This window comes from Rhodococcus sp. MEB064, from assembly GCF_000834565.1.
Lineage (GTDB): Bacteria > Actinomycetota > Actinomycetes > Mycobacteriales > Mycobacteriaceae > Rhodococcoides.
The window spans coordinates 1-56,586 of the sequence record NZ_JXQS01000022.1 but is presented as its reverse complement, the minus strand read 5'-3'; the positions used below and the strand labels follow the sequence as shown (position 1 = coordinate 56,586).

Sequence of the window (56,586 nt, the reverse complement as noted above, 5' to 3'; positions counted from 1 at the left end):
TCTCGACCTGGTCGTAGAAGCTGACGACGCGCCCGGTGATCTTCACACCCAGGGCGGTGGCCAGCGATTTCGTGCGGCGAGTGTCCTCTGCCGCGACGATGTCGGCGGTGGCCAGCGCGTCGCGCAGACGCGGCGACGCATCCGCGGGATTGCCCATCGGTGTCGCACCGAGTACCAGCACGGGTGATCCCTCATCTCGTTCGCGATCCTGCGTCACGGTCTCCCCGCGCGTTCCTAGCCTACGATCGAACGGTGACCCTGCTGACCGCGCGTGCCGACGGTGCGCGCGAGTCGTCGGATCCCGGCGGCGCACAGCCCACCGCACATCTCGTCTCCCCCGCTCCCTCCTTGCCGTCCGCCGTGTTCGGGCCGACCGACCGACTGCGGGGATGGATCGCCACCGGCGTCCTCACGGTCATCGCCGCCATCACGCGATTCACGATGCTGGGATATCCGACGGATGCGGGCACCCCGGTGTTCGACGAGAAGCACTACGCACCGCAGGGATACCAGGTGCTCACCGGCGGCGGCGTCGAGGACAACCCTGCGTACGGACTGGTGGTGCACCCGCCCGTCGGCAAGCAGCTGATCGCGGTGGGCGAAGCCCTGTTCGGCTACTCCGGGTGGGGGTGGCGCTTCTCGTCCGCCGTGTTCGGCGTCGTGCTGGTGCTGCTCGTCGTCCGCATCGTGCGCCGGATGACGCGCTCGACGATGCTCGGGTCGGTTGCCGGGATCCTGCTGATCGCCGACGGCGTCACCTTCGTGACGTCGAGGGTGGGCATGCTCGACATCTTCATGGTGGTGTTCGTCGTCGCCGCGTTCGGTGCACTGCTGCGCGACCACGACGACGTCCTCGAACGGCTGCACAGGGCCGCCGTGGACGGCCGACTCGACGCCTCCACGTGGGGGCCGCGTCTGGGTGTGCGCTGGTGGCGCTTCGGAGCCGGCATCTTGTTGGGGCTCGCGTGCGGCACCAAGTGGTCCGGGATCTACTTCATCGCCTTCTTCGGCGTGATGAGCGTGGCGCTCGACGTCGTGGCCCGTCGCCGGTACGGCGTGACCCGCCCGTGGGTGGGCACGATCGTGCGCGACGTGGGGCCGGCGCTGTACGCCCTGGTCGCGATCCCCGTCGGGGTCTACCTGGCGACGTACGCCGGGTGGTTCGCCAGCGAGACGGGCGTCGACAGGCACGCCGTGGGCACCGACGTCGGATACGGCGGACCGTTCTCGTTCGTGCCCGACGCGCTGCGCTCGCTCTGGTACTACAGCGGGAACGTTCTGGACTTCCATGCCGGGTTGACCAATTCGGCAGGGAACCGGCACCCGTGGGAGTCGAAGCCGTGGACGTGGCCGATGGGGCTTCGCCCGATGCTGTACTACTTCGCCGACGGGCAGCAGATCACCGGCTGCTCGACAGGCGCGAACTGCGTGAAGGCCGTCATGCTCGTCGGGACGCCGGCGATGTGGTGGTTGGCGTTCCCCATGCTGGGGTGGGCGCTGTGGAGCACCGTGGCACGACGCGACTGGCGTTACGCCGTCGTCCTGGTCGGCTACGGCGCCGGCATCCTGCCGTGGTTCCTGACGTTGGACCGTCAGATGTACTTCTTCTACGCGGCGACGCTGGCGCCGTTCCTGATCATGGGTCTGACTCTGGTCCTGGGAGACGTGCTGCGGCGCCTGCGGGGCAGACCGGGCCTGATCGTCGTCTCGCTGTACATCGCCGTGGTCGTCGCCAACTTCGTGTGGCTATGGCCCATCCTCACCGGTCAGCCCATCACGGCGGGAATGTGGCAGAACCAGCTGTGGCTGCCGAGCTGGCGGTAGTCGCCGGCTCGACAGCCACAGGGCAGTCGGAACTCTTTCTACAGCTCGGCTCGGCCGCGATCCTTGATGCGTCGCAGGCGTGAACGCTTCTGCTCCAACACCAACGGGTCGTGCGACAGGTCTCGGTAGAGCGATACGGACAGTCCGATCATGACCAGCACGAACGGCGCTGCGGCAATGATCGTCATTGTCTGAAGGCCGTTGAGCGCGTCGGCTCCGCCAGTCCACAGGATGATCGCCGCGGTTCCACCGGTGATGGCACCCCAGAACACCACGACCCAGCGGCTCGGCTCGAGAGAGCCGCGCTGACTGAGCGTGCCCATGACCATCGACGCGGCATCGGCACCCGAGACGAAGAACACGGCGACCAGAACCATGACCACCACGGTCGAGATGCCGAACAGCGGCAGGTTCTCGAGCATGCCGAACAACTGCGACTCGCTGCTGCCCCGTGCCGCCAGGTCGACGCCGTCACGCTGCTCGGCGATGCCGGCTCCACCGAAGATGGAGAACCACACCAGGCTGACGGCGCTGGGAATCACGATGACGCCGATGATGAACTCGCGGACGGTGCGACCGCGGCTGATGCGTGCGAGGAACATCCCGACGAACGGGGTCCACGAGACCCACCATGCCCAGTAGAAAATGGTCCACGAGGACAGCCACGAGGCCGTCTCGGGATCCGACGACGCAGCCGAGCGCGCCGACATGTGGAACAGCTGGCTCGCGTAGTCGCCGATGGTGGTCGGAATGAGATTCAGGATCAACACCGTCGGCCCGAGAACGAACACGAACAGGGCCAGCACCAGTGCCAGCACCATGTTGAAGTTCGAGAGCCACTGGATGCCCTTGGCGACGCCGGACACGGCGGACGCGACGAAGGCGAGGGTCAGCAGGGCCACGATCGCGACGAGGAGCAGAGTGCCGGCCTCACCGAGCCAGCCGATGACCTCGACGCCCGATCCGATCTGCAGTGCGCCGAGACCGAGAGACGCGGCCGTGCCGAACAGCGTCGCGAAGATCGCGAGGATGTCGATGACCTTGCCGACGGGACCGTCGGCACGACGTCCGAGAAGCGGGAAGAAGGCCGAGCTGATCAGCTGACGGCGGCCGCGTCGGTAGGTGCTGTAGGCGACTGCCAGGCCCATGACCGCGTAGATGGACCACGGGTGCAGGCTCCAGTGGAACATCGTGGTCGCCATCGCCGTCCCGACGCTGCTGTCGGTTCCGGGCGGCGGGGTGACGAAGTGAGTCAACGGTTCGGAGACGCCGTAGAACATCAGGCCGATGCCCATTCCGGCGCTGAACATCATGGCGATCCAGCTGACGGTCTTGAATTCGGGCTTCTCGCCGTCCTTGCCCAGCGGGATGCGTCCGTACTTCGAGACCGCCAGGTAGATGCAGAACAGCACGAAACCGGTGGCGGAGATGATGAACAGCCACCCCATGTTCGTCACCAGCCAGTCGAGCGTCGCCGAGGTGACGGTCTCGAGGCTGGTCGGCCCCGCGAGGCCCCAGACGATGATGGCCGTGACCACAGCGGCGGCGACGCCGAACACGATCGGGTCCAGTGTCGCGCGCGCGGGTGTCGGTGGATCACCGGGATCTCCGTGATCGGGTGGCGCTGCCGTCCGTAATTCAGCGGATGCGGCGTCGTCTCGCCCGTTGTCGCCGCGCTTCCGGGGGGCCTCCGAGGGTCCTGTGTCGGTCTCTACACGCGATGTCATGAACAGTCACGTTGCTCGCCTCGGGCCCCGGGTGCAAGTTCACAAGCCGGACCGATCGGGCCATACGGACGTTCGCGCAGGTCAGGCCTTGACGCGCGACCGCGAGCCGTTTCGACGGAATGCACGGTCGACGCTGTACGTGCCCGATCCGACGGCGACGAGCAGCAGTGCGCCCGCACCCAGTGCGACGACGAGTTCCCAGCCGCCGTCGGTGACGAAGACACCCTTGTCCGCGTGCACGAAGACGAGGGCGCCGACCATGTCGACCACCAGCAGGATCGCGGCGACGGACGTCAGTAGACCGAGGATCAGCAGGCCTCCGCCGATCAGTTCGACGAAGGTGGCGAAGTACGCGGAGACCTTCGGAGCGGGGATGCCGAGTCCTTCGAATCCGGCGGTGGTGGCATCGAGTCCGTTGGTGCTGAGCTTCTGCCAGCCGTGGGCGACGAAGACGACTCCCAGGGCGACGCGCGCGATGAGGGCGGCGATGTCTCGGACGACAGGTGTGTTCACGTCGGGGGCCTCGATTTTCGATGAGTAGGTCGGATCGGTCGGAGCCCACGATGGCACACAGTTAGTTGAAGCGTCAACCTAACTCGCGCAGCGCGGTACGGACGTACCTCATCGCGACGTCGTCGTCGATTCCGGCGCGGCGAGCCGCCTTCACATAGGCCGTGGCCGCCAACTGCACCGCGCCGGCGGACGGATCGCCCCCGGCTGCGACGAACGTGCCCGACCGTCCCCGCGTCTCGATCACGCCGTCCTTCTCGAGTTCGCGATACGTCTTGGCGACGGTGTTCGGCGCCAACGACAGCGTGTCCGCCAGTGCACGCACCGTGGGCAGCTTGGACCCCGCGATCAGATCACCCGATCGCACCGCGGCGACGATCTGCACCCGCAGCTGCTCGAACGGCGCCGTCGCCGACCCGTGATCGATCGCGAACTTCACTGCCCTACCCCCGTCATACTTGCTCCATGTCAGTGACGATCTATCACAACCCGCGCTGCGGGACCTCACGTACCGTCCTCGCGACCATCCGCGACGCCGGAATCGAGCCGACCGTCGTCAAGTATCTCGAGACTCCCCCCGGCGAGGACACACTTCGCCGTCTCATCGCCGATGCGGGCCTCACGCCCGGCACCGCCGTCCGTAAGCGCGAGACCGTGTACAAGGAACTCGCTCTGGCCGAGGCCGACGACGAGACCGTCCTGCGGGCGATGCTCGACAATCCGATCCTCATCGAGCGGCCCTTCGTCGTCACCGACCGCGGAACGATCCTGGCGCGCCCGGCCGCCACCGTGACGTCCGTTCTGAGCTAGTCCCCGTCCCGACCGACCGACCGGCCTCCGGCCTTCCCGCTAGCCCAGCGGGTCGCGGGAGACCGGGCAGGACATGCAGCGCGGCCCCCCGCGACCGGACCCCAGTTCGGACCCGGAGATCCGCAGCACCTCGATGCCGGACGCCTCGAGCCGCGCGTTGGTCTCGACGTTGCGCTCGTAGGCGACGACGACTCCGGGAGCCAGCGCGAGCGTGTTGTTCCCGTCGTCCCACTGCTCGCGCTCGGCCGTCACGTTGTCCAACCCGGTGTCGATGACCCGTAGCTTCCCGATACCCATCGCGTCGGCAGCCGCGTCGAGGAACGGACTGGCGCCCACGATGGAGACCCCGCTGTCTTCCCGTCGGATCGTGAACGCGGACAACGTGTCCTGGATGATCGGGTACATCACGACGGCGTCCGTGTCGACCATCGTGCACACCGTGTCCAGATGCATCGAGGCCCGCTCCTGCGCGATGGGTACCACCAGGACGGTGTGGGCCAACTCGTCGTCGAACAGGCTGCGCGCCAACGCTTCCGCCCCGGCCGGCGTCGTGCGTTCCCCCACCCCGACGGCCACGACACCCGGCGCGAGGAGCAGGACGTCGCCGCCCTCGACCGGGGCGGTGTGCGATTCGTAGGCGCGACGGACACCGAGGAACCGAGGGTGGAACGCGTAGATCAGATCGGTCAGCGACGTCTCGCGGGATCGAGCGCGCAACGCGAGCGACGTGATGGCCACCCGCTTCTGGATCCAGAACGAGGAGTCGCGGGTGAACAGGAGATTCGGGAGCGGTTCGATGACGAAGTCCGCGCCGTGATGCATACGCCGGACGAGGGAGACGCCCGAGTCGTCGGCAACCGGCAGTTCGTCGAACGTCATACCGGCCATCAGCACGGTCGCCAACTGCGGCGCAGGAAGTCCGCGGAGGTAGGTCGCCAGATCACGGGCGAGGACATGGCCCAGACGCCGGGGGTCCACCGCCGCGGACACACCCTGCACCCGGGCAGCCCCACTGCGTTCCAGAGTCTCCGTCAGCAGGTCGCCCAGGAGGAGTACTTCGACTCCTCTATCGGTCAGGAGTTGCGCGAACGCATCGTGCTCGTCCCGCGCTCGATCGACCCAGGGCAGACCGTCGAACAGCAACTGGTCGTTGTTGCGCGGGGTCAGGCGACGGAGTTCGTCGCCGGGGCGGTGCAGCATCACCGTGCGGAGCGTGCCCACCTCGGAATCGGCGCCGAGCGGCGGCGTGAACGTCATCGGCGTCTCCCGCGACGCGGGGGTTTCAGCAACGACGAGAAGTGGTCGTTCGCGGCCTGCATGGCGACCTCGTAGGGCAGGGCGAACTTGCGGGCGACCCAGTATCCGACGCGAATGTCGTTGCTGGAGTAGATGAGGAAGTGCCGCCGGGCCATCCCGGTGAGAATCTTCTCGGCCACCACCTCGGGCGAGACGGCACGCTTGTCGAAGCGCGCCGCCAGCTTCGCCACTCGCGGTTCGCTCCGGTCGACCCCGGCGATCTGGACGGTGTCCACCAGCGGAGTCCGCACGGCGCCGGGCACGACCAGGCTCACGCCGATGCCGTGGCGCGCCAGGTCGAACCGGAGCACCTCCGACATTCCCCGCACCCCGAACTTGCTCGCGCTGTACGCGGCATGCCAGGGGTAGGCCAACAGCCCGGCGGAGGACGACACGTTGACCAGATGCCCACCACGACCCGCGGTAACCATCGGCGGCACGAACGATTCGACGACATGGATCGGGCCCATCAGGTTCACATCGACGAGTGCCTTCCACGTCTCGTGGGCCATGTTCTCCACGGTCCCCCACGCGGAGATGCCGGCGATGTTCATGACGACGTCGACGCTGCCGACCTCGGCATGCACCGCGTCGGCGAAATCGCGAACCTGCTCGTACTCGGAAACGTCGAGCGCACGACTCGACACCACCGTGCCGCCCGCGTCCGTGATGTCTCGGACCGTCTCGGCCAGGCCGGCCTCGGCGATATCCGTCAGGACCATCCGCGCGCCTCTCGACGCCGCCTCGAGCGCGGTCGCGCGACCGATTCCGCTGGCTGCACCGGTGACGAGAACGATCGCCCCGCGCAGATCGGCCATCGACCGGCCGGCCTTCCTGTATCCACCCAATCTGCCCAGCACCATGCGGGTTCGGCCTCTCGTCGGTGGATATCGACACTACCGCGCCGACCGACGCGTGGTCCGACTTGTCAGAGCCGCGGGCGGCGGCGCAGACTTTCCCACCATGGCGTTGATCTCGAAGGGCTTCGTGGGCCGCAGGCGCGGCGACGACGGACGCACTCCCCCCGGCCAGTACCTCACCAAGGACTTCCCGGTGCTCGCGATCGGGCCCGCGCCCGTCGTGGCTACCGACACGTGGTCGTTCTCCGTCACGTCGGAAAGCGGGGAGACGCGCGAGTGGACGTGGGACGAGTTCGCCGCGCTCCCCCACGAGACGCCGACCGTCGACATCCACTGCGTCACCAAGTGGTCGAAGCTCGACACCAGCTGGAACGGCGTCAGCCTCGACCTCCTCCTCGACGGCATGGACACCGACGCCGGGTACGTGGTGGTCCACGGGTACGACGGGTACACCACCAACCTTCCGCTGGAGGATCTCCGCGACGGAAAGGCTTGGGTGGTCACCGAATTCGACGGGGTGCCCCTGACCCGCGAACACGGCGGCCCCGCGCGGCTCCTCGTCCCGCACCTGTATTTCTGGAAGTCCGCGAAGTGGGTCTCCCGTATCGAACTGACGGTGGACAACGAGCAGGGTTTCTGGGAGCGCGGCGGCTATCACGACTACGGAGATCCGTGGCGCGAGCAGCGTTACCAGGGCGACTGACGTGACGGGAGCACACCCCTGGCTCGTCGCGACGGTCGATTCCGTTCGGCGCGAGACACCGTCCGCGTCCACCCTCGTCCTCGACGTCGACGGCTGGCCCGGACATCAGGCCGGCCAACACGTGGACGTCAAACTCACCGCGGAGGACGGGTACAGCGCTCAGCGCAGCTACTCGTTGGCGTCGGCACCCGACGGGTCTTCCCGTGTGGAGATCGCGGTGCAGAACGTGTCCGACGGAGAAGTGTCGCCGTACCTCGTCGGGAACGTCGAGGTCGGTGACCGGTTCGAGATCCGCGGTCCCATCGGCCGGTGGTTCGTCTGGCGCCCCTCGCGACCTGACGAGACGCCGTCTCCCCCGATCCTGCTCATCGGCGGTGGGTCGGGCATCGTCCCGCTCCGTGCGATGGTGCGTGCGCAGGCGTCCGCCTCGGGTGGCCGGGTGCCCTTCCGGGTGCTCTACTCCGTGCGGGAACCGGCCGAGGTGTACTTCGAGCAGGAGTGGGCTCATCCGCCTCCCGGTGTCGACGTGACCACTCTCTTCACGCGCCGCGCACCCGCGGGGTCGACCCGACCTCTGGGCCGCATCACCGTCGACGACCTCGACGCCCACGGGTGGCCGGCCGAGTTCGAGCCGCGGTGCTACATCTGCGGTCCGACCAGCTTCGTCGACACGGTCGCGGACATGCTGGTCGCCCGAGGACACTCCGCAGCGAACATCCGCACGGAGCGCTTCGGTCCCAGCTGATCGGGGTGCACGAGAATCAGAGGTGCACGAGGATCAGAGGCGCGTGGTCATCTCGTCCTGGTACTCACGTACCGTCCGCTCGATGCGGGACGCGTCGTCCTCCGCACCCCGCCTGCGCGCGTCGTCGGCGCGTGACTGCAGGACCCGGATGGCCTTCCGCAGTTCGTTGTCCGACATCCTGCGTCCGGATGTCGCGCGTTCCTGCGTGGCGGCGTCGTTCATGATGTCCTCCCGAGTTCACCGAGCGACCGGGCCACGTGTGTGACCCGCATCACTGCAGTGTGCTCTCGTCGGACGCTGCGCGCCAGTACTTGTCAGTGGTCGACGGAGACCTCGGTGGTCGAGCGATCTCGGACGAAGCTGGACAGGCTCCGCGAGGCGAACTCGCGGAAGTACGGGAGCTTGGCCGGCGGCACCAGCGAGGGAAGAATCGTGTGCCAGACCTGCTCCATGCGCACCGCGGCTCCGTCGAGACGGGCGGTGCCCTCGGCGACCATGAGAACGCCGCTCAGCATCTCGGAGACCAGGCAGGACGCCGTCTCGGAGTCGAGGGAGTCGATCACGTCACCGTGCTCGATGGCGCGCTCGAACAGGTGGGAGAAGATGTTCTGCCATGTACCGAAGACACTGCCGCGCGAGGGATCCGGAGCGTCCACCTCGAGCTGGAGCCGGTACATGATGCGCACCAGGTTGTCCGTATTGGCAAGGTCGAGAACGGAGTACGTGATGCCGATGACGGATTCCAGTGCGGGAGAACGGCTGTCGACCATTCCCGTGCACGCGGCGGCTACACGCTCGCGACCCTCGTCGACCAGCGCGCGCGCCAGTTCTTCCTTGGAGGCGAAGTGGAAGTAGAGAGCACCCTTGGTGACTCCCGACTCGGCGGAGACCTGACTCAGGGTCGCCGTGGCATGACCGACCCGGAGGAACAGATCGGCAGCAGCCCGGAGGGCCGCAGACCGCGTTGCCTCTGCACGTAATTGCCTGACCATTGTTGCTCCCCACTCGGTGACGCGCGTCCGGACGACTCGCCCGGACCGCAGGTATGAATCCCGTGCCACACCCTTCTGCTGCGCATGATCATGATAGGCACACGACAGTGCTGATCGTCGCCACAAGAATGCACTCGAGACAAAATCACAATAACCCGGGGCGCGATAGCGAGTGCCTGCACCGCTAGCGTTGTTTCTACTCGTCGGTAGGTATGTAAAAGCGCGTCAATCGTTCATCGCGCTCGAACGCGGCCCGTGGCGGAGAGGTCACTGCAGGAGGACGGAGACGAAGATTTCGACGTTGCCGTCGGGCGAGAGACACTCGAATTCGGCGCCGCCCGCCCTGACGATCGACCCGTCGGCAAGCGCATCCTCCACCTGGGACCAGGCATCCTCGGCTCGATCCGGCAGCGTCATGGACGGTGCGAACACCGCGAACGCGCCGGACGGAACGGTCACGAAGACGTCGCCGACGGGAACATCGTCCGTACCGGCGCGAGGGACACCGACGACCACGTTGGTCACGCCCCTTTGATCGGGGACGTAGACGGTGTAGATGTCCGCCCCCTCCGGCTCGCGCTCGCGGATACGTTCGCGCATGAAGACCACCAGGTCACCGGCCGACCCCTCGGGGCCCGCCTCGATGCCGGGCGCGACCAGTCCGCCGAACAGCACGCTCGGACGAGCGATCAACCGGAATGTCATTCGGCACTTCCGGGAGCGGCTACCGGCACGAACATCTCGATCTTGTACGCGTGGGGATAGACCTCGAACTCGCCCGTGTAGGCACGGCGGAACGACCCGATCTCTTCAGCATGGGTGATTTCGTTCCACAATGTCGTGAGGACCTGCGGGAAATTGCCCACCGCGGAGAATTTCGCATAGCGACCGGCGGGCACCCTCGCGACGATATGTCCGCGCCGGACGTCACCGTCGGCTACTCGATATCCGACGATCTGCGTGCTGTACGACCCGATGGCGGGAACGAAGTCGGTATAGATCGATCCGAGGGGTTCACCGATGTCCTGATTGAGAATGCCGGACCACGCCCGCTCGAGATTCTTGTCGTACAGCGAGCCCAGCGCCCGTTTCGGACTACGCACAGGCAGGCCGGCAACCCACGTTTCCGCGAGTTCGACGAATTCGATTGACATGGCGGGCTCCACTAGAACGGATGGCTGTTCGCGTGATGGCTACTGCACCCGACCGGTGAGCGACACTCGCGTCCCCGCCCGAGAGAAGTGTCATCTGTCGAATACCACTACGCAACCACACCATACAGTGCCGACTCAGGGCAGAAGGGATACCCCACGAGATCCGTCCATTCCTGTCGGTACCGGTGCCGTCGCCTGCAGCGTCGGCGCCTCGGCACGCCACTGCACGACGGCCGCGCCGACCAGAATCGCTGCACCACCGATCATTTGAACGAACGACACGGTCTCTCCCAACAGGATCCAGGCCGCGGCGACCGCGCACAGCACCTCGACCAGCGCAATCACCGATGCTGTCGACGCGCCCAGTGCGCGGGACGCCATGATTCCCACCGCATAGGCGACAGCGGCGCTGACGAACGCCAGTACCGCCACGGCAGTCCACCACGGAAATGCACGCCCACTCAGTTCCACATCGGCGGTCGACGCCTGCAGCGACACCATTCCCAACATTCCGGCCGCTGCCACCACAATGGCGCCCACAGCCAAACCGGCAGCCGACAGGACCAGCGGATCGACAGCATCGCCCTGACGGGCGGACACGACGAAATAGAACGCGAGGCATACCGCGGCGGACAGCCCCCACAGGACGCCCACCGGATCGAACACCGCACCGTCGAACACGTTGAGCACCACCAACGCTCCGCTCAGCGACAGCACCACGCCCACCAGCGTCGTCCAGCGGGGGCGTCGTCGAGTACTGATCCACACCCACCCGATCACGAGCACCGGGCCCAGGTACTCGAGCATCAACGCCACCCCGACCGAAAGGTGTTGTATTGCATTGAAGAAACACACTTGCGCGCCCGCCACGGCTATCACGCCGTACGCGATGACGGTGACGGGCGCCGACCGCAGTCCTGCCACCGCGCTTCTGCGCAGCAGTGCGATCACCGGCAGCAGGATCACCGCACCACCGACGATGCGTGCGAGCACGGCCGCTTCCGGTGACCAGCCGGCGTCGGTCAACGCCTTGGCGAAGGGGCCGGACATGCCGAACGAGAGCGCCGACACGATGGCGAACGCCACGCCGGAACGGGAAGACAGCATGGCGGCGCCTTTCGCGGACGTCGGTCGTGTCACGACCGAACTGTAGATTGGTCATGACACTAGAGACACGGAAGGTCACGAGTCAAATGCTTTTCACTCATGACACACGCACGGCGCTGGTCTGGTCCGCCGCGCTGATCAACACCTGCGCCAACGGCGAGGAACACCTGTCGGACATCCCCACCCTGACGGCCATGCTCGACGAGCACGAGTGGACCGGGCGACGCGACGGGTCCGAGAGCGAGCTCGAGGGCGTGCGAGCCCTGCGGCCCTCGTGGCGTGCACTGTGGGAGTTGTCGGACGCCGACGCCCTGGTGCCCGAGGTCAACCGGATGCTCGCCGAATCGAACGCGAAGCCCCACCTGACACGGCACGGCGACTGGGGGTGGCATCTGCACGTCAGCGACGACGATGCACCCCTGACCGAACGCATGACGGCCGAGACTGCCGTCGCTCTCGCGGAAGTGGTGCGATCCGACGAGCTGGACCGACTCCGATCCTGCGACTCCCCCGACTGCGACGCGGTGCTGGTCGATCTGTCCCGAAACCGTTCGCGACGCTATTGCGACACGGGGAACTGCGGCAACCGGGCCAACGTCGCCGCGTACCGAGCCCGCAAGCGTAGTTAACGAATATTCGCACTCCGCGAGATCGGTGACGCGCCCGGTTCGAACTGGCACGGGACCGGAAACGCCACCTGGAGGGTAAGTGTCGGTTCTCCCAGTACTGTTGTGCTGCATGTATTTTCGTTTTTCGACATTTTGACGCGACTGACGTCCGGGGCTACCGTCGGATCCCGTGACTCCCATTCACCGGGTGTCACGAGTTTCGCTCACCCGCGCGGCAGGAGCTGTTCACCATGTCGATCGACACGTCCCTGGACACCAGGGTTCTGCCCCACGAGGTCCTGGCCCACACGCGGGAGCACCTCTCCGAGTCTCGTGCACGAGTGGCCTCCATGCTGGGCAGCATCGTCGAGGACAGATCCGCGGGATCGAGGGTGTGGTCGAGCGACGACGTCGAGTACCTCAACTGCGGTGGTTACGGAACGCTGCTACTGGGGGCACGCCATCCACGAGTCGTCGACGCCGTCATCGCGCAGCTCGGCCGCCACCCCGTCTCGACGCGCACTCTGCTCGAACCGCGCGTAGCCGAGGCCGCCGCCTCACTGGCTGCTCGGCTTCCGGAAACCCTGACGAAGGTGTACTTCGGCGCGTCCGGCACGGAAGCGACCGAGGCCGCCATCAAGATGGCCTGCAGCGCCGGGCACCACAGGATGATCGGCGCGGGCGGCGGGTACCACGGCAAGACTCTCGGCGCGCTGGCGCTCACCGCGAACAGCGCATACCAGAACCCCTTTCGCCGACTCTTCACCGCCGCGACCCGCGTGCCGTACGGCGACATCGATGCGCTGTCCGACGCGATGGGTGACGACGCCTCCGATGCATGCGTGGTCCTCGAACCCATCCAGGGAGAGGGCGGAGTCGTCATTCCTCCGCCGCAGTATCTGGCCGCAGCATCCGCCCTGTGCCGGGAGCGCGGCGCGCTGCTGGTGATGGACGAGATCATGACCGGCCTCGGACGTACCGGCGTGTGGTGGGAGAGCGAGCGCGACGGCGTGGCGGCCGACATCGTCCTGGTGGGAAAGAGCCTCGGCGGTGGTGTGATTCCGGTATCGGCGGCTGTGGCGACACCGCGAGCCTTCCGGGCGTTCGACATCGACTTCGGCATCCACACCTCGACCTTCTCGGGAGCGCCGCTGGGGATGGCCGCCGCGTGCGCGGCACTCGAGGTGATCGACGACGAGAATCTCGTCGATCGCTCCGCACGATTCGGAACCCGCATCCTCAGCGAACTACGTTCTCTCACAGCCGGTCTCGATACGGTGAGCGTCCGCGGCCGCGGCCTGCTGATCGGCCTCGACTTCAGGGACGCCGGCGCTGCCGGCAGGTTCCTGCTGGCACTGCTCGATCGCCGCGTCGTCGCCAATCATTCGCTCAATGCCAGTCCCGTGGTGCGCCTGACCCCGCCGGCGACCATGACCGACTCGGACGTCGACTGGATGCTCACCGCCGTGGCCGGCGCTCTGCGTGACACCTACTCGGAAGGACCTCTGTGACCGTTCTGTTGACCGGCGCCTCGGGCGTCGTCGGACTCCCCACCCTGGCAGCCCTGCGCTCGCGACACGACGTCGTCGTCTTCGAGGGGCGTCGTCCGGTCGAGCACTCGGGTCGCTCCGTGCGCGGTGATCTGCGAGCGCCCCGTCTGGGACTCGACGACGCCGAGTGGGCGGCACTGGCCGACACCGTCGACGTCGTCGTGCACTGCGCGGGCGTCGTCGACTTCGGAGCGGACGACGCCGCGACACGAGCGGTGAATGTCGACGGTGTTCGACACGTCGTCGAGTTGGCGACGTCGGCGTCGGCACGCCTGGTGCACGTCAGCACGGCCTTCGTCGAGCAGCCCGTGGTTGCCGACGTGACGGGCGGTATGGCCACGATGCACCCCGGTGCCTACATCGCGAGCAAGAAGGACGGCGAGGCCCTGGTACGCGCGAGCGCCACCGACTGGACGATCGTCCGACCGTCGATCGTCTGCGGAGATTCCATCACCGGCGAGATCTCTCAGCTCCAGGGACTGCACACGCTGATACGCGCCTTCCTCAAAGGCACACTGCCCGTGGTGTTGTGCGAGGACGCGCTGCAGTACGACTTCGTGCCCTGCGACGTGGTCGCCGACACCATCACCGCCGTGGTCGATCACCCTCTGCTGTTCGAGCGTGAGCACGTGTGGGCGACCAGCGGGCGTGCTGCACTGGACATCGATCAGCTCATCGCGATCCTCGTCGACGAGGCCACGCGCCTGGGCATCTCGGTCGACGCCCCGCGTCGACTGCACCCCGAGGTCTTCCAGCGGCTGTGGAAGCCGGCGTTCTTCGAGATGCTCGACGTCCCCGCACAGACCAAGTTCGCCAATCTGCTGGCGTCCGTGGCGAACCTGTTCAACACGACGCCGTTCCCCAGCTCACTCGGATCCGGACCGCTGCCCGCGGCGCAGACCGCCGAGACCATCGAACGATCGGCTCGGCTGACGGCGCGACACCTCGTATCCCTCTCCCCTGCTGCTTATCCCATGCTTCAGCCCGCCTGACATCACCGACTCCAGGAGCATCATGTCCCCCAGCATCATCAGCGTCGTCGCCACGATCTCGGACGTCTCGGCAGATGACGTCTTCGCGCGCATCAGCGACTTCGCCTCCTTCGGCGACCACGTCACGATGGTCGACTACATCACCGTGACCGACGCCCCGCCGGTCGACGCCGCCACGTACACGCGGTCGTCGTCGTGGTCGACGCATTTCCGCGGCGGACTGCTGCAGTGGATCGAACGCGACACGGTCGACATCACAGCCCGGACCGTCACCTTCGAGCAGTCCAGCGGCGACCTCGGATCCTTCGACGGCCGATGGTCGGTGCGGGAGACCGCCGACGGAACGGTGGAGATGGCGTTCGACGCAGCCGTCGACATCGGCATCCCGTCCATGGCGGACATGCTCAATCCCGTTGCTGCACAAGAGCTGGCGACCGGAGTCCGCCAGATCGTCGACGGTGTCTTCGGCAGCAAGGTGGTGTCCGTCGACACCGGAGCCGCTGTCGCGGGACGCTGAAAGGCCTCGGCCCGACCCGTGAGTCTCTAGACTGATCCTCCGACGACGAGGAGACTCCACGATGTTCGGCCGACGACTGTTCCTCCGAGGAAGCGGCGTGGTTGCCGCGTCGGTGGTCGCCGGATGTTCTACCTCACCCTGGTCCGGGGACTCCTGGTGGAAAGATGCGTCGGGGACGCTGCGTATCGCCACGGGCAACGTCGGGGCGGTCTTCGACGAGTACGGCACAGCACTTCGGGTAACGGCAGAACGCGTCATGCCGAACATCGACGCAGACGTCCTGGTGACCGGCGGTTCGGTGGGAAACGTGGTCGAGTTGATCGCCGGGAACGCGGATGTCGGTTTCTGTCTCGGCGATACAGCGATCCAAGCGGTGGACGGAAGCGGACCGTTCGCGAGTCCGGTTCCGTTGACAGCACTGGCGCGCCTGTACGACAGTTTCCTGCAGGTTCTGGTGCGCCGGGATTCACCTGTCGAATCGCTGTCACAACTGGCCGGACGCACGATCAGTGCCGGGCAGCGAGACTCGGGCACGCTGCTGGTGACCGAGAGGTGCGTGACTGCAGCAGGGTTGAACACCGACGACATCGAATTCGTACCACTCTCTCTTGCCGACGCCGCTGTCGCTCTGGAACGCGGCGAGATCGACGTCCTCGCCTTCGTCAGCGGGTTCCCGATCCAGACGCTGGTGGATCTGGGACGGCGAGTCCCTCTCCGGGGAATCGACATCGGCGATCTGGTGGAACCACTCGTCGCGTCGTGGGGTCCGCAGTACGTGACAGGGCCGCTTCCGGGCGATCCCTACGGACTTACCGCGTCGGTTCGGACCGTCAGCGTGAAGACGTACATGGTAGCCATGCCGAGCCTCGCGGAGGACACGTCATATGGTTTCACGTCGGTCGTCTTCGACCACCAGGACGACATTGCCCGACAGGTGCGCGACGTGCGCCAACCCACCGTTGCGGCGGGCATGTTCACGCAACCGGTCCCTTTGCATCCGGGAGCGTTGCGGTGGTTCCGGGATCGTGACGCGCGAGAAGTGAGATGACAGTGCGTAATCCGGGTTCGGCCATCTCAATCGTCACGTCACCACCCGCATCACGCATTCGCAGTCCGAGGATCGCCAATCCGAGTCCGGTGCCGTCGATGTCCGCGTGACGATCGAGCCGGTGGAATCGCCGACCCAGTTGCGACGCTTCCTCCGGCGTCACTCCGTCACCGTGATCGCGGACGACAAGCTCCCACCCGGCGTCGCGACGATGCAAGGACACCTCGACAGCGCGCCCCTCGGCGTACTTGACGGCATTGTCGAGCAGGATGTCGAGAACCGTCGGGATCAGATCCTCCTCCAACAGAGCGGATGTCGGTCCCGGCGGGACCGTCACCGTCAACAGGTCACCGAACAGCGGGCCCCACAACCCGACGCGCTCGCGCACCTGGCCGGCGACGTCCACGTCGATCACTCGCCTGTCGAATGCCCCGCCTCGGCTCACTTCGATGACCGCGTCCAACGACCGCGCCATCCGCTCCGTCTCGGCGAGAACGGGTTCCACCGAGGGGTCGTCCTCGGCAAGGCTCTCGAGCCGTAGCCTCAGTGCGGTCAGCGGGTTGGCCAGTTGGTGGGAGACGTCGGCGATCAGGTCGCGTTGCTGATTGCGTGAGTGTTCGACGTTCGAGGCCATCTCGTCGAATGATTCCGCGAGGCGGCGAAGTTCCGGCGGGCCCACATGCTTTCCCGACGACGGAGCGCGACCCTTGGCGAGTTCGTCGACACGTTCGGTCAGATCGTCCACCGGTCGAACTACCCACCCCACCAGAGGAACTCCGACGAGCCACGCCACCAGAGCGAGAACGAGAAGTCCGACGGATACCGCCGCCGCGATCCAGAGCGTCACGTTCTGCCGCGCGCCGGATGTGTCTTCCAGCATCACGACCGCACCGAGTATCTGGGCATCGCGTCCGATGGGAGTCGCCACGATCATCGGCCCGTCGCGCCACGGCCACAGTGCGGACGGCGCCGAGGTCGGTGTGCCGCTCAGAGCTTGTCGCGTCGCCTCGGTAAGCTCCGGCACACCGTCGGGCAACTCCGACCCCGCGGGGGCGAGTACGGCTCTGTCGATTCCTATCAACCACGTTCGGGTACTGGTAGTCACCTCGCCGTATCGCTCGAGATCCGGGCCGAGGACCCCGACGTCACCGTCCGCACCTGAACTCCCGGCGAGGGTCGCGAACCGTGTCGCCGACGCGAGCCGGCGTTCATGGATGGTGACGGCACGTTCCTCGGCATGCGCGGTGACCAGGGGCGCAATCAGCGCTGCGAGCACCGCGGCAGTGAGCGTGATCGCGAGAGCCAGCAGCCGCTTCCTCATGGGTCCGTCGGATTGGCGACGCTCAGTCGGTAGCCGACTCCGCGCACCGAATCAATGGTCGCTATTCCGCGTAACTTGTTCCGCAGTGACGCGACGTGAACATCGAGGGTGCGCGATGCCCCGACCCACGTGGTATCCCACACCTCCTCCATCAGCGCGGCGCGGCTGAGCGGATGATCGGGTGTCCGCGCCAGCGCCACCAGGAGCTCGCATTCCTTGGTGGTCAACGACCGCACCGAACCGTCGGCCGCGGTGACGCTCCGCGTGGACTCGTCGACGACGAACCCGAGATCCACCGTCGGAGCAGCCGAGTCGCGTCCGACGGTGCGGCGCACCACGGCATCGAGACGAGCCAGGAGTATCGCCAAGCTGTACGGCTTGGTGACATAGTCGTCCACCCCCGCATGGAGGGCGCCGATCACCGAACCTTCGTTCCGTCGCGCAGTGAGGGCCACGATCGGAACAGAGGAATGAGCTCTGATCTGTCGGCACACCCAGAGCCCGTCGTGGTCGGGCAGGCCCATGTCGAGAAGCACCAGGTCTGCTTTGTCGACGAGGTCGAGAGCCGCTGCGCCGGTAGGAGCGTGACGCACAGACCACCCCCGGCGACGTAACGCCTGGGTCAGTGCGTCCGCGACTCCCTGGTCGTCCTCGACGACGAGAATCTGCATCGACGACTCCCGTCCAGTCGAACCGTGACCAGCCTCGCCCGAGCCTAACCCATCCGGCCCGGTCCAAATCAGGAGACGGACACCGCGTCCGGGTTCGCCCGCTTCGCCTGTTCACCGTCGAGATACGTGGGTGCACGGTTCTTCAGGACGAAGATGTAGACGATCAGCGATACACCGATGGCTACCGTGACGTAGATGCCGAACGCGTCCAGCGCGTCGCGCTCCTTCGCCGCCGTGTAAATGACCGGCGCCGTCCCTCCGAACATCGAATTAGCAAGGGCGTAACCGAGTCCTAGACCGAGAGCTCGAATATGCGCCGGGAACAGTTCGGCCTTCACGATGGCATTGATCGAGGTGTAGCCCGTGAGGATGACATACGTACCGGCCAACAGCAGGAAGGACAGCATCGGTGTGTCGACGCGGGGCAGCAGGTTGAGGAACGTCCACGTCCACAGCACACCCGCGACGCCGAACCCGACGAGCAGCGGCTTGCGTCCGATCTTGTCGCTGAGCAGTCCTCCGAGAGGCTGGATCAGCATCAGGAAAACCAGGGCTGCCAGGTTGATCCACGTCGCGGTCATACCCTGGTCGGCGTACGCGCTCTTGACGATCAGCGGACCGTTGACGCTGTACGTGTAGAACGCCACCGTGCCGCCGAGAGTGACGAGGAAGCAGATCAGCAACTGCTTCGGGTAGGCCGTGAACAGTTCGGCCATGGATCCGCTGCGCTTGCCCGCAGTGTCGTCCTTGTTCAGCGACTCGTCCATCGAGCGACGTAGGAAGAGGACGACGACGGCACTGACGGCGCCGATGAAGAATGCGATGCGCCAACCGAAGTCGGCAATCTGCTCATCGGTCAGGAACGTCTGCTGGACCAACAACGTGACCTGAGCGAGCACGTGACCGCCGACGAGGGTGACGTACTGGAACGACGAGAAGAATCCTCGAAGTCCCGGGGTGGCCGCCTCGGACATGTACGTCGCGGACGTGCCGTACTCACCGCCGGTGGCGAAGCCCTGCAGCAGTCGGCAAAGGACAAGGACGACGACCGCCGCGGACCCGATGGTCTCCACGGTCGGCGTGAGCGCGATCAGCAGAGACGCGCCGGCCATCAAGGAAATGCTGAAGACGAGTGCGGGGCGACGACCGTGGCGGTCGGCGTACCGCCCGAAGAACCAGGAGCCGATCGGTCGCATCACGAAGGTCACCGCGAAGATCGCCATGGTGTAGATGCCGGCGTTGGGCTCGCCCTCGGCGAAGAAGCTGGACTGGAGATAAGACGCGAAAACGGTGTAGACGTAGACGTCGTACCACTCGACGAGATTGCCGAGCGATCCTCGGACGGTGTTGTACACCGCTCGTTTCGTCGAGGGGGGCCCGACAGGGGCATGTGTGGCCATGAGGAGTGGTCGCCTTTCGGTCCGGTGCGAACTCGGACCCGGGAGGTACGGATCCACGCGTCGAACAGTAGGTGTGACCCGGACCATATGACGTGGATCGCACAGCAGTCTTTACATAGGCTTTGCATACCGCCGTTGCCGCGTGTCGGTGGGTCCTGCCACCATCGCCGACATGACGACGCCTGCGCTCCCGGAAGCGTGCCTCGAGTGGTGCGCGGACCGCTCGTACGAGTACGACGTGATGGGTGACCTCGTGGAGGTCGATCTCGACTGGTGGAACAGCAGGCTCGACGAGGCGCGTATCCCCGTACGGCTCCACGGCCGAGCGGTGAACGGAGATCCGGTCGACACCGGCGCCGGTTTCCTGCGACGGGGCGACCTGCACTCGGTGGGTCGCGGATGCGATCTGTCCACCGTCTACCACTGCGCTGCATGGCTTGTCGGGCACCGTCACCGCGAACGTGCACGGCGGTTCCCCGATGCGCGCGATCTGTCGGAACCTGTCCACGCGATGCGGCTCGATCGTGTGCGTCGCGCCCTGGGTGAGTGCCGCCGCGCGCCTGCCCTCATTGATCTGGGCCCGCAACGGGAGTGGTCGGGGTGGCCGGCTGCCACAGGATTCGGTCCCGTCCCGCTGTCGCTGTTCGCCTGGGCGGTCGGGTCGGAGGGCACGCTGGAGCGCCCCCAGATCGTGGACCAGCAGGCCCTGTCCGAACTGGTCCACCTCGGGTGGGTCGAGAACCCGTCGGTCTCCGGAATCACCGTGCGGCGGTACATGCGGTACTGCGACGTTCTCTACGGCTGGGCCGACTTGGCGCGAGTCCGACCGGAGCTGATCGAGATGTGGCTGGTGCATGCCTGGCGTCGGCGCAGAGCCTCGCCCTCACCGTTCATGCAGGAGTTTCGCGATGCGCTCTGACCGTGCGCTGCGGGAAGAACGTGGTGGAGCTGAGGGGAATCGAACCCCTGACCTTCTCGATGCGAACGAGACGCGCTACCAACTGCGCCACAGCCCCTGACCTGGCGAACCAGGATCGTCTCGAACTCTAGCAGCCCTGCGGGACTGCCAGAAATCCGGTCACTCTCCGGCAGCCCGACGCATTCTGACGTCCAGGTGGGAGTCGCCCACATGCTCGTCGTAGTGCTCGAGATGGTCGAACGCCGGGTCCTCGTCGTCCACCTCGAGCACGACGGCGCCGGGACGACGTAGCCGCTCGGGGGTGAGCTTGAGTTCGGGGTCGGTGTTCGACTCGACGCCCAGGCGCGAGCGCTGGAGCCGCTGCATACGCCGGCGGCGGATGTCTTCCTCGATGCGCACCTGACGGCGGAGGTAGAACAAGTACGAGGACAGGCCGACGAGCGTGACGGTGAAGACCCACCAGAAGATCGGCGACGCAAGGAAACCCAGTGCGGCCGACATCGCGATGACGAACACCGAGCCGAGTACCGCGCGCTGACGGAAGCCGTAGCGGGCCGCGCGGGCGATGGCGTCCGCTTCGGGATCGAATCCGCCGCGACCACGACGCTGCGGCACGTAATCCTCGGCGAAGTACTCGTCCTCGTCGTGATCCGCGGCGTGCTGGGTGTCCATCGGATCCTCCGAGTCGGGTGTACTGGGGCGCCAGTCGGGATCGCTGCGGTGGCCTGCGGCGGGGCCGGGATCGACGCGTAGACGTGCGCCGCCTCGGTGCAGAACACGCGTAGCCAGGGCTACATCGGTGGTTCGCCTGATGCGCGGGCGCGATTTGACCACCATCGGCACCAGCACGAACAGCCAGATGGCGACGAGGCCGATCCAGATCACCGAATTGGGCACTGCCACCACCTCCTGCCGCGTGAATCACATACATGTGAGCTTGCACGTCAGCGTAGTGGTGAGCGTTGCATGCCGGTTGCCGACGCGCCGAACACGAGTGCACTCATGTCACACCAGTCACACTGCGGAGCCTTGTTTCGGGCTCCCGCGGGTGTTGCGTGTTCCCGCGGGCACTGCAGTGGTGGCGCGAACACGAAAGTTCCGCGGGAACACCGGGGAGGTCAGCGCGCCCAGGCCGCCCGACCACTGCGCACCAGCACATCGGCCGCAGTTCCGGGAGTCTCGCCCACCGTCATCGCAACGAGGATGTGGTCGCGCCAGGCACCGTCGACGTCGAGGTAACGCTGCAACAGCCCCTCCTGACGGAACCCGACGTTGCGGAGAACCGCTTGGCTCGCAGCGTTTTCCGGCCGGACGGTGGCCTCGATGCGGTGCAGTCCGGCGGCGCCGAAGCAGTGGTCGACACCGAGCGCGAGGGCCGCGGTGGCGACACCCTGACCACCGACGTCCTTCGCCACCCAATACCCGATCCACGCGGACCGCAGGGCTCCACGGACGATGTTGCCGACGGTCAGCTGTCCACAGAATTCGCCGTTGAGCTCGATGGCGAACGGCAGCATCGTCCCCCGCCGCGCTTCCGCCTTGAGGCTCGAGAACAAGGGTGGCCACGACGACATCGCGTGCCTCATGTCCCAGGGCGCCTCGCCGGTGGGCTCCCACGGTTCCAGATGCGCACGGTTCGCGATCCGCGTGCGTGACCAGACGGACGCGTCGCGCAGGCGGACGGGTCGGACAGTCACATCACCCGCAGGGACCACGAGTGGACCCAGTTTCGCCGGCCATCCTGGATGGCTGGACCACGATCGCGGCATACTTCGAGACTGTAGCGAATCAGCCGCGCTGCGCGAGAAACGCGACGTCGACTTCTTCGCCGGTGCGCACCTCGGTCACCGCGGGGTCGACCATGACGAGGCAGTTCGCCTCGGCGAGCGTGGCCAGCAGATGCGACGAACTGCCGGGAGCACCGCCGAGCGCCTGCACCAGGTACTCCCCCGTGCCCTCGTCACGCATGAGCTGTCCGCGCAAGTAGGCGCGTCGACCGGCGATGGAGGTGATCGGTCCGACGGTGCGTGCAGTCACGATCCGCCGCATCGGCTGGCGACGCCCCAGAGCGATGCGCACGAGCGGGCGGACCATCACTTCGAACACCACGAGCGCGCTGACGGGGTTGGACGGAAGGAGGAACGTGGGGACCTCGTCACGTCCGAGCTGCCCGAATCCCTGCACCGAACCGGGGTGCATCGCGACGCGGCCCACCTCGATGTCGCCGAAGTCCTCGAGCGCCTCGCGGATCTCCTCTGAGGCACTGCCGCCGACGGCACCGGCGATGACGACGATCTCGGACCGGATGAGCTGACCCTCGACCACCTCACGCAGCCGCTTCGCGTCGCCACTGACGATGCCGATGCGGTTGACGTCGGCGCCGGCATCGCGTGCAGCGGCGGCAAGGGCGTAGCTGTTGACGTCGTAGACCTGGCCTTGACCGGGTGTGCGCTCGATGTCCACGAGTTCGCCACCGATGGAGATCACCGACAGACGCGGACGGGGGTGGACCAGCACCTTGTCGCGACCCACGGCGGCCAGCAGACCGACCTGAGCAGCACCGATGATGGTTCCGGAGCGCACCGCGACGTCGCCGGGCTGCACGTCGTCGCCGATGCGGCGCACGTACTCGCCGGACCGGACGGGAGCGAGAACCTCGATGCGTCCACGAGCGAGCTTCGCGCGATCCATCGGCAGGACCGCGTCGGCAAGCGTGGGAAGGGGCGCACCAGTGGCGACGCGCACCGCTTGGCGAGGCTGCAACCGGATGGGCTGACGCGATCCCGCGCCGACCTCACCCACCACGGGCAGCGAGATGTCTACCGCCGCACCGTTCTCGTCGGTCGCGGAGCCCGCAGCAGCAATGTCGACGCTGCGCACGGCGTAACCGTCGATCGCGGCCTGGTCGAAGCCGGGCAGGGGACGCTCGGTCACCACTTCCTCGGCGCACAGCAGTCCCTGCGCCTCGGAGATGGCGACTCGCACCGGCCGGGGGGCAACCGCTGCAGCCGTCACTCTCGACTGCTGCTCCTCAACCGAGCGCATCCGCACCTTCCGTCGTGTTCTTCTGGCCGGACCTCACTCGTACGTCGTGAGCTCCGGAGCCCAACTGTCGCTCAAGCGCTCCTGGAGCCACTCGCGCAACGCCGGACCGTAGTCGTCGCGTTCCAATGCGAAGTCAACCGCAGCGCGGAGGTATCCCCCGGGATTTCCGAGGTCGTGTCTCACACCACGATGCACCACGACGTGGACCGGGTGGCCCTCGGCGATCAGCAGAGCGATGGCGTCGGTCAGCTGGAGCTCGCCGCCGGCGCCGGGCTCGATGCGTCGCAACGCGTCGAAGATGGCACGGTCGAGGAGGTACCGGCCCGCGGCCGCGTAGTTCGACGGGGCATCCTCCTTCGCGGGCTTCTCCACCATGCCGTTGACCTTGAGCACGTTTGGGTTGACCGCGTCGGGAACGATCTCGGTGTCGAAGACTCCGTACGACGACACCTGGTCCTCGGGAACCTCGATGGCGCACAACACACTTCCGCCGCGCTTGGCGCGCACGCGGGACATCACGTCGAGCACACCGCGGGGCATCACCAGATCGTCCGGAAGGAGAACGGCGATGGCGTCCTCGTCGTCGTCCAACACTTCCTCGGCGCATGCCACGGCGTGTCCGAGGCCCAGAGGTTCGTGCTGGATCACCGACTGGACGTCGAGAAGCTTGGGGGCTACCCGAACCTTGGCGAGCAGTTTGAGCTTACCGCTCGCCTCGAGCTTGTTCTCCAGGACCAGGTCCTCGACGAAGTGTGCGACCACGCCGTCCTTGCCGGGCGAAGTGACGATGACGAGGCGCTCGGCTCCGCAGTCGGCGGCTTCACCGGCAACCAATTCGATACCGGGTGTATCGACCACGGGCAGTAGCTCTTTGGGCACGGTCTTCGTGGCGGGAAGAAAACGGGTACCCATGCCTGCAGCGGGGACCACGGCCGTGCGGAAGGACGGTTTCTTGCTCCCGGCCGTGGACTCACTGTTCGCTGAGCTCATGCACACACCCTATCCATGTAAACCGCGAACTTCCTTCGCGAGACCCTAAGGTTTAACCCGTGATCGCGGACGACAAACTCGAGTGGAGGACGCGCATCCTTGCTGCCCGCAGGCGTCGCGACCACTGTTCTCGGCGCCGTGCGTCAGAGGCACTCTCTCACGCCGTCGCACTTTTGGCGTCCGATGTACTCGGTCGTGGCGGTGACACCCTCGCCGCCTACGTACCGGTCGGTAGCGAGCCGGGGAGCGTGTCGATGCTCGACGCAGCACACGCGGCCGGCGTGCGGGTGCTGCTCCCTGTTGCCCGCGAGCCGGGAGCGATGTCGTGGGCGGAGTACACCGGACCCGACTCGCTGGTGCCCGCAGCGCACGGACTCCGCGAACCGGCGGGCACGGTGCTCGCGCCCGACACGGTGACCGAGGCCTCCGTGTTGCTCGTTCCCGCCCTGGCCGTCGATCGTTCCGGGGGCCGGTTGGGTCGCGGCGCGGGGTTCTACGACCGCACGTTGCACGCGGTGCGGTCCGACGCCCTGCTGGTGGGGGTCGTGTACGACGACGAGCTGGTCGACGTTCTCCCCACCGAGGAGCACGACATCCGCATGACCCACGCCCTCACTCCCGACGGAGGGTTGTCGAGGCTGGTGGGCCGACCGCCCGCGGAATAGCTCCACCTGCGGCGGCGTTCTCCGATTGCCGATGCTGGCACTGTCGACTGTAGAGTGCCAAGAAGGACCGACAGCGGGAGAAAACGTGCCTACCTACTCATATGCGTGCACCGAGTGCGACAACCGGTTCGACATCGTCCAGTCGTTCACGGACGATTCGCTGACCGTGTGCCCCGCGTGCTCGGGCAAGCTGCGCAAGCTCTTCAACACCGTCGGGATCGTGTTCAAGGGCAGCGGCTTCTACCGCAACGACAGTCGCGGCACCTCCTCGACCAGCGAATCTGCATCGTCCGACTCGAGCAGCAGCTCGGACAGCAAGAGCTCGACCGAGAAGAAGTCGGACTCGAGCAAGCCGTCCGAGAAGTCCTCCGGCTCGTCGGAGAAGAAGTCCACGAGCACGTCCGCGTCCGCCGGCGCAAGCTGAGAACACCCCCTGTGGAGAGCCGCGCGGTTCTCCACAGGGCAACCGGCCCTCCAGCCATCGCGGGGCCCGACGCTCTCTAGCGTCGGTGGATGCCCACCCCGAAGCCCGCTGCGGCCCATCCGCTCGGCGCGCGTCTTCTCGACCGCATCCCCTCTCTCCCTCCCGGACTTCGTTCGACCACCGCGCGGCGCGTCCTCGCGGCCGCTCTGGTGCTGCTGGCTGTCGTCGCGGCATATCGCTCCGACCCTTCGCGTAGCCGCGTCCCGGTCATCGTGTCGGCGACCGACCTGGTGCCGGGCTCCTACGTGACCGCCGCGGACCTCTCGACGACGCTCGTCGACGAATCCGTCGTGGCGCAGGGCTCACTCACCTCCGTCGACGACGCCGTGGGGCGCACGGTCGCGGGACCCGTCCGGCCCGGCGAAGTCTTGACCGACGTCCGCCTCCTCGGACCGCGGCTCGCGTCGGCCACACTGCGTGCCGACGACGCGCGGGTTGTGCCCATCAGGCTCGCCGACCCCGAACTCGCCGATCTACTGCGGGCAGGCGACGTGGTCGATGTCGTGCGGGCCGCCGACGGCGACTCCGCGGACGACGGCGGCGGTACCGGGATCATCGCCGAAGCCGCCACCGTCGTCGTAGTGTCCGCAGCCGGAACCGGAGTGGCCCGACGGGAGCAGCTTGTCCTTCTGGCGCTGCGTGCGGATGCTGCCGCCACAGTGGCTGCCGCATCGTTGTCCGACGCACTCACCGTTCTGCTGCGCTGACTTTCGAGAACTCGGCAAACACCTCGGTCGGTTACGCTCACCCCAGAAATTCGCGCACGATCGGACGAGGGGTACATCGCATGCTGAAGGGTTTCAAGGATTTTCTGCTTCGAGGAAACGTTGTCGATCTGGCCGTGGCGGTGGTCATCGGCGCCGCATTCACCGCGATCGTCACAGCATTCACCACCAACATCGTCAACCCGCTGATCGCGTCCATCGGGGCCAGTAACGAACTGGGATGGGGCTTTTCCATCCGCGCCGGCAACGCGGCGACGTTCGTCAACATCGGCGGTGTCATCACGGCCATCATCAACTTCATTATCATCGCGGCCGTCGTCTACTTCGTGCTGATCCTCCCGGTGAACACCGCGAAGGCACGATTCGCCACCAAGAAGGAGAAGGCGCTCAGCGATCAGGACATCCTGATCCAGATCCGAGACCTGCTGGCGGAAGGCAAGTCCGAGGGCGTCAAGACCACGACCGACGGAGTCACCGGCAACACCACGACGTAACGCCGTATCGACGACGAGGGCTCGTCCGCACCCGAGGGTGTGGACGAGCCCTTTTTGTCATTCCGGCGGTGTTCGAGCGCGGGCCGGTCCGTTGTCGCTCCGAGCGCGGGTTCCCGCAACGGTTCCAGCAACCTGCAACGGCTACAACCGTTGCAAGTTGCCGAAGTCGTTGCGGGAACGTCGCCGGGCCGTTGTCGCTCTGGTTGCAGCAAGGTGCTCCGGCTACAACCGACGCAGGTTGCGGAAAGCGGAGCAAGAAGTACCGAGCGCGGGTTCCCACAACGGTTCCGGCAACCTACACCGGTTGCAACCGTTGTAAGTTGCCGAAGTCGTTGTAGGTAGCGGAACGGTGACGATCAGAACCGCGCCGCTCCCCGTCAGTTGCCGAACTTCAGCAGCGGGAACTCGTCGAGCGTGATCGCGGTACCGGCCGACGAGCATGCATCGGCGACGGCCTTCGAGTTGTCGACGAAGGCCCGACCCGAGGTGCTGTCGGGTTCGGTCAGCTCGAGCGAGTCGGCCGGGAGACCGGAGATCAGTGTGGAGAGCGACGTTTCGACACCATCGGTCGCGGTATCGGCCAGCGGCTGGAACTTCTGCATCTCGGCAGTCTTGGCGGCGGTCCATGCCTCGATGTCGGAGTCGGCCGGACCGGCCTTCACGAGCGCGGTGAACTGTTCGTAGGCAGTCTCGAAATCGGTGCATGCGGTGGCATTCTCGGGCGAGGCGTCCGACGAACCGGAATCGCCGCTGCTGCACGCCGAGAGCCCCACCAGAGCCGTGACGGCGACGGCTGCAGTGATCAGACGGGTTGCGGTACCGGAATTCATACCGCCCATTCAACAGGATCCCTGTTTCGCGGAAGCGACTGGGGCGGTGCGCATTCGGTCCGTCGTGACAGTCCACGAACCATTGCGGACGCCATAGTTGCCGTTCACGAACACGACGAAGCCCCACCCGGAGAACCGGATGGGGCTTCGTACGTGTGTTCAGTTCTGCCGAGGTAGCGAACTACCTGTCAGCAGGCAACCGATACTGGCTGGGCCAGGATCAGTTGAAGCGCCACGGCTGGCCGTAGGTGACTGCGGTGTCGCCATTGCTGGAGACAACCTTCACGTACGGACGGACCGAGACGTTGCCGGCGATGTTGGTCGCGGTGCCGTGCACGTTCGAGATCTGGATCTCGGTGCGCTCGCCCGAAGCCGAACCGGTGCCGACCTCGACGTCTTCGATGCCGGGGCCCGGCTCGAGGGTGACGGTGGTGCCGACCTGCGGGAGGATGTCCGAGACGGTGAAGGCGTCGCCGTCGCCGATCTCGAGCTGGGGGGTGCTGTACGAGAACGTCAGCTCGCCACCGAGGGACATCGGGTAGCCGAACTGGTAGCCGAGGGTGATGTCACCTTCGAAGTCAGCAGCGTCGGGTCCGGTGACCTCGACGATTGCGCGACCGTTGTGGAACCACTCACGAGTCAGCGGGTTTCCGTCGAGCGGGAAGACGCTGTTGATGAAGGTATCGGCCTGCGAAACCGTGATGGTGTTGCCACCACCGTCGACGACGGAGTTCGAGTCGTCGACTGCTGCAGATGCCGAGCCGCCACCGACGACCAGGCCGACAACTGCGGCGCTGGCGACCACTGCGGTACGCATGGACTTGAGCCCCCGGCTGCGCCGCGGCTTCTGAATTACGGTCATGTACTTCCTCATCATGTTCGTCCCGGGGCGTGTTCGCCTCAGGTGCGCTGTCGGGCTCTGGATTCCTCCCGAACGGTTCACGTCGAGCGAACCGTATCAGGCGGCGACGGCAAGCTGGTGGCTTACGTGTCGGGCAGTGCAGGACCACAATTTGGTTGCTGTCTCGTATCGATTCAGCACCCACTGTCGAACCTGAGCGAAACCTTAGAGGGAGTTCGCAACCCTGACAATCCCTACGCACACGGCGTTACGTCTCGGATCCGCCGGCCACGTTTCCTTCATGTGAACCTGCGTCACAAGCGTTTTGAGAAAGCGACTCGCCGGTAACAGGAAGGAGCTCGAGCGCTCGAAACTGTGCTAACACGCTGCGGGAATAGCCGTGACGTGCGGGTTGTTCGGCGCACCCCTGCATCGAATGGACGTCCGGGTCGGTCGTCGAGTCACACCAGCAACATCTACCCTGCGGTAACCGCACGGGCGGCACTGTCGGTTTGTACGAATATCCGGTTAACAGACGTGCAACACGAGATGCGCGATGTGAACGTTCACGTGACGTGGATCACACCAAACTATTCGTAATGTGGAGGCCTCTGGCTCCTCAACCACTCCTCCGAGCGGCCGGACGAATCACCGCCATGTGGTTCGGAGCCGACGGAGTCGTCGCTCGTCGACTCCGGAAGAACCTCGCCGAACACACGCGCGAGCCGGGCCCGCCGTTCACGGGCCCGGCTCGCGGGGTCGTCGAGTGAGGACGAATCCTCCGGTGGCTCAGCCGTCAAGGCTGGACAGCTCACCGATCACGTGTGCGGCCAACGGAGTCAGCGTGGCCATGCCGTCACGCACAGCGGCGCGGCTGCCCGCGAGGTTGACGACGAGCGTGCTGCCGGACACGCCGGCCAACCCTCGGGACAGTCCCGCATCGAGTGAGCCGGCGGCCAGGCCGGACGAGCGCAGGGCCTCGCTGATACCCAGCAGCTCACGGTCGAGCACCTCGGCGGTGGCATCGGGTGTCACGTCGCGAGGAGAGGTACCGGTGCCGCCGACGGACACCACCAGGTCCACACCACCGATGACCGCAGTGTTGAGCGCGTTGCGGACATCGATCTCGTCGTTACTGACGACGACGACACCGTCGACGAGGAAGCCGGCCTCGAGGAGCAGTTCGCTTACCAGGGGTCCGGTCGAGTCGGCGTCTCCGTGGGCGGTGCGATCGTCGACGATCACGACGAGCGCCCGCCCGGCTACCGCGGCATCCATAGTCATGTCGCTCACCGTAATGCCCGCCTCCAGACGCGTCTCCATCTGCCCGACACTCGCCATCGCCGCGAAGCCCTCGACGGCATCGGAGTTCATCCGACTCGGCTCGATATGGCCGACGATCGGCGTCAGATGGCCACCGTCACGGACGATCCGGGGTCGCTTCATCAGTTGCCTCCGCTGGGAGCCGTGCCGAGGGTGACCTGCACGGTCTGCTCGTTGCCGCCCTGGGTGTACTTGACCGACACCTGGTCGCCGGGAGCGTGCGACCGCACGGCCGCGATCAGCGCGTCGCCGCTGGCGATGACGCGTCCGTCGACCTCGGTGACCACGGCGCCGGTGGGAATACCGGCCTGCGCTGCCGGTCCGCCCTCGGTGACGGCCATGACCGTCGCACCGTTCGCGTCGTCCCTGCTGGGAACGCTGATGCCGATGATGGCCTGGGTGGCCTTGCCCGTCTGCACCAGCTCGTCGGCGATGCGGCGAGCCTGGTCGACGGGGATGGCGAATCCGAGGCCGATGGACCCGCTCTGCGATTCCGACGAACTCGCGCCGGCACCCAGCGTGGCGATCGCGCTGTTGACGCCGACGAGCTTGCCGTTCATGTCGACGAGTGCACCGCCGGAGTTGCCCGGGTTGATCGCCGCGTCGGTCTGGATCGCGTCGATCACGGTCGTCTGGTCGGTCGACTCACCGCTGGTCGCGACGGGGCGGTTGAGCGAGGAAATGATGCCGGAGGTGACGGTGCCCGCCAGTCCCAGCGGGGATCCGACGGCGACGACGCCCTGTCCGACCTGCAGGCCGTCCGACGTTCCCAGCTCGATCGGCGTCAGTCCGCTGCGGCCCGTCGCCTTGATGACGGCGATGTCCGACGACGCGTCGGCGCCCACGACGGTCGCGCCCGATGTCGAGCCGTCGTTGAAGGACACGGTGAGCTGCGCACCGGCGCCGGCACCGGACACCACATGGTTGTTGGTCAGGATCAGTCCGTCGGACGAGAGGATGACGCCCGAGCCCTCACCCTCGGCCGTGCGGCCGGCGACCTGGATCTGCACGACGCTCGGAAGCACCTTCTGTGCCACGGCCTGAACGGACCCGTCCGGCGCGTTGGCAGCCGGGTTCGCCTGCGTCACAGGCTGATTGAGGGCGTTGGTGACACCGCCACCGTTCGAATCGGTCGCGATGGCTCCCACCGCGCCGCCGATGCCGCCGCTCACCAGGGCGAGTGCGATCGCTCCCGCCACGAAGGCCGCGCGACCGGGCTTGCGCGTCGCGGTCGCCGTGGACGTCGCGCCGTAGTACTGCGGCTGCTGGTACGGGTTCTGCTGGTAAGGCTGGGCGTACGGGTTCTGCTGCTGGTTCGGGTTCTGCTGGCCACCCTGGTACCGACCGTCCCACCCGGAGTACTGCGGCTGATGCGGGGGTGTCGGCTGCTGAGCCGTGGGATCTTCCCGGCCGTCGCGGCCGGTGTCTCCAGTAGTGCGGTCCTCACTCATGCGTTCTGCTCCATCTCCGAGTCCGGCACTCGCCGGTCACCTCACGTCGTCCGACTCGACGATGCCCCTTCGGACTGAGAGGGCGCTGAGACCGTCATGTCAGCCTCCTGTGCGTTACCGGCTTCCCCGGGAAGAACGATGCGAATCAGCGTTCCGCCGGCCGCCGAATCCTCGACGGCGATGGTTCCGCCGTGCTTGAGCACTACCTGGCGCACGATGGCCAGCCCCAATCCGGAGCCGGGCATGGACCGCGACGCCGTGGATCGGTAGAAGCGCTCGAAGACCAGTTCCCGCTCGTCCGGCGCGATTCCGGGTCCGGCATCGGCCACCGTGAGCTCGAGCAGTCCGTCGGGCCGCGCGACCATGGCCACGTGCACGGTGGCCCCGGACGGGCTCCATTTGGCCGCGTTGTCCATGACGTTCAGCACGGCACGCGAGAGACCGGCCTGGTCGCCGTACAGGATCCACGGGGTGGTCACGGCGACGAAGTCGATCTCGTTGCGGCGTCGTCGAACACGTTCGAGGCTGCGCTCGACGACGTCGGACATGTCGACACGGTCGAACACGTTCTCCGGAGCGTCCTCGCGTGCGAGGTCGACCAGGTCCCCCACCAGCGTCGACAGTTCTTCGATCTGGGCGACGACGTCGACACGCAGGTCGGCCATGTCCTGCTCCGGGATGCGCGGTGCGCCGGGCTGTCCCGACGCGATGAGCAACTCCATGTTCGTACGCAGCGAGGTCAGGGGCGTCCGCAGTTCGTGTCCGGCGTCCGCGACGAGGCGCGACTGGCGCGCCCTCGACTCGGCGAGCGCACGCAGCATCGTGTTGAAACTGTCGGTCAGTCGGGCGAGTTCGTCGTTGCCCGTCACCGGGATCGGGGTCAGGTCGTCCGTACGTGCCACGCGTTCGGCAGCGGCAGTCAGCCGACCGATGGGCCGAAGACCCGTCCGCCCCACAGCGGTCCCGGCGACTGCGGCCAGCACCACGCCGCATCCGCCGACGACGAAGAGCACCCAGGCGAGGCGGTCGAGCACCTGCCCCGTCGGTGCCAGTCGCTGTGCGATGACCAAGGTGCTGCCGTCCTGGGTGCGCTCGGCGAGCACGCGCGCACCGGACGTGGTGCGCAGTGACGAGTCCTCCTGCCCGATCGCCACAGTCATCTCCGGGTCACCGATCGGCACCGTCGAACCGGGCGGCACGTACTTGGTCAGGTCCGGAAAGATGAGAGCGACACTGACGTCCGTGCTGTAGAGCGTCGCTCCGGCGACGTAGCGGGGATCGAACGCCACGAGGTTCGTCTGGATCAGCGCGGACGCGCGCGTCCGAAGTTGGTTGTCGACGTCGCCGTACAGCGCGCGGGACACCACGGCGTAGGCAGCGATGGCCATGACCGCCACCGCGATGGCCACCACCGACGCAGCCAACAACGTCACCCGCCACCGCAGCGACACCGACCGCGTCAGCGGCATGGGCGGACGCATCTGCCCTCTCACGTCGAGCGGTTCCGCCTGCGTACCGACACCGTTGCGGGCAGTCGAGCGCCCGAACGGAGCGAGATTCACGGTGCGGTTTCCCTCAGCACGTACCCGACGCCTCGGACGGTGTGGATGAGCCTGATCTCGCCGTCCGCCTCGGTCTTGCGACGCAGGTAGCCGACGTAGACCTCGAGGGCGTTGCCGGACGTCGGGAAGTCGTACCCCCAGACCTCCTCCAGGATGCGGCTGCGGCTGAGCACACGACGCGGGTTGGCCAGCAACATCTCGAGCAGCGAGAACTCCGTCCGCGTGAGGCTGATGGGCCGTTCGCCTCGGTGGACCTCGCGGGTGACCGGATCCAGGGACAGATCGGCGAACGACATCACCTCGCTGTCCGGGCCCAGTTCACCCCCGGTGCGGCGCAGCAAGGCTCGCAGACGGGCGAGCAGTTCCTCCAACGCGAACGGCTTGGGCAGGTAGTCGTCGGCCCCGGCATCGAGACCGGCGACGCGCTCGGACACCGAATCGCGAGCCGTCAGCACCAGGATGGGCAGATCGTCGCCCGTGCTCCGCAGCCGCCGGCACACCTCGAGCCCGTCCAGACGCGGCATCATGACGTCCAGCACCAACGCGTCCGGCCGCTCGGCAGCCACCTTCTCGAGTGCATCGAGGCCGTCGGTGGCCAGGTCGACGGTGTATCCGTTGAAGGTGAGGGACCGGCGCAGGGATTCACGGACGGCACGATCGTCGTCGGTCACCAGAACTCGCATGGACCCAGTGTCACCCCGGTGACTGAGACGGTGCTGAGAGGGCACGGGAACAGGCTGTCAGCGGCGACCGAACAGACCGTCGACGAAGGCGACGGCGTCCGGCTGCGAGTCACGGAAGGTCTGGCTGTGGTCCCCCGGGTAGGTCTTGAAGGTCAGCGGCTCACCGTTCGCCGTCATCGCCGCGGCGAGCGACAGTGCCGACGGAGCGGGCACGTCGATGTCGCGCAGACCCTGTCCGATGAACACCGGCCGGTCGTAACCCGACGTCGGCACCCCCATGTAGTCGTTGAGCACGCCGTAGAGATTCGGGATCTGCGCCAACGGCCGCGACAACATCTCCCCCAGCTTCAGCCCTGCCACCGCGTCGTGGAACGGCATGGCGCACATGGTCTCCGCCGTATCCACCCACTGCTTGCCGAGCGGGGTGAGGTACGAGTCGACATCGATCTCCGGGTGCGCGCTGCGCAGTCCCGCGAGGATGTAGAAGACGTAGGAGGTGAGGCCGTCGGGAATCGCGACGGGCGGGACACCCGGGCCCAGCGGAAGAAGCGCCAGTTCGATGTTGGCGGGGACGCCGGTCCCCACGGCGCCGAGGTAGTCGAGCGACTCTCCCCCGTACTCGGTGGCGTATCGCGCGGTGGTCACGGCAGCGCCACCTCCCTGCGACTGACCGATGGCCACCCACCGGTTCGACAGGGACGGGTACAGCGCCCGCGCTGCGGTCACACTGTCGACGACGCTGTGAGCCTGCACCTTGCCGTCGAGGTATGCCATGACGCCGGGTGTGCCCAGACCGACGTAGTCCGTGGCGACGATCGCGTACCCCTTCTGCAGCCACGTGGAGAGGTAGGGGAAGTCCCGTTCCGGGAGAGTGGGTCCTACGACGGACGGCGCGCAATCGTCTCCGAGACCGGATGTGCCGTGCGCCCACGCGATGACCGGCCACCCACCCGCCGGCGCCTGGCCGGGCGGGAGGTAGACACCGCCGGTGCTCAGCGCTGCCTCGTCGCGCGGCCCCACGGACCAGTAGGTGATGCGTGCTGCGTCGACGCTGCCGGGAATCGGCGCCGGTGATGCGGACGAGCTCACCAGCGTTCCGGGAGTCGTGCCGTCCGCGTGCGCGACACCGACGAGCGAGAATGCGAGGGACATCGAGGCGGTCATGGTCACGAGCGCACGCACGAGGCGGCGGGAGCGGTTCGGCACGGCGTCACCGTACAACCCGCATCCGACGGACGTGCGTCGTTCTCGACCACTAGAACATACGTTCGAACACGGCTACGATCAGTGCCATGGACGACTCGGGTAGAACGCAGAGCGCGGTGAACGACAAGGTCCTCGAGCTGCGCGCGGTCGCCGACGAGCTCAGGGAACTCGACGATCATCGTGTCGCACTGGGAGACAGACTGGTCGACCTCGAACACTGGTTCCGACGCGTCGGCTGCGCGGAACTGTCGGATCATGCACTCGACGTCTTCGTCTCGCGGTACGTGGGCCGGGTCTTCGAGCTGGCCGACGGTATGCGGGAGTAACAGTTACCCGTCTACACGGATAGAAGTGACGTGCGTCGCCCGGTCCGGCGAGACGTGGGGTGCCCCTCACTTCGGTGAAAACGGACCTTCTGCGGGGAATCATGGTGTCAGCGAGATGAGTTCTCGCCAGTGCGGTTCAGGGGGATCCGCACTCGCTCGATGTGGAGGTAACACCATGATCGCTTTGACTCTCGTCGGTGTCACAGCACTGGCCGTCGCACTGCTGTCCGGGGGCCGCGACCTCGACTTCGCGGGCCGACAGACGTCGTACAGCTACCGCGCACGCTGACGTTCCACAGATTCGACTGCAGCACCTCGTCCGATGGGCGGGGTGCTGCTGTCGTCGGTAGTTCGTTGTGACCAGTCATATCGAACACACGTTCGAATAGCTGCTACTCTCAGTTCATGGAATCGGGGGATCCAGGGTCGGCCTGGCAGTCGCAGATGAGTCGCCGGGAGCAGGTGATGCCGTCGATCGCTGCCGCGACCGACGACCCCCGGGTCGCCGACGCACTCAGCCGTCTCGCCGACGCGGTGGCCGCCGTGCGAGCCCTCGACACCGCAACGGTCGGCAACGGGGATCGTCTGGCCCTCGTGTGCGCCGCGGAGAACATTCGGCGGATGCTGACCGGGGCGTCGCATACCTGGATCATGCAACTTGTCGAACAGTCCGGCTTCGATGCCGTGCTGGGCGCGATCGGGGCCGGCGGAGTGCCTCACGCACTGGCCTACATGCTGAGGATCAGCGGGAGAGAAGCATCGTCCCGTGTCGCCGTGGCGCGCGATCTGGCCCCCTCCACCACGATGGCCGGTCAGGTCGTCGCTCCCCCGCTGCCGCACACCGCCGCCGCGGCATCCGACGGTGCGCTGGCCGATGCGCACGTCTCGATCATCCGGAAGTTCCTGAGAGGGCTCCCGTCGTCTGTCGATGCACCTACGCGTGATGCCGCCGAACACGATCTGGCGCGGCTCGCTCGCACCGTGTCACCGGAAGAACTCACGGCCATCGCCCGCCGGCTCGGCGAGTACCTCGACCCGGACGGCAAGGAACCCGACGATCGCGATCGCGGACGCGAGCGGTTCATCGAGTTCGACCCGCAGCGCTCCGATTCCATGTCGACTGGACGCTTCTGCGTGGACGCGGTGCTGCGAGGGCTGCTCGAAGCCATTTTCGACAAGTACGCAGCACCTGGTGTGTGCCGCCCGGACGCTCTGCCGACCGACGGTCCCGTCGACCTGGACGAGACAGCGGAAGAGTCGGACCAGGACGACCAGGCGGAGCGGGACGACCAGGCGGAGCGGGACGACCAGGACGACCAGACGGAGCGGGACACGCGGAGCGTCGGCCAACGCCATCACGACGCGCTCGCATTCGTACTGTCCGACGCGCTGGCGTCGGGTCGACTCGGTCAGCACAACGGCATCCCACTGGCCGTGATCGTGACCGTCACGCTGGAAGAACTGGAACGCGCAGCCGGAATCGCGCTCACCGCAACCGGATCGATGATTCCGATCGCCGAGATAATACGACTCGCGGCGAACGCTCACCACTACCTGCACGTCTTCGACGGCGCGCGAGCGAGCACGATGCACTTCGCCAGGGCTCGCCGCTGTGCCAGTACGGACCAGCGACTCGCACTGTTCGCCCGCGACCGAGGATGCACCGGACCGGGATGCACCGCTCCGGCATCGAGGTGTGAGGCCCACCATGTCGACGACTGGGCGACCGGTGGACTCACCGACGTGGACGATCTCGCACTGGCCTGCGGGCTGCATCACCCACTTGTCGGCACCGGGCCGGGACAGTGGGAGACCACCGTCGCTCCCCCGGATCACGGACATCCGGGCACGATCCTCTGGCACCCGCCGGACACCATCGATCCCGAGAGACACGGAGTCTCCAACCACTACAACTTCCCGGAGCGTCATCTGGCCCCACCGACCGATGTCAGGACGGAGAATGCGCCGCCGTGAACTCGGCGATACGGGAAAGGGCCGGCTTCGGTGTGAAGTCTCGTTCGACGATGCCGAAATTCTGCTCGGTTTCGCCGAGGTCGGTGCCCGAATCACGGATGCTGTAGACGTAGGCGGGGCCCAACCAGTCGTTGCCGAGAAGAGCATTCATCATGATCGCGATCGATTCGGATTGCCCGTCGGCAGACATCGCGTTCGCGTTCGTCCCTGTGGGCGCACCGATCTCGGTGATCCAGATCTGCTTCTCCCCGTCACCGGCCCCGGCCATGATGTCGTGCATGGGCCACATCGCCATCGCCGTGTTCCACTGCGCCGTCGACAGATCGTTCGGCAGGAACGGCCACGTGTAGGGATGCACGTTGAACGCGTCGAAGTATCGGTTGGCACCCAGCGAGTTCATCTGCGTCAGAAACGTCTTGGGTGAGATGTTGATCCCGTTGTCCACAGCGGGGGCCATTCCGCCGGACAGCACCAGGGCCTCGGGCTGCACAGCCTTGATGGCCCGGTAGGTCGCCCGGAGCATCAGCGCGTACACCGTGGGATCGGGCCTCGGCGCGAAGTACGTGGTGATGTTCGGCTCGTTCCACACCTCCCACAACGAAATTCGGTCGCGGTACCTCTCCGCGGCGAGTGCCCCGAACGCTGCGAACGCGTCCGGGCTCGCAGGTCGCGCGTACGGCTGATCGACCGCCGTCGCCACTCGCGCCCACGGTGGGGCGTAGGTGACGATCGCGTACGGGCACATACCTCGCGCGACGATGGCGTCGACGATGCGATCGGTCGACGCCCAGTCCCGCCGACCGGGCCGCGGCTCCACCACCGACCAGTCGATGTCGATCCGTACCGAGAACATCCCGGCGTCACGCGCGATATCCAGTTCGCGGCCCAGATCCTCGTCCGAGAGAAAGCCGAACGATCCACCGGGAGAACCGCCCACTCGAACGCCGTCCGACTCCGCCACACACCGGGGCATCTCGCTCGGCGGAGCGGCGGACGCCGGTACGGGCACACCGACGAGAACGAGAAGGACGGCGGCTCCCGACAGAGAGCACCGCCGAAGCAACTCGGCTCCGGGTCTGCGCCGAGTGGACCCCGGACCACAAACAGACCGATCGGTGAGCACCGGCCAAGGCTAACAGCGGCGGCCGCGGGGGACGTACCAGCGAAAACGGACACCGGAAAGGCTCCGAATGCAGGGATTCGCCACATCGCTCGATCACGAAGACACCTGCATTAGTATCGGCGAAATGACGACGGGAAACGACGGCTTCGATGCCCGCCTGAACGAGGTTCTGGAACAGCAGGCCGTGAAGGTGGGCGAGACGGTGCCCGCCTATGTCCGGCGTGCCGTCGTGACACGCCTCGTGAAGGAACTCTCCGAGGCCGACGACACCGATCTGGGCCATCTGCTCAAGCGCCTCGAGGCGACAGCTGATCCCGTGCCCGATACTCCCGCCTCCACGCCGCCGGCAGCATCCGAGCAACCGTCGATCGTCACCGATCCCGATCGTGTTCGCGCTGTCGAGGCCACCGGGCTTCTCGACACCCCGTCCGAACCGGCCTACGACCGCATCGTCGCCATGGCTGCCGATGCGCTGTCGGTGCCGGGTGCCGCGATCTCGCTGATCGACAAGGACCGCCAGTTCATCAAGAGTGCACTCGGTTTCGGACCCGAGGAGGAGCGGCCACGGGCCATCCCTCTCGAGGCCGGCATGTGCCAGCACACCGTGGCGAAGGGCGAACCACTGCTGGTGGAGGACGCCCGCCTCGACGAGAAGTTCAGAAATCACCCCGGCGTCGTGGACAAGACCTTCATCTCCTACCTCGGCATCCCCTTGGTCGACGACGGCGGTCACGCGGTGGGCACGCTGTGCGTCTGGGACGCCGAGCCACGTCAGTGGACGACGGGGCACGTACAGGTACTCAAGGACATTGCGTGGATGGTTCGCGAGCGAATCTTCGAGTGAGCGAACCATTCCGGGCGTGATCTACATTTCTGCGTCGATTCTCTGTCTATCGGTCGCTTTTCCGTAATGGCGCCGTGACCATTCTGAGAAGACAACTCCGAAGAATGGTCTAGTGTTGATCTCGGTCGGTCAACCACTAGGTCCGTACGGAGTGAATCCTGTGTCAGAAACACTGGAATCGCGAGATACGTTGCAGCGCAACGCCCCTGCCACGAGGGTGTCCAAGGAACGTGGATTAGCGGACCGTCTTCGCGTCGATCCTGCACACACGATGGTCACCATCGCAGCGGATGCGACGGCGGCGATCGTGGCTGTCGCCGTGGCGAGATTCTGGCCCGGATCGGGCGACATCGATTACGGCTGGGTGCCGTGGCTGTTCGTGCCACTGGTCCTGCTCATCCTGGCGTCCCGCTCGCTCTACCGGCGCGGCCTCCGACGGAACTTCCTCGACGAGATCGGTCCCGTCGAGACGTCCGTCGCGATGGCCACTCTGCTGGTCCTGACGATCCTGCTGGTCGTGGGCACCGAGTACCGGCCCGGCCTCTTCATGGTCCGCGTGTGGATCGCCGCGGGCATCCTGGTGGCGGTGGCTCGCTTCCTGCGGACCACGATCCAGCGCTACCTCCGCGTGAACCACAAGTCGGCGGCTCCGACACTCATCATCGGCGGCGGCCCGATCGCGCACCAACTGGCGTCACGCATGCATCAGTTCCCCGAGTACGGCCTCGACCCCGTCGGCGTGCTCGACAAGGCCCCTGCGATCGATCCGGAGCCGGACACTCCCGAGGCGCTGGCCGTCCCCTACATGGGCAATCCCGCGCAGCTGGCGCAGGCCATCGAGCAGACGGGCGCCGAGGAGCTCGTCATCGGATTCTCCGACGTTCCGACCGAGAGTCTGGTCAAGGCCATCCGTACTGCCCACTCGAACGGCATGCGCGTCTGGTTGGTTCCGCGCTTGTTCGACACCGTCGGCGTGCGCACCCGCGTCGAGCATCTCGGCGGACTTCCCCTGATGGTGTTGCCGCACACCGACCCCAAGGGGTGGCAGTTCTTCGTCAAGGGCGTCATGGACAGGGTCCTCGCGGGCCTGGGCGTCCTGGTGCTCTCGCCGGTGTTCCTCGTCCTGGCGCTACTGGTCAAGACCAGCTCGCCGGGCCCGATCTTCTTCTCCCAGGACCGCGTGGGCCGTGACGGAAAGACGTTCGGCTGCCTAAAGTTCCGGTCGATGCGTCCGCCTCGCGCGTCCGACGCCGAGTTCGCGCGCGTCGAGGGTTCGGCGCCCGGAGGTGTCGAAGGCGTCGACCGTCGTACCCGCATCGGCAAGCTCATGCGCCAGACCTCGCTCGACGAGTTGCCCCAGTTGCTCAACGTCGTCCGCGGCGACATGAGCCTGGTCGGGCCGCGACCGGAGCGGCCGCACTACGTCGATCTGTTCGAGATGCAGATCCGACGCTACGGCGAACGCCACCGCGTCAAGGCCGGCGTCACCGGGTGGGCTCAGGTACACGGTCTCCGCGGCCAGACGTCCATCGCCGATCGCGCCGAGTGGGACAACTACTACATCGAGAACTGGTCTCTGGCACTCGACGTGAAGATCCTCTTCCTCACGATCGCCGCCGTGCTCAAGAAGGCCGAAGACTGACGGTGGTGCCCCGATGATCGTCGTCGAGGCCTTCGCCGCAGCGCTCGTTCTCCTCGCCGCGTTCTTCGTCGCGCGAGCGGTCTTCTATCGCCCGCAGGTCGGGGTGCTCGTGCTGGCCGCCTTCGTGCCGCTGAACGGTCTCCTGGCCATCCTTCCGCTGCCGGGCCTCGTGGCCGGGTGGAAGGAAGGTCTGGTGATCTTCACGCTCGGATCCGCGTACATCCGTCGCAGCCGGGCACGATCCGGGCGTGCGCCGACCTTGTTGATGCCGTGGTGGCCGGCGGCTGCGCTGTTCGTCGTGTTCGGCGTCGCGTCGGCGTTGTTGTCCTTCGGCGTCATCGGCACCGTGGGCATCAAGGTGACGTTCTTCTACCTGCTGCTCGTCGCGATCCTGTGGCTCGCACCGTTCGACGCCCGCGATCGCGATCACCTGGTCACCGTCCTGATGGGAATGGGCGCCTTCACCTCGCTCGTCGGACTCGCCCAGTTGGCCGTCGGTCCCGCTGTCCTGGTGTCGCTGGGCTACGAGTACGGAACCCAGGTGCGCACCTCCGGCGGCCTGCTGCGCACGTTCAGCACGTTCAACCTCCCGTTCCCGTTCGGTCTGTACGTGATGTTGTCGCTGCTGGTCGGAGGGGCTGTCGCACTGGCGGATCCCCGGCGACGACGGAACCTTCTGTTCCTGTGCGCGAGCCCGTTCATGGTGATCGCGATGTCCAGCGCGATCGTGCGCGCGGCGCTGCTCGGCCTCGCCGTCGGACTGATCTACATGGCGATCATCCGCTTCCGCGCTCTCGGCGGACTTCTCGTGATCGTCGCCGCCCTCGTCGGTGCGATCCTCCCGTTCGTCCCCAAGATCACCTCGGTCTTCTTCTCCTCGAGCAGCCTCAATGAACGCGGTGGCCGCTGGAACGAAGTGATCGAGAAAGTGAAGACCCACCCGTTCGGAGAGGGGCTGGGGTCCAGCGGCGCTGCCGCCGACCGGATCTCGACAGCTCAGGGCACGACGTTCTCCGGACTGTCCACCAATTACCAGCCCGACAACTACTACGTGAAGACAGCTCTCGAACTGGGCCCCATCGGACTCTGGGCCGTGCTGGCGCTGTTGATCACAGCGCTGCTCTGGTGTACCCGACTGTCCCGGACACTGCCCGGGCAGGACGGCGCACTCTCGCTCGGGGTGGGGGCCTCGATCGTCGCCGCGATGTTCGCGTCGCTCGTGGCCACCTATTTCGAGATCTTTCCTATCGACGTGTATTTCTGGCTTCTGTTAGGAGTAGTGGGATGCGCAGCAGCACAACACGGATCGTCTTCGGGGCCCTCGCCCTCCGACCGGGAGGCAGCGGTGTCCAGACATACATCCGCGAGCTCCTGAACGAGCTCCCCCAGCATCTGTCGGGGACCGACCTCGCCGCGGTCGTGCAGAAGGACGCCGTCGGCGAGCTTCCCCGCGCGGTGCGGCCGATGGTCAGACCGGTGTCGGGCGGGGCTGTGCGCGCGGTACTCGGCGCGTTGCCGGTCGGCTCGCACGACGTGGTGCACGGCCTGGATGTCGACCTCCCGTTGATCTCTCGGGGCGCGACAGTTGCGACCGTGCACGACATCTCGGTCATCGACATGCCGTCGGCATCGAGTCGGTTCCGCGCGGCCGGCGAGCAACGGTTGGTGCGGCGATCGCTGCGGACGGCCGATCTCCTCATCGCGGTGTCCCGGTTCACGGCCGATCGCATCAAGGCCGTCAGCGGCCGCGACGCCGCGGTGGTCGAACTCGCCCCGGCAGCATGGGCGACGCCGCCCGACGAGAACGCCGTCGAGGCGGTGCGGGCCAAGTACTCGCTACCCGACACGTTCGTCATGCAGGTGGGCACCGTGGAGCCACGCAAGAACGTCCAGTTGGTCGCCGACGCCGCCGAGGCGCTAGGTGTTCCGTGCCTTCTCGCCGGTGCAGGGTCGACCGGTCCATCCGCTCCCCGCTATGCGACTGGCCTCGGGTACGTCGACGTCGAGGACCTCCCCGCCCTCTACTCGGCCGCCACCATCACCGCGTACGCCTCGCGCTACGAGGGGTTCGGACTGCCTCCTGTCGAAGCGATGGCCTGCGGCGGCGCCGTCGTGGCCAGCGCGGTGGGAGCGCTCCCCGAAGTGGTGGGCAAGGGCGCGGTGCTGCTGGACGACGAACGCGTCGAGTCCTGGGTGGACGCATTCCGACCCCTGCTGTTCGACGCCGCCGCTCGTGAGGACCTCGTCGCCCAAGCGCTGCATGCGATGGCGGACCTCACGTGGGCGCGGACGGCCGAGCGCACCGCGGCGGCCTACCGCGCGGCCGGACTCCTCTGATGGACGACGACATCGTCGGCGACGGTTCGGAGCCTGCCGCACCCGACTATCGGGCTCTGGCCGCCGACCCCAAGGCCGCGGCGCGCGCGACGATCGCCGTGTTGGCGTCGCGAGTGATCGTCGCCGGCCTGGGATGGGTCGGCAGCGTCATCGTCGCCCGCTCACTGAGCCCGGAGGGATGGGGCCAGTTCAGCTTCGTCTTCGCGCTCCTGGGCCTGATGTCGGTGGTGACCGATCTCGGGGTGGGGCGTGTGGTCCTGGCTCGCCTGATGGACGACGACGCCGACGAGATCGGCCGCACCGCATCGTCGTTCCTGGCGTTAAGGACGGTTCTCGGTGTCGTCGGGTACGTCCTGGCCGTCGGCTACGTGCTGATCCTGCAGTACCCCGGTGAGGTCGTTCTCGCGACGGCGCTGGGCGGACTGGTGGTCGTCTTCGCGACGCCGTCCCACGCGTTGTCCGTGTTGTTCCAGGCTCGGCATCGGATGCTGCTCGTCGCGGTCGTCGAGAGTCTGGGCCAGGTCCTGCAACTCGTCCTGACGATCCTGGCCGCGGTGTTCGCACCGGTGTTGCTGATCTTCGTGCTACCCGCGGTGGCGAACGAGGCGTTCCGGGCCGTCGGCAAGGGTCTGGCCGTCCGGCGACGCTCGGTGGGGCTACGCCCGTCGCGGCACATCGACGTCAGCAGGTGGGGGGCGTATCTGCGCGAGGCCGTCCCGCTGGCCATCGGCTTCGCGTTGACCATCGCCATGCTCAAGATCGACGTCCTGATGCTGAGTCTGCTGGACACGTTCGACGCTGTCGGCCTGTACTCCATCGGCTACAAGTTCTCGGACATGATGGACACGATCGCGCTGGCCGCCGTGGCGCCGGTGAGCACGTTGCTGGTGGCGGCGTGGCCGAACGAACTCTCGGTGTTCCGGGCTCGATCCCGTTCCGCGGGAATCTACTTCGCGACGTTCGGTGCCGTCGCGGTCGCGGGATTCTGGCCGTCGGCCGAACCGCTGATCCGCCTGCTCTACGGGGAGCGGTTCACGGCCGGTTCCGACGCGGCCCGATTGTTGGTGCTCGGCGCCGCCCTGATGTCACTGATCCTGCTGGGCATCTTCCTGCTCGCATCCGCAGGAATGCAGCGGCACTATCCGGTGGTCGCTCTGTTCGGCCTCGCGCTCAACATCGCGCTCAACATCGTGCTGATCCCCCACCTGTCCTACAACGGTTCCGCGATCGCGACCGTCGTCACCTTCGCGGTGACGGTGGTGATGCTCTGGATCGTCATCGAGCGCAGCATGCCCATGTCGGGACTGTTGGCCGTGATGCCCGTTCTCTCGCTGGCCGTCGTCACCGCGGCGGTCACGGCGGTCGCCACGCTGGCTGTCGATGCCGCGCCCGCGTTGTGGTTCCTCGTGTCCGTCGTCGCCGCGGTCGTCGTCGGAGCAACCGGATTCGTGCTGTCGAGGAGGGACTCGTGAACACCGTCTTCGTCGGCCACACCTCGAACATCTCGGGCGCGGAGAAGATGCTCCTCGCCGTCGTCGGAGAAGCCGTGCGGTCCGGCGCGGCGGTGACCGTCGTGTGCCCGGAAGGTCGGCTGGCGCAGGCGCTCCCGGCGGAGGCGCAGCATGTGGCGATTCCCGAGTTGGGTCTCGGCGGTGAGCAGGGACCGGCTCGGATCCTGGCCGCGGCACGGATGGCGGCGCGGTGGGTGTCGGCGGCCCGGACCATCCGCTCGTTGTCGCGACGCCCCGGCACCGCCACCGTCGTGAACTCTCTGTTCGCCCTTCCCGCGGCGCAACTCGCCCGACCCCCGCGCGGCGTGTCCTGGCTCGTCCACGACGCCGTCGCCAGCGGTCGGCAACGCGCCGTCGTCTCGATCAGTCGACGCGTGGTGCGGCGCGCGGTCGCGTGCACGGAGGCGGCAGCCGCTCCGGTCCGCGACCTCGGCCTGCCCGCCGAGGTGGTGCCGTACGGCGTGCCGTGGCCGGTGGAGGACTACTTCGCGGCGACGCGGACTCCACCGGTGGTGGGCATGCTCGCACTGCTGACTCCCTGGAAGGGCCACCTCGTCCTTCTCGACGCGATCGCCCGGCTCGACGGCGTGGACGTGGAACTGGCCGGGGGCAATTTCTCCGGAGACCAGGACTATGTCGACGAACTCCGCGCTCGCGCAGAACGTCCGGACCTCGCGGGTCGGGTGCGTTTCCTCGGCCACGTGGATCCCGACGAGGTTCTGCGTCGATGGGACGTCGTCGTGTCCTCCAGTGTGCTTCCCGAGGCCGGCCCCCTGTCGGTCCTCGAAGCGATGTCGCACGGGCTTCCCGTCGTCGCGTCGGATCACGGCGGGCCGACCGAGTTCCTCGCTCACGGAGAAGGAATCCTGGTGCCCGCGGGCGACTCCGGCGCCCTGGCCGACGCGCTGCGCACTCTCCTCGGTGACGACTCCACACGCGCCGAGATGGGGCGACGCGCCCGAGCGACCGTCGCGGCGCGCCACGACAGCGCCGTGACACTTCCGGCGCTGTATTCCGAGTTGATCGCATGAGCGCCGCGGAAATGGCTCGCATCGACCATTCCCCGACGCACCACAATGGGCGTCAGGACGGTTTGGAGGACAGAAACCGGCATTCCGACAAGAGGGTGACACACCACTTCTCGGCATTACCTGGGGTGAACCGCGACCTGCGTATCATCGAATGGGACATGTCGATCCGCGACATTGTGCGCGTTCGCACGAGCGATTCGAGGAGATTCGGTTGGCTCCCGTAGACGACCCGGTGCACCGCGGTGACGTTCCCCCGCCGATCGACCTGGCGGGTCATATGCGTGAACTCGGCCGCGCAGTCGTCCCGGCCCTTCTCGTGGCACTCCTCGTCGGAGCGGCAGTATTCGGCCTCCGCGAGTTCATGACGGAGAAGCAGTACTCGGCGACCGTGGTCACCGAGATCGAACCGGCCGGCGAGATCGTGCCCGGCGACGCGTTCATCGAGCAGCTCCGTGCGCCGTTCATCGGCCTCGCGGCCGACAACGACGTGCTCGAGCAGGTGCTCGCACAGGTGGACACGGGGTGGGATGCGGGCACGCTCGCCTCGCATCTGGAACTGACACCGGGGACCTCGCCCGCGCTGCTCGACTTCACGGTCACCGCCGACTCGCCCGAACAGGCTCTGCAGCTGGTCCGCACGACGGTGGCCACCGTGTCGCAGGCGTCGTCGGCCACGGCGGCACGCAACGCGCAGGGTCAGCTCGAGCAGATCCAGGGCGCCATCGCCGCCGAGGAAGCGCGCAACGCTCAGCTGATTCCCGGCGATCCGGCGCGCACCGCCTCCGACCAGTCGCTGTCGGACCTCAGAACCCAGTTGACGCAACTGCAGTCGACCGGAGGCGGGGACCAACTCGTCGTTCTCGCCGTCCCGGAACAGAGCACCGCCCCCGTCTCCCCCAAGCCCGTGTCCGAGGCGTCGGTGGCCGCGCTGCTCGCGTTGATCGTCGCGGCCGAAGTGATCGTCCTGCTGCGTAGCCGGTTGGGCCGCACACCCAGCCGCGCGTGGGCTCGGCGCATCTCGCGGAAATACGGTGCCGAGTTCGACCCGACCGTGACCACCGGTCTGCCGCCCGTGGTCGCTGCCTCGGTCGCCGCATCGGAACGCGGTGCCGCACCGAACTCCACGGGCTCCGTCGGCGCCCGCCACGCCGCGAACCGCGGACGCACCGAACAGAACGTCCTGGTGCTCGTCGGCGACGACGCCGTCTACCCGGCGCCCACCGCGACATCACCCGGCGGGCAACCCCGTCACCCCGACGCGTTGGTCGGCGCCGACCTCGCCAGCGAGTGGTGGACGTTCATCGACGTGCACGACGTCGAGACGGCGGTGGTGTTGCTGTCCTCCAAGGGGCGTGACCGCAAGACCGCCGAGGCCGCACTTCGGCGCCTGCGCGCTTTCGGACTCCGTACCCACCTCGTGGTACAACCGTCCGGACGTCGGCGCCCGTCCGAACCGGTCATCCAACGACGCCCCGACAAGCAGGTCGAGAACAATGCCAGACACTGACAAGATCGCCATCGTCCACGAGCGGTTCACCGAGGTCGCCGGCTCGGAACACGTCGTCGAGCAACTCGCCCTGCAGTGGCCGGGCGCGCAGGTGTACGCCCCGATCGCCCGACCGGAGGGAACTCCCGCCGGTCTGACGACTCCCCCGCACACCACGTGGCTCAATTCCGTCTACAACGGCATCGGTCAACGCTCGTACGCTCCCGTGCTTCCCCTGATGCCCAGCGCTTTCCGTCGTCTCCCGCTCCGGGATGCCGAGGCCGTCGTGGTCAGCCATCACGCGTTCGCGACGCAAGCCGTCCATGCCACCGACGCACCCGTGATCGCCTACGTCCACAGCCCCGCACGGTGGGCGTGGGATCCCGAACTGCGTGCCGGAGAGGGTGGCGGCCGGGCCGGCGCCGCGATCCTCACGGCACTCTCCGCGGTGGCACGTCGGTGCGAAACGGGCGCCGCCCCCCGCTTGACGACGGTCGTCGCCAACTCGACCGCTGTCGCGGAACGCATCTCGCAGTGGTGGGGGCGTGACGACGCGGTGGTGGTGCATCCGCCGGTGGACACGGAGGGTTTCACACCCGACCCGACGGTGGAACGCGAGGACTTCTTCCTGCTTGCCGGTCGCCTGGTTCCGTACAAGCGACCCGACATCGCGATCCGCGCCGCGGCCCGTGCCGACGTTCCGCTGATCGTCGCCGGTGACGGCCGAGCCATGGAGCAGTGCCGAGCCCTCGCCGGTCCGAGAACCGTGTTCCTCGGTCGCGTGTCGCACGAGAAGCTTCTGCATCTGCACCGCACGGCGCGAGCACTGCTCATGCCCGGCATCGAGGACTTCGGCATCGTCCCCGTGGAATCCATGGCGACGGGCACGCCCGTCATCGCGCTCGGTGAGGGCGGCGCCGTCGACTCTGTCATCCACGGCACGACCGGTCTGCACATCTCCCCCGGTTCGGACGAGCACATCGTCGCGGGCTTCGCCGACGCGATGTCGTCCTTCGATCCGAACCAGTTCGACCGCACCGAGATCCGTGTGTGGGCGGAAGGATTCTCGCGAGCGAACTTCCGTGCCCGGATGCAGGAGGTGATCGATGCCGCAACGTAAGTCCGGGAGCACCTACGCGTCTTCGGAGTTGGACCGCACCTTCGCGCCGGCTCAGACGCTCGCCGTCATCGGCCCCGTCGTGGGCCTCGACGAGGACGCTGTGCGGGCGATGCTGACCGCTGCGGAGAAGGCGTCTCCGACGTCCCGCATCCGCGTCGATGCGCGGGCGGACCGGCGGCACTGGGACTACCGCGAGAACATCGCGTCGGGAACCGCCGTGACGTCCCGGCCCGATCTGGCGACCGACGATCTCGGTGAACTCATGGACCGTGTCCGGACCCGTCCTGGCGAGCGCGCCCCCGTGGAGATCGTGCTGTGCGGCGACTACGTCGTCGTCCACTATTCGCACGGCGTCGGCGACGGTCAGATGGGCGTCACCATGGTCGGTGCCGCGGCGTCCGATCCCGGCCACGCGATGGCCGTCAGCATGGCCCCGTCACTCCCTCGGAACGCGACCTGGAGTGCCGTCCGTCGTCACTTCGGCTCCACACCCTCTGCGGCACGGGACTTCTGGCGCCTCCGCGCCCACCACAAGCGGCGGGAGAGCGCACCGGCCACGCGCCGCATCGAGCACTGGGCCGAGTCCAAGACCACTCGCGCCGCCTACATGGCTCCGGAGCAGGTCGCCGCGTTGCGAGCCTGGGGCAAGGAGCACGCTCCCGGCGCCACCAGTGCGTCGGTGTCCGTGGCTCTGGTGATCGCGGCGCTGCGCAGCGAGGGTGTGGATCTGGACGAGCACGTCATGATCCTGTTCAACTGCCGCCGGTACCTCGACGCGTCGCACCGGGCCGAGCACGGGAACTTCGCCATCGGCATCCCGGTGAAACTCCCGACCCTCCCCACTCCCGGCGACGTCGCGACGGTCATGAAGGAGGTCATCGATTCGGGATGGCCCGTCGCCGTTCTCGCGCTCGCCGATGCCAAGGCCGCCATGAAGGGCCACCGCACGTCCCCGCCGCCTCCGCCCGACGACGTGGTCGTGGTTCCGGAGCGTCCGCGACTCGCTGTCAGCGACCTGGGCACGCTCTCGCTCTACGACCACCTCACCTGGCGTGACGACGGTCGGCCCCGGCAGATGACCGCGGCGCTCGAACCCGACGGTCCCGACGGGATCTCGGTCCTGATCTCCCAGGTCCAGGGCGGCCGTTCGTATTCCGCCTCGTTCTGCGGCGGCATGATCGACGTCGCGGTCGTCGACAGAGCGCTGGCCCGAGCCTGCGCCGACCCGGTCGCCCTCCTCCGCGGTATCGAGTGATGCAGCATGGCCGCGTGCGGGAAGTCGTTCGCGGGCCTCGTGGCCGTCGTACTGGCCTGCGCGGCATGTACGTCGGCACCGTCCTACGTTCCTGAGACACCGACGTCCGCCACCCCCGGCACGTTGCTCGCGGACCCTGTCGACTTCACCGGCTACCCCGCGCTCGCATCGCTGACGTCCACGTCGGTGAGCGTGTTGTACGGATCGACGTCCGGAATCGACGGATCGACCACGGCCGTCAGTGGATTGGTGCTCGTACCCAAGGGTGAACCGCCGCCCGGAGGATGGCCCATCGTGTCCGTCGGACACGCGACGACGGGAACCGACACACGATGCGCTCCGTCACGTCGCATCGGACTGCTCGGATCGCTGACCACCGTGATCCCGTTCCTCGCCAACGGCTACGTCGTGGCGATGACCGACTACCAGGGCTTGGGGGCACCGGGCCCGCATCCGTATCTCGACTCCACGACTGCCGCGTTCAACGTCATCGACATCGTCCGCGCCGCCCGTGAGGTGGAACCCACGACATCCGACACCTGGGTGGGATACGGAGTGTCCCAAGGAGGTCAGGCGGTCTGGGCCGCGAACGAGCAGGCCGGTGACTACGGCGGCGGACTGCGGCTCGCAGGAACGATCAGCATGTCCCCCGCCACCGATCTCACGCCGGTCGTGTCCGCGATGGAAGACGGCACGCTGACCCGCGAGCAGGTTATCCTGCTCCCGTCGGTGCTGAAGGGACTGTCCGTGGCGCATCCCGATCTGGTGACGAGCGACTATCTGCACGGGGAACTGTTCGATCGTCGCGACGTCTTCACGGCGTGCGAGGGAGAGAACAGCGGCCTCCAGAGCTCGATCGCCGAGAGCGTCACGCCCGCCGACTACGCCCCCGTCGATCGAGCTGCTGCAGATCGCCTGCGCGCGTGGCTGTCCGACGCGGGGGTGCCTCGCCGCGCCGCCACCGCACCGATGTTCGTCGGGTACGGCGACCTGGACACCCTCACGCTTCCGGCGTGGACGATCGACGCGGTTCGGCGCGCATGTGCACTCGGTGACACCGTCGAGCTACGTGAGGCAGCAGGGCAGGGCCACGGCATCCTCGACCTGGGAAGTGCACCCGCGGAATGGCTTCGGGGCCGCTACGCCGGCGAACCCGCACCCAGCACCTGCGGGTGAGCGGTCACTTCTTCTCGCGCCACTCCCTCTCGAACGGCAGGCGCCACGCGTCGGGGGCCACGAGCGAATGAATCGCGTTAGGACCCCACGATCCCGGCGCGTAGGTCCGCACCGGGGGCGGATCCGCGAGCAGAGGCGCCGACACCTCCCACAGGCGTTCGATGCCCTCGGAGGTGGTGAACAGGGTGTGGTCTCCGTGCATCGCGTCCAGGATCAGCCGTTCGTACGCCTCCAGAACGTCCGAGGCACTCTCGGTTTCGTGCAGCGCGAACTGCATGCTGAGTTTGTCCAGACGCATCCCCGGGCCAGGACGCTTGCCGTAGAACGACAGCGACACCTTCGACGAGTCGGTCAGGTCGAACGTCAGGTGGTCCGGTCCCTGAGCCCCGACACCGGATCCGGCCGGGAACATCGACTTGGGCGGCTCACGGAACGCGATCGAGATGATGCGCTGGCCCTCGGCCATCTTCTTGCCGGTACGCAGGTAGAACGGCACGCCCGCCCATCGCCAGTTGTCGATGTGACACTTCAGCGCCACGAACGTGTCGGTGTCCGAATCCGGGGCGATCCCCTTCTCCTGCCGGTACCCCGAGTACTGCCCGCGCACCACCTCGCGCGGATCGATGGGCAGCATCGACCGGAAGACCTTGTTCTTCTCCTCCTTGATCGCGTCGGGCTCGAGCGCAGTCGGCGGTTCCATGGCCGTGAACGCCAGCACCTGGAACAGGTGCGTCACCACCATGTCCTTGAACGCACCCGTCGACTCGTAGAACCCGGCGCGACCGTCGAGACCCAGCGTCTCCGGGATGTCGATCTGGACGTGCTGGATGAACGTCCTGTTCCAGATCGGTTCGAACAGTCCGTTGGCGAAGCGGAACGCGAGAATGTTCTGCGCCGGTTCCTTGCCCAGGAAGTGGTCGATCCGGAAGATCTGTTCCTCCGCGAAGGTTCGGTGCACCGCGGCGTTGAGGTCGATCGCGCTGGCCAGGTCGGTGCCGAACGGCTTCTCCATGATGATGCGCGACCGCTCCACCAGGGACGCGTCCGACAGCATGTCGATGACGGCCAGCGCAGCCGACGGCGGCACGGACAGGTAGTGCAGCCGCCTGGTTCCCTCGCCCAACTCCTTCTCCGCGTTCGTGACAGCATCGGAGAGGGCCTGCGGGCCGTCCGACTGCGAGACGTAGGTGAGACGTTTCGCGAACGCCGCCCACTCCTCGTCCGACGGCGTCCTCGAGGAGAACTTCTCGACGGCGTCCTTGGCCATCGCACGGAACTCGTCGCTGGTCATCGCCTCGAGCGAGGTGCCGACGACGCGCATCCGCGGCGCGAGATCGGACAGGACCAGGTGCATCATGCCGGACAGGAGTTTGCGTTTCGCCAGATCACCGGTAGCGCCGAAGAGGACGACGACCTGGGGTGGCAGCGAGTCGGGGACCGATTTCGTCATGTCAGGATGCTTCCACCGAACCGGTCGGCGTGCTCGGCGAAACGCGGAGCGGCAGTGGCATGTCACCGTCTCGCGCTACCGTGGTGCCTACTCTTCCACTCCTCGACCGTCGGAGTTCCGCTCATGTCTCGCCGCCCCCCGTTCCGTACTGCCGTTCTGGCGTGCCTCGCACTCGTGATGCTGCTCGTGTCCGCGTGCACCATCGGTTCCGGCGGTGGCGACACCGGTGGCGCCGCGCCGGAGACGACGCAGGCTGCTCCCGCACCGACGGTGACGGTGGATCCGGCCGACGGCGCCACCGATGTCAACCCGTTGGCGCCGATCAGCGTCGGCGCCACGAACGGGACCATCACCGCGGTGACGATGACGAACGCCGACGGCGTCGTCGTCGACGGGGTGATCACCCCCGACGGATCGACGTGGAAGCCCGCGACGACGCTCGGGTACGGCAAGTCGTACGAGCTGTCGATCGAGACGGCCGCCACCGACGGCGCGGCGCATCAGGAGACGAGTTCGTTCACGACGGTCGCGCCCGACAACTACACGCTCCCGTCGTTCGTCACCGCGGGCGGCAACCTGCTGACCGACGGCGGCACGTTCGGCGTCGGGATCGTGGCCGTCGTGCACTTCGACGAGCCCATCGGTGACCGCGCCGCCGCCGAGAAGACATTGAGCGTGCAGACCACGCCGGCCGTCACCGGCTCCTGGTACTGGGCCGACGATCAGAACGTCCACTGGCGGCCCGAGAACTACTACACCCCCGGAACCGCCGTCACCATCTCCGCGAAGGTCTACGGAGTCGAGGTCGGTGACGGCCTGTTCGGGCAGGAGGATGTCAGCACCTCCTTCACCATCGGCGACTCGCACGTCTCCGTTGCCGACGACAACACCAAGCAGGTCGAGGTCTACGAGAACGGGACACTGATCCGCACCATGCCCACCTCGATGGGCATGGGGGGCAGCGAGACAATCGGCGGACAGACGTTGACCTTCTGGACGCAGCCCGGTGTGTACACCGTCCTGGACAAGGCCAACCCGGTGATCATGGATTCCTCCACGTACGGGCTGCCGGTCAATTCGCGGTTGGGCTACAAGGAGTCCATCAACTACGCGACCCGCATCAGCAACGACGGTATCTACCTGCACGAGCTCGAGGACACCGTCTGGGCGCAGGGCAACACCAACGTCTCGCACGGGTGTCTCAACCTCAGCCGTGCCAACGCGTCGTGGTTCTTCGACTTCTCGGTCCCCGGCGACGTGGTCGAGGTGCGCAACACCGGCGGCGCGCCGCTGCAGCAGTGGCAGAACGGCGACTGGAGCGTGCCGTGGTCGGAGTGGCTCGCCGGGAGTGCGCTCGTCTGATCGGGCATGCCTGAACCGTCACATCTGTCGGCACCACCCCTCCGGCGCCTTTACACTGTACGAAGACGCGACTCGTCTTCGAGCCGCACGCCAGAAAGGGCCCACGAGGAATGCCGGGGATGACGACAGCGCCACTCTCATGACACGCGCGACGCGATGACGACACGGGACGAACTGTTTCCCGGGTCGGACGCGACTTCCGTGGCACACCGTGAGTTCGACTGGTCGTCCACACCGCTCGGCCCCGTGGAGTCGTGGCCCACCGCGTTGGTCACCGCGATCCGTACGGTTCTGCCGTCCCGCGTGGGCATGCTGATCTGGTGGGGCGACGACCTCGTCCAGATCTTCAACGAGGCCTACACGCCCATGGCGGGCGAACTGTTTCCCACGGCAGTGGGCCAACGAGCAGAGGACTGCTGGCACATCGCCTGGGACTCCCTGGGGCCACTCGCGATGGAGGCTCTCGGCGGCACCGCGATCCACCGCACCGAGCAGCGCATCCTGCTGAACCGGTTCGGGTACGTGGAGGAAACGTTCTTCACCTTCTCCTACAGTCCGATCCTCGCCGAGGGAGGCGGAGTCGACGGTGTCTTCGTCGCCACGACCGACGTCACGCAGCAGGTCCTGGCCGATCGACGAATGGCGGTTCTCCGCGATCTGGGAACGATGACAGTCGGCGCGAAGGGCATCGACGCCGTCTGCCGGGAGTCGCTGGATCTGCTGACCGGCAACACGGACATCCCGTTCGCGTCGATCCACCTCCACCAGGACGACGGTCTCGGACCGGCGTCGTTCAGACCTGTCGCCGTCACCACGACCTCGACGACCGCAGCCGTCGATCCCGACGTGATGCTCCGAGTCACGGCCACCGGCGTGGCCGAGAACGTCGAGATGGGCGATCAATCGGCTCTCGTGTTGCCGCTGCGCACATCGTCCGACGAATCGACGGGAGTCCTCGTCGCGGGCATCAGCGAATTCCGCCGACTCGACGATCCCTACCGGGTGTTCCTCGACGTCGTCGCCGACAGGATCTCGACCGCCCTCACCGATGCGTACGCCTACGCTGCCGAAGTTCGTCGGGTGGCCGACCTCGAAGAGTTGGACACCGCGAAGACGAGGTTCTTCGAGAACGTCAGCCACGAATTCCGGACGCCGCTGACGCTGCTGCTCGGCCCGCTCGGGGAGGTCCTCGAGGATCAGCAGAACGCGTTGCCGTCGTCGCACCTGCGGTCCCTGCAGTCGGCACGCCGCGCGGCCCTGCGACTCCAACGACTGGTGGATACCCTCCTCGATGTCGCTCGCGGCGACGCCGGGGGGTTCGAGGTGACGCCCGAACCGACCGACATCGTCGCCCTGACAACGGAATGCGTCTCGATGTTCCGGGACGCCACCGAGCGCTCCGGGGTGACCCTCAGCGTCGACGTCGACGGTGTGCAGGATCCTCACGTCCAGATCGACCGCACGATGTGGACCCACGTCGTCATGAATCTGATCTCGAACGCGGTCAAGTTCACCACCGAAGGGTCGATCACGGTGACGTTGTCCGCGTCCGACCGCGGATTGACCGTGGCCGTCGCCGACACCGGACCCGGCATCTCCGAGGCGGACCGACCCAAGGTGTTCGACCGCTTCTTCCAGGTCCCCAGCATCGACGGACGCAGTCGCGAGGGATCAGGAGTGGGTCTGTCGTTGGTGTCGGACCTGGTCTCCGCGATGGACGGCTCGATCACCGTCGACGGGAACTCCCCTCGCGGCTCGATCTTCACCGTCACCGTTCCCCTGGTTCCGTCCGCCGCACCCGCCGCCGTCGACGCCTCCACGCGGGAAGTCACCGCGGCGCTCGGCGCCGGCTACATCGGTGAGGCCGACATGTGGAGGCCGCTCGAGCCCCGCGCGAGCCAGCCGGCACCCGACCAGCGCCGAGTCGTTCTCGTCGAGGACAACGCCGACATGCGCGACTACCTGGTGGGACTGCTGACAGAACAGAAATGGCACGTCGCGGAGTTCGCCGACGTCGACTCGGCGATCGCGCATTCCCGGCAGAACCCGCCCGATGTCATCGTCAGCGACATCACGCTTCCCGGACGCAGCGGTCTGTCGTTGGTGGACGAGGCACGCTCCGACGGTCGATTGGTGCGGATTCCGATCGTCCTGCTCAGCGCACGTGCCGGGTCGACATCCATCGTGGAGGGCCTGCGCCTGGGCGCGGACGATTACGTGACCAAACCGTTCCAGCCGACGGAGCTGGTGGCGCGTATCAGGGTGCACCTGGAACTGGCGCGACTGCGCGAGCAGCTGCTCGGGCGGGCGGAGCGCGAAGTATCCTCTCTGCGAACAGCTCTGGACAGCCGTAGCGTGCTGAGCCAGGCGGTGGGGGTGATGATGGTGACCGCGCGGATGACGCCCGAGGCCGCGTTCGATCACATCGCGACACAGAGCCAGGCAGCCAACGTCAAGGCGCGGGTCATCGCCGAGAGGATCGTGGCGCAGTTCGTCGAGGACCTGGACAACGACTCGGACACCGCGACGGAGACCTAGGGGCGGCGAGAATGACGCAGCGCAAACCGTGGGACATCAGCGTCCAGACCTGGGTGGACCGACAGATCCGCGAGGCACAGGAGAAGGGCGCGTTCGACGATCTGCCCGGCCTGGGCAAGCCGATCCCCCCGTCCTCGACCGACGAACTGTCGTGGGTGCGTGGGTACCTCGAGCGGGAGAATCTTCCCGGCGACGCGTTGCTTCCCACTCCGCTGCGACTGCGCAAGGAAGTCGAACGCCTCCCCGAGACGCTGCGGGACGTGCGCTCCGAAGAGCAGGTCCGCGCCGTCGTCAAGGACTTGAATGCGCGCATCATGGATTGGCTCCGCGCGCCTGTGGGACCTCAGGTTCCCATCGA

General features: G+C 66.9%; 56 protein-coding genes and 1 tRNA gene (1 of these 57 only partly in view). 29 read left to right on the top strand and 28 right to left on the bottom strand.

The features are described 5' to 3' along the window. On the bottom strand, positions 1-181 hold the 5' end (the start) of the coding sequence (gene rsmI / locus RU01_RS11960; protein ID WP_269430125.1) for a 16S rRNA (cytidine(1402)-2'-O)-methyltransferase. It extends 647 nt beyond the left edge of the window; the window shows 181 of its 828 coding nt (coding positions 1-181); it begins with the start codon at positions 179-181; its stop codon lies off the left edge, out of view. 71 nt (positions 182-252) lie between these two features. Here rsmI and RU01_RS11955 point away from each other — a divergent pair, with 71 nt between their 5' ends. Next, entirely contained in the window at positions 253-1,824 is a 1,572-nt protein-coding gene (locus tag RU01_RS11955; protein ID WP_442970503.1) for a dolichyl-phosphate-mannose--protein mannosyltransferase, read from the top strand. 38 nt (positions 1,825-1,862) lie between these two features. On the opposite strand, the gene RU01_RS11950 is transcribed toward RU01_RS11955, so the two are convergent. From RU01_RS11950 to RU01_RS11940, 3 genes are all read right to left on the bottom strand, one after another. Further along, the gene (locus RU01_RS11950) at positions 1,863-3,551 is read right to left on the bottom strand and encodes a BCCT family transporter (protein ID WP_082043066.1); all 1,689 of its coding nucleotides are present in this window, start codon (positions 3,549-3,551) and stop codon (positions 1,863-1,865) included. An 81-nt stretch (positions 3,552-3,632) separates the two neighbouring features. Then, positions 3,633-4,064 (bottom strand): DoxX family protein, encoded by a 432-nt coding sequence (locus RU01_RS11945; protein WP_042574773.1) that lies wholly within the window; start codon positions 4,062-4,064, stop codon positions 3,633-3,635. 73 nt (positions 4,065-4,137) lie between these two features. After that, positions 4,138-4,500: a GntR family transcriptional regulator gene (locus RU01_RS11940; protein ID WP_042574772.1), complete on the bottom strand. Its 363-nt coding sequence runs from the start codon at positions 4,498-4,500 to the stop codon at positions 4,138-4,140. Positions 4,501-4,526: 26 nt separating this feature from the next. Between RU01_RS11940 and arsC the strand changes: the two genes are divergently transcribed. After that, positions 4,527-4,871 (top strand): arsenate reductase (glutaredoxin), encoded by a 345-nt coding sequence (arsC, locus tag RU01_RS11935; protein ID WP_042574771.1) that lies wholly within the window; start codon positions 4,527-4,529, stop codon positions 4,869-4,871. Between the two features lie 39 nt (positions 4,872-4,910). On the opposite strand, the gene arcA is transcribed toward arsC, so the two are convergent. Further along, positions 4,911-6,128 carry an arginine deiminase gene (arcA, locus tag RU01_RS11930; protein WP_042574770.1) on the bottom strand — a complete coding sequence of 406 codons (1,218 nt, stop codon included), beginning with the start codon at positions 6,126-6,128 and terminating at the stop codon, positions 4,911-4,913. Then, positions 6,125-7,030, bottom strand: a complete 906-nt coding sequence (locus RU01_RS11925) for an SDR family oxidoreductase (protein WP_042574769.1) — start codon at positions 7,028-7,030, stop codon at positions 6,125-6,127. Before RU01_RS11925 ends, arcA begins: the two co-directional genes overlap by 4 nt. A gap of 100 nt (positions 7,031-7,130) precedes the next feature. Here RU01_RS11925 and RU01_RS11920 point away from each other — a divergent pair, with 100 nt between their 5' ends. Beyond that, positions 7,131-7,730 (top strand): sulfite oxidase-like oxidoreductase, encoded by a 600-nt coding sequence (locus RU01_RS11920; RefSeq protein ID WP_042574812.1) that lies wholly within the window; start codon positions 7,131-7,133, stop codon positions 7,728-7,730. Between the two features lies 1 nt (position 7,731). Next, entirely contained in the window at positions 7,732-8,475 is a 744-nt protein-coding gene (locus tag RU01_RS11915; RefSeq protein ID WP_156148888.1) for a ferredoxin reductase, read from the top strand. A gap of 33 nt (positions 8,476-8,508) precedes the next feature. On the opposite strand, the gene RU01_RS11910 is transcribed toward RU01_RS11915, so the two are convergent. The 5 genes from RU01_RS11910 to RU01_RS11890 all read right to left on the bottom strand — a co-directional run bounded on the left by RU01_RS11910 (position 8,509) and on the right by RU01_RS11890 (position 11,761). Continuing rightward, a complete protein-coding gene (locus tag RU01_RS11910; RefSeq protein WP_042574767.1) occupies positions 8,509-8,697 on the bottom strand; it encodes a hypothetical protein in 189 nt (62 codons plus the stop codon). A gap of 92 nt (positions 8,698-8,789) precedes the next feature. Next, entirely contained in the window at positions 8,790-9,467 is a 678-nt protein-coding gene (locus tag RU01_RS11905; RefSeq protein ID WP_042574766.1) for a TetR/AcrR family transcriptional regulator, read from the bottom strand. A 267-nt stretch (positions 9,468-9,734) separates the two neighbouring features. Further along, complete coding sequence (locus tag RU01_RS11900; RefSeq protein ID WP_042574765.1) at positions 9,735-10,172, bottom strand: effector binding domain-containing protein; 438 nt, start codon at positions 10,170-10,172, stop codon at positions 9,735-9,737. Continuing rightward, positions 10,169-10,621 (bottom strand): effector binding domain-containing protein, encoded by a 453-nt coding sequence (locus tag RU01_RS11895; RefSeq protein ID WP_042574811.1) that lies wholly within the window; start codon positions 10,619-10,621, stop codon positions 10,169-10,171. The genes RU01_RS11900 and RU01_RS11895 overlap by 4 nt, the downstream gene beginning before the upstream one ends. 135 nt (positions 10,622-10,756) lie before the next feature. Further along, positions 10,757-11,761 (bottom strand): EamA family transporter, encoded by a 1,005-nt coding sequence (locus tag RU01_RS11890; protein ID WP_156148887.1) that lies wholly within the window; start codon positions 11,759-11,761, stop codon positions 10,757-10,759. Between the two features lie 53 nt (positions 11,762-11,814). Between RU01_RS11890 and RU01_RS11885 the strand changes: the two genes are divergently transcribed. From RU01_RS11885 to RU01_RS22130, 5 genes are all read left to right on the top strand, one after another. Then, positions 11,815-12,357, top strand: coding sequence for a CGNR zinc finger domain-containing protein (locus tag RU01_RS11885; protein ID WP_042574763.1), 543 nt, complete (start codon positions 11,815-11,817; stop codon positions 12,355-12,357). Between the two features lie 230 nt (positions 12,358-12,587). Next, positions 12,588-13,847, top strand: coding sequence for an aspartate aminotransferase family protein (locus RU01_RS11880; RefSeq protein ID WP_042574762.1), 1,260 nt, complete (start codon positions 12,588-12,590; stop codon positions 13,845-13,847). After that, on the top strand, positions 13,844-14,878 hold the full coding sequence (locus RU01_RS11875) for an SDR family oxidoreductase (protein ID WP_042574761.1): 1,035 nt from the start codon (positions 13,844-13,846) through the stop codon (positions 14,876-14,878). The genes RU01_RS11880 and RU01_RS11875 overlap by 4 nt, the downstream gene beginning before the upstream one ends. Before the next feature lie 22 nt (positions 14,879-14,900). Then, positions 14,901-15,395 (top strand): SRPBCC family protein, encoded by a 495-nt coding sequence (locus RU01_RS11870; RefSeq protein ID WP_052493254.1) that lies wholly within the window; start codon positions 14,901-14,903, stop codon positions 15,393-15,395. A gap of 61 nt (positions 15,396-15,456) precedes the next feature. Further along, positions 15,457-16,443 carry a TAXI family TRAP transporter solute-binding subunit gene (locus RU01_RS22130; RefSeq protein WP_052493253.1) on the top strand — a complete coding sequence of 329 codons (987 nt, stop codon included), beginning with the start codon at positions 15,457-15,459 and terminating at the stop codon, positions 16,441-16,443. Here the strand turns inward: RU01_RS22130 and RU01_RS11860 are convergent. The 3 genes from RU01_RS11860 to RU01_RS11850 form a co-directional block, all read right to left on the bottom strand. Next, positions 16,370-17,764, bottom strand: coding sequence for a sensor histidine kinase (locus RU01_RS11860; protein ID WP_052493252.1), 1,395 nt, complete (start codon positions 17,762-17,764; stop codon positions 16,370-16,372). The genes RU01_RS22130 and RU01_RS11860 overlap by 74 nt on opposite strands. Further along, the gene (locus tag RU01_RS11855) at positions 17,761-18,435 is read right to left on the bottom strand and encodes a response regulator transcription factor (RefSeq protein WP_042574760.1); all 675 of its coding nucleotides are present in this window, start codon (positions 18,433-18,435) and stop codon (positions 17,761-17,763) included. Before RU01_RS11855 ends, RU01_RS11860 begins: the two co-directional genes overlap by 4 nt. A gap of 68 nt (positions 18,436-18,503) precedes the next feature. Next, positions 18,504-19,835 (bottom strand): MFS transporter, encoded by a 1,332-nt coding sequence (locus tag RU01_RS11850; RefSeq protein WP_042574759.1) that lies wholly within the window; start codon positions 19,833-19,835, stop codon positions 18,504-18,506. Positions 19,836-20,007: 172 nt separating this feature from the next. Here RU01_RS11850 and RU01_RS11845 point away from each other — a divergent pair, with 172 nt between their 5' ends. Beyond that, complete coding sequence (locus tag RU01_RS11845) at positions 20,008-20,754, top strand: 8-oxoguanine DNA glycosylase OGG fold protein (protein ID WP_042574807.1); 747 nt, start codon at positions 20,008-20,010, stop codon at positions 20,752-20,754. Between the two features lie 21 nt (positions 20,755-20,775). On the opposite strand, the gene RU01_RS11840 is transcribed toward RU01_RS11845, so the two are convergent. The 5 genes from RU01_RS11840 to RU01_RS11820 form a co-directional block, all read right to left on the bottom strand. Further along, a tRNA-Ala gene (locus RU01_RS11840) sits at positions 20,776-20,851 on the bottom strand. 62 nt (positions 20,852-20,913) lie between these two features. Further along, complete coding sequence (sepX, locus tag RU01_RS11835; protein WP_042574806.1) at positions 20,914-21,651, bottom strand: divisome protein SepX/GlpR; 738 nt, start codon at positions 21,649-21,651, stop codon at positions 20,914-20,916. A 221-nt stretch (positions 21,652-21,872) separates the two neighbouring features. Beyond that, positions 21,873-22,523, bottom strand: a complete 651-nt coding sequence (locus RU01_RS11830) for a GNAT family N-acetyltransferase (RefSeq protein ID WP_042574758.1) — start codon at positions 22,521-22,523, stop codon at positions 21,873-21,875. A 19-nt stretch (positions 22,524-22,542) separates the two neighbouring features. Continuing rightward, a complete protein-coding gene (gene glp, locus RU01_RS11825) occupies positions 22,543-23,799 on the bottom strand; it encodes a molybdotransferase-like divisome protein Glp (RefSeq protein WP_042574757.1) in 1,257 nt (418 codons plus the stop codon). Between the two features lie 33 nt (positions 23,800-23,832). Continuing rightward, positions 23,833-24,789 carry a UTP--glucose-1-phosphate uridylyltransferase gene (locus RU01_RS11820; protein WP_042574756.1) on the bottom strand — a complete coding sequence of 319 codons (957 nt, stop codon included), beginning with the start codon at positions 24,787-24,789 and terminating at the stop codon, positions 23,833-23,835. Between the two features lie 59 nt (positions 24,790-24,848). Here RU01_RS11820 and RU01_RS11815 point away from each other — a divergent pair, with 59 nt between their 5' ends. From RU01_RS11815 to mscL, 4 genes are all read left to right on the top strand, one after another. Continuing rightward, the gene (locus RU01_RS11815) at positions 24,849-25,454 is read left to right on the top strand and encodes a 5-formyltetrahydrofolate cyclo-ligase (RefSeq protein ID WP_042574755.1); all 606 of its coding nucleotides are present in this window, start codon (positions 24,849-24,851) and stop codon (positions 25,452-25,454) included. 85 nt (positions 25,455-25,539) lie between these two features. Continuing rightward, complete coding sequence (locus RU01_RS11810; RefSeq protein WP_042574754.1) at positions 25,540-25,878, top strand: FmdB family zinc ribbon protein; 339 nt, start codon at positions 25,540-25,542, stop codon at positions 25,876-25,878. Between the two features lie 89 nt (positions 25,879-25,967). Further along, positions 25,968-26,645, top strand: a complete 678-nt coding sequence (locus RU01_RS11805) for an SAF domain-containing protein (RefSeq protein ID WP_042574753.1) — start codon at positions 25,968-25,970, stop codon at positions 26,643-26,645. Between the two features lie 80 nt (positions 26,646-26,725). Then, complete coding sequence (mscL, locus tag RU01_RS11800) at positions 26,726-27,157, top strand: large conductance mechanosensitive channel protein MscL (RefSeq protein ID WP_042574752.1); 432 nt, start codon at positions 26,726-26,728, stop codon at positions 27,155-27,157. Between the two features lie 377 nt (positions 27,158-27,534). Here mscL and RU01_RS11795 read toward each other — a convergent pair whose 3' ends face one another. The 7 genes from RU01_RS11795 to RU01_RS11765 all read right to left on the bottom strand — a co-directional run bounded on the left by RU01_RS11795 (position 27,535) and on the right by RU01_RS11765 (position 35,011). Then, the gene (locus RU01_RS11795; RefSeq protein WP_042574751.1) at positions 27,535-27,987 is read right to left on the bottom strand and encodes a hypothetical protein; all 453 of its coding nucleotides are present in this window, start codon (positions 27,985-27,987) and stop codon (positions 27,535-27,537) included. A 220-nt stretch (positions 27,988-28,207) separates the two neighbouring features. Beyond that, complete coding sequence (locus RU01_RS11790) at positions 28,208-28,849, bottom strand: MspA family porin (protein ID WP_042574805.1); 642 nt, start codon at positions 28,847-28,849, stop codon at positions 28,208-28,210. 768 nt (positions 28,850-29,617) lie between these two features. Further along, positions 29,618-30,151 (bottom strand): MogA/MoaB family molybdenum cofactor biosynthesis protein, encoded by a 534-nt coding sequence (locus tag RU01_RS11785; RefSeq protein ID WP_156148891.1) that lies wholly within the window; start codon positions 30,149-30,151, stop codon positions 29,618-29,620. Positions 30,152-30,273: 122 nt separating this feature from the next. Continuing rightward, positions 30,274-31,602: a S1C family serine protease gene (locus RU01_RS11780; protein WP_082043064.1), complete on the bottom strand. Its 1,329-nt coding sequence runs from the start codon at positions 31,600-31,602 to the stop codon at positions 30,274-30,276. A 41-nt stretch (positions 31,603-31,643) separates the two neighbouring features. Beyond that, positions 31,644-33,083 carry a HAMP domain-containing sensor histidine kinase gene (locus RU01_RS11775; RefSeq protein ID WP_156148890.1) on the bottom strand — a complete coding sequence of 480 codons (1,440 nt, stop codon included), beginning with the start codon at positions 33,081-33,083 and terminating at the stop codon, positions 31,644-31,646. A gap of 77 nt (positions 33,084-33,160) precedes the next feature. Then, the gene (locus tag RU01_RS11770) at positions 33,161-33,847 is read right to left on the bottom strand and encodes a response regulator transcription factor (RefSeq protein WP_042574750.1); all 687 of its coding nucleotides are present in this window, start codon (positions 33,845-33,847) and stop codon (positions 33,161-33,163) included. A gap of 57 nt (positions 33,848-33,904) precedes the next feature. Further along, positions 33,905-35,011 (bottom strand): lipase family protein, encoded by a 1,107-nt coding sequence (locus tag RU01_RS11765; protein ID WP_082043068.1) that lies wholly within the window; start codon positions 35,009-35,011, stop codon positions 33,905-33,907. A gap of 128 nt (positions 35,012-35,139) precedes the next feature. On the opposite strand from RU01_RS11765, the gene RU01_RS11760 reads away from it, so the two are divergent. Both RU01_RS11760 and RU01_RS11755 read left to right on the top strand, forming a co-directional pair. Further along, positions 35,140-35,379, top strand: coding sequence for a hypothetical protein (locus tag RU01_RS11760; RefSeq protein ID WP_042574749.1), 240 nt, complete (start codon positions 35,140-35,142; stop codon positions 35,377-35,379). Positions 35,380-35,784: 405 nt separating this feature from the next. Beyond that, a complete protein-coding gene (locus RU01_RS11755) occupies positions 35,785-37,353 on the top strand; it encodes an HNH endonuclease signature motif containing protein (protein ID WP_052493250.1) in 1,569 nt (522 codons plus the stop codon). Here RU01_RS11755 and RU01_RS11750 read toward each other — a convergent pair. After that, the gene (locus RU01_RS11750) at positions 37,328-38,314 is read right to left on the bottom strand and encodes a beta-xylosidase (RefSeq protein WP_231568684.1); all 987 of its coding nucleotides are present in this window, start codon (positions 38,312-38,314) and stop codon (positions 37,328-37,330) included. The genes RU01_RS11755 and RU01_RS11750 overlap by 26 nt on opposite strands. 286 nt (positions 38,315-38,600) lie before the next feature. Here RU01_RS11750 and RU01_RS11745 point away from each other — a divergent pair, with 286 nt between their 5' ends. The 10 genes from RU01_RS11745 (at position 38,601) to RU01_RS11700 (ending at position 50,878) form a co-directional block, all read left to right on the top strand. Then, positions 38,601-39,320, top strand: a complete 720-nt coding sequence (locus tag RU01_RS11745; protein ID WP_042574748.1) for a GAF domain-containing protein — start codon at positions 38,601-38,603, stop codon at positions 39,318-39,320. A 160-nt stretch (positions 39,321-39,480) separates the two neighbouring features. Continuing rightward, the gene (locus RU01_RS11740) at positions 39,481-40,962 is read left to right on the top strand and encodes a sugar transferase (protein ID WP_231568683.1); all 1,482 of its coding nucleotides are present in this window, start codon (positions 39,481-39,483) and stop codon (positions 40,960-40,962) included. 13 nt (positions 40,963-40,975) lie between these two features. Beyond that, positions 40,976-42,337 carry an O-antigen ligase family protein gene (locus tag RU01_RS11735; protein WP_042574747.1) on the top strand — a complete coding sequence of 454 codons (1,362 nt, stop codon included), beginning with the start codon at positions 40,976-40,978 and terminating at the stop codon, positions 42,335-42,337. Continuing rightward, the gene (locus RU01_RS11730; RefSeq protein ID WP_042574746.1) at positions 42,247-43,299 is read left to right on the top strand and encodes a glycosyltransferase family 4 protein; all 1,053 of its coding nucleotides are present in this window, start codon (positions 42,247-42,249) and stop codon (positions 43,297-43,299) included. Before RU01_RS11735 ends, RU01_RS11730 begins: the two co-directional genes overlap by 91 nt. Beyond that, positions 43,299-44,771, top strand: coding sequence for a flippase (locus RU01_RS11725; RefSeq protein WP_042574797.1), 1,473 nt, complete (start codon positions 43,299-43,301; stop codon positions 44,769-44,771). Before RU01_RS11730 ends, RU01_RS11725 begins: the two co-directional genes overlap by 1 nt. Then, a complete protein-coding gene (locus tag RU01_RS11720; protein WP_231568682.1) occupies positions 44,768-45,841 on the top strand; it encodes a glycosyltransferase family 4 protein in 1,074 nt (357 codons plus the stop codon). The genes RU01_RS11725 and RU01_RS11720 overlap by 4 nt, the downstream gene beginning before the upstream one ends. 211 nt (positions 45,842-46,052) lie before the next feature. After that, positions 46,053-47,348, top strand: coding sequence for a hypothetical protein (locus tag RU01_RS11715; RefSeq protein ID WP_197074755.1), 1,296 nt, complete (start codon positions 46,053-46,055; stop codon positions 47,346-47,348). Continuing rightward, positions 47,335-48,447, top strand: a complete 1,113-nt coding sequence (locus RU01_RS11710; protein ID WP_042574745.1) for a glycosyltransferase — start codon at positions 47,335-47,337, stop codon at positions 48,445-48,447. Before RU01_RS11715 ends, RU01_RS11710 begins: the two co-directional genes overlap by 14 nt. After that, complete coding sequence (locus tag RU01_RS11705; RefSeq protein ID WP_156148886.1) at positions 48,434-49,702, top strand: hypothetical protein; 1,269 nt, start codon at positions 48,434-48,436, stop codon at positions 49,700-49,702. Before RU01_RS11710 ends, RU01_RS11705 begins: the two co-directional genes overlap by 14 nt. Positions 49,703-49,708: 6 nt before the next feature. Further along, positions 49,709-50,878: a lipase family protein gene (locus RU01_RS11700; RefSeq protein WP_042574743.1), complete on the top strand. Its 1,170-nt coding sequence runs from the start codon at positions 49,709-49,711 to the stop codon at positions 50,876-50,878. Positions 50,879-50,882: 4 nt separating this feature from the next. On the opposite strand, the gene zwf is transcribed toward RU01_RS11700, so the two are convergent. Further along, complete coding sequence (gene zwf / locus RU01_RS11695) at positions 50,883-52,328, bottom strand: glucose-6-phosphate dehydrogenase (protein WP_042574742.1); 1,446 nt, start codon at positions 52,326-52,328, stop codon at positions 50,883-50,885. Positions 52,329-52,451: 123 nt separating this feature from the next. Between zwf and RU01_RS11690 the strand changes: the two genes are divergently transcribed. The 3 genes from RU01_RS11690 to RU01_RS11680 form a co-directional block, all read left to right on the top strand. Next, positions 52,452-53,690, top strand: a complete 1,239-nt coding sequence (locus RU01_RS11690) for a L,D-transpeptidase (RefSeq protein WP_042574741.1) — start codon at positions 52,452-52,454, stop codon at positions 53,688-53,690. A gap of 156 nt (positions 53,691-53,846) precedes the next feature. Next, on the top strand, positions 53,847-56,228 hold the full coding sequence (locus RU01_RS11685) for an ATP-binding protein (RefSeq protein ID WP_042574740.1): 2,382 nt from the start codon (positions 53,847-53,849) through the stop codon (positions 56,226-56,228). An 11-nt stretch (positions 56,229-56,239) separates the two neighbouring features. Then, a partial coding sequence (locus RU01_RS11680; RefSeq protein ID WP_042574739.1) for a J-domain-containing protein occupies positions 56,240-56,586 on the top strand: 347 nt, incomplete at its 3' end.

What these genes read in the sequence shown, in the direction of transcription:
- RU01_RS11950 (WP_082043066.1), bottom strand. Translation starts at nt 3,551, where the DNA reads ATGACATCGCGTGTAGAGACCGACACAGGACCCTCGGAGGCCCCCCGG.
- arsC (WP_042574771.1), top strand. Translation starts at nt 4,527, where the DNA reads ATGTCAGTGACGATCTATCACAACCCGCGCTGCGGGACCTCACGTACC.
- arcA (WP_042574770.1), bottom strand. Translation starts at nt 6,128, where the DNA reads ATGACGTTCACGCCGCCGCTCGGCGCCGATTCCGAGGTGGGCACGCTC.
- RU01_RS11925 (WP_042574769.1), bottom strand. Translation starts at nt 7,030, where the DNA reads ATGGTGCTGGGCAGATTGGGTGGATACAGGAAGGCCGGCCGGTCGATG.
- RU01_RS11920 (WP_042574812.1), top strand. Translation starts at nt 7,131, where the DNA reads ATGGCGTTGATCTCGAAGGGCTTCGTGGGCCGCAGGCGCGGCGACGAC.
- RU01_RS11910 (WP_042574767.1), bottom strand. Translation starts at nt 8,697, where the DNA reads ATGAACGACGCCGCCACGCAGGAACGCGCGACATCCGGACGCAGGATG.
- RU01_RS11905 (WP_042574766.1), bottom strand. Translation starts at nt 9,467, where the DNA reads ATGGTCAGGCAATTACGTGCAGAGGCAACGCGGTCTGCGGCCCTCCGG.
- RU01_RS11900 (WP_042574765.1), bottom strand. Translation starts at nt 10,172, where the DNA reads ATGACATTCCGGTTGATCGCTCGTCCGAGCGTGCTGTTCGGCGGACTG.
- RU01_RS11895 (WP_042574811.1), bottom strand. Translation starts at nt 10,621, where the DNA reads ATGTCAATCGAATTCGTCGAACTCGCGGAAACGTGGGTTGCCGGCCTG.
- RU01_RS11885 (WP_042574763.1), top strand. Translation starts at nt 11,815, where the DNA reads ATGCTTTTCACTCATGACACACGCACGGCGCTGGTCTGGTCCGCCGCG.
- RU01_RS11880 (WP_042574762.1), top strand. Translation starts at nt 12,588, where the DNA reads ATGTCGATCGACACGTCCCTGGACACCAGGGTTCTGCCCCACGAGGTC.
- RU01_RS11870 (WP_052493254.1), top strand. Translation starts at nt 14,901, where the DNA reads ATGTCCCCCAGCATCATCAGCGTCGTCGCCACGATCTCGGACGTCTCG.
- RU01_RS22130 (WP_052493253.1), top strand. Translation starts at nt 15,457, where the DNA reads ATGTTCGGCCGACGACTGTTCCTCCGAGGAAGCGGCGTGGTTGCCGCG.
- RU01_RS11860 (WP_052493252.1), bottom strand. Translation starts at nt 17,764, where the DNA reads ATGAGGAAGCGGCTGCTGGCTCTCGCGATCACGCTCACTGCCGCGGTG.
- RU01_RS11855 (WP_042574760.1), bottom strand. Translation starts at nt 18,435, where the DNA reads ATGCAGATTCTCGTCGTCGAGGACGACCAGGGAGTCGCGGACGCACTG.
- RU01_RS11850 (WP_042574759.1), bottom strand. Translation starts at nt 19,835, where the DNA reads ATGGCCACACATGCCCCTGTCGGGCCCCCCTCGACGAAACGAGCGGTG.
- RU01_RS11845 (WP_042574807.1), top strand. Translation starts at nt 20,008, where the DNA reads ATGACGACGCCTGCGCTCCCGGAAGCGTGCCTCGAGTGGTGCGCGGAC.
- RU01_RS11830 (WP_042574758.1), bottom strand. Translation starts at nt 22,523, where the DNA reads ATGCCGCGATCGTGGTCCAGCCATCCAGGATGGCCGGCGAAACTGGGT.
- glp (WP_042574757.1), bottom strand. Translation starts at nt 23,799, where the DNA reads ATGCGCTCGGTTGAGGAGCAGCAGTCGAGAGTGACGGCTGCAGCGGTT.
- RU01_RS11820 (WP_042574756.1), bottom strand. Translation starts at nt 24,789, where the DNA reads ATGAGCTCAGCGAACAGTGAGTCCACGGCCGGGAGCAAGAAACCGTCC.
- RU01_RS11805 (WP_042574753.1), top strand. Translation starts at nt 25,968, where the DNA reads ATGCCCACCCCGAAGCCCGCTGCGGCCCATCCGCTCGGCGCGCGTCTT.
- mscL (WP_042574752.1), top strand. Translation starts at nt 26,726, where the DNA reads ATGCTGAAGGGTTTCAAGGATTTTCTGCTTCGAGGAAACGTTGTCGAT.
- RU01_RS11795 (WP_042574751.1), bottom strand. Translation starts at nt 27,987, where the DNA reads ATGAATTCCGGTACCGCAACCCGTCTGATCACTGCAGCCGTCGCCGTC.
- RU01_RS11790 (WP_042574805.1), bottom strand. Translation starts at nt 28,849, where the DNA reads ATGACCGTAATTCAGAAGCCGCGGCGCAGCCGGGGGCTCAAGTCCATG.
- RU01_RS11785 (WP_156148891.1), bottom strand. Translation starts at nt 30,151, where the DNA reads ATGGAGACGCGTCTGGAGGCGGGCATTACGGTGAGCGACATGACTATG.
- RU01_RS11780 (WP_082043064.1), bottom strand. Translation starts at nt 31,602, where the DNA reads ATGAGTGAGGACCGCACTACTGGAGACACCGGCCGCGACGGCCGGGAA.
- RU01_RS11775 (WP_156148890.1), bottom strand. Translation starts at nt 33,083, where the DNA reads ATGCGTCCGCCCATGCCGCTGACGCGGTCGGTGTCGCTGCGGTGGCGG.
- RU01_RS11770 (WP_042574750.1), bottom strand. Translation starts at nt 33,847, where the DNA reads ATGCGAGTTCTGGTGACCGACGACGATCGTGCCGTCCGTGAATCCCTG.
- RU01_RS11765 (WP_082043068.1), bottom strand. Translation starts at nt 35,011, where the DNA reads ATGACCGCCTCGATGTCCCTCGCATTCTCGCTCGTCGGTGTCGCGCAC.
- RU01_RS11760 (WP_042574749.1), top strand. Translation starts at nt 35,140, where the DNA reads ATGGACGACTCGGGTAGAACGCAGAGCGCGGTGAACGACAAGGTCCTC.
- RU01_RS11755 (WP_052493250.1), top strand. Translation starts at nt 35,785, where the DNA reads ATGGAATCGGGGGATCCAGGGTCGGCCTGGCAGTCGCAGATGAGTCGC.
- RU01_RS11745 (WP_042574748.1), top strand. Translation starts at nt 38,601, where the DNA reads ATGACGACGGGAAACGACGGCTTCGATGCCCGCCTGAACGAGGTTCTG.
- RU01_RS11735 (WP_042574747.1), top strand. Translation starts at nt 40,976, where the DNA reads ATGATCGTCGTCGAGGCCTTCGCCGCAGCGCTCGTTCTCCTCGCCGCG.
- RU01_RS11730 (WP_042574746.1), top strand. Translation starts at nt 42,247, where the DNA reads ATGCGCAGCAGCACAACACGGATCGTCTTCGGGGCCCTCGCCCTCCGA.
- RU01_RS11725 (WP_042574797.1), top strand. Translation starts at nt 43,299, where the DNA reads ATGGACGACGACATCGTCGGCGACGGTTCGGAGCCTGCCGCACCCGAC.
- RU01_RS11710 (WP_042574745.1), top strand. Translation starts at nt 47,335, where the DNA reads ATGCCAGACACTGACAAGATCGCCATCGTCCACGAGCGGTTCACCGAG.
- RU01_RS11705 (WP_156148886.1), top strand. Translation starts at nt 48,434, where the DNA reads ATGCCGCAACGTAAGTCCGGGAGCACCTACGCGTCTTCGGAGTTGGAC.
- RU01_RS11700 (WP_042574743.1), top strand. Translation starts at nt 49,709, where the DNA reads ATGGCCGCGTGCGGGAAGTCGTTCGCGGGCCTCGTGGCCGTCGTACTG.
- zwf (WP_042574742.1), bottom strand. Translation starts at nt 52,328, where the DNA reads ATGACGAAATCGGTCCCCGACTCGCTGCCACCCCAGGTCGTCGTCCTC.
- RU01_RS11690 (WP_042574741.1), top strand. Translation starts at nt 52,452, where the DNA reads ATGTCTCGCCGCCCCCCGTTCCGTACTGCCGTTCTGGCGTGCCTCGCA.
- RU01_RS11685 (WP_042574740.1), top strand. Translation starts at nt 53,847, where the DNA reads ATGACGACACGGGACGAACTGTTTCCCGGGTCGGACGCGACTTCCGTG.